The organism is Actinomadura bangladeshensis, from assembly GCF_004348335.1.
Lineage (GTDB): Bacteria > Actinomycetota > Actinomycetes > Streptosporangiales > Streptosporangiaceae > Spirillospora > Spirillospora bangladeshensis.
Map to the genome: position 1 here is coordinate 1 of NZ_SMJW01000038.1, position 42,005 is coordinate 42,005.

General features: G+C 73.0%; 36 protein-coding genes. 16 read left to right on the top strand and 20 right to left on the bottom strand.

Features of this window, described 5'->3' with window-relative positions; translation table 11 throughout:
- The 3 genes from E1284_RS10205 to E1284_RS10215 form a co-directional block, all read left to right on the top strand.
- The coding region (locus tag E1284_RS10205) for a hypothetical protein (RefSeq protein WP_131938781.1) at positions 1-273 on the top strand (273 nt) is incomplete at its 5' end.
- A 131-nt stretch (positions 274-404) separates the two neighbouring features.
- A complete protein-coding gene (locus tag E1284_RS10210; RefSeq protein WP_243714381.1) occupies positions 405-875 on the top strand; it encodes a MarR family winged helix-turn-helix transcriptional regulator in 471 nt (156 codons plus the stop codon).
- Positions 876-981: 106 nt separating this feature from the next.
- Positions 982-1,773, top strand: coding sequence for an aldo/keto reductase (locus E1284_RS10215; RefSeq protein WP_243714385.1), 792 nt, complete (start codon positions 982-984; stop codon positions 1,771-1,773).
- A gap of 93 nt (positions 1,774-1,866) precedes the next feature.
- Here E1284_RS10215 and E1284_RS10220 read toward each other — a convergent pair whose 3' ends face one another.
- Positions 1,867-2,694 carry an SAM-dependent methyltransferase gene (locus E1284_RS10220; RefSeq protein ID WP_165965205.1) on the bottom strand — a complete coding sequence of 276 codons (828 nt, stop codon included), beginning with the start codon at positions 2,692-2,694 and terminating at the stop codon, positions 1,867-1,869.
- Positions 2,695-2,786: 92 nt separating this feature from the next.
- On the opposite strand from E1284_RS10220, the gene E1284_RS10225 reads away from it, so the two are divergent.
- Together E1284_RS10225 and E1284_RS10230 are read left to right on the top strand one after the other, a co-directional pair.
- Positions 2,787-3,005, top strand: coding sequence for a hypothetical protein (locus tag E1284_RS10225; RefSeq protein ID WP_131938784.1), 219 nt, complete (start codon positions 2,787-2,789; stop codon positions 3,003-3,005).
- A 47-nt stretch (positions 3,006-3,052) separates the two neighbouring features.
- Positions 3,053-4,003, top strand: a complete 951-nt coding sequence (locus E1284_RS10230; RefSeq protein ID WP_131938785.1) for a ribokinase — start codon at positions 3,053-3,055, stop codon at positions 4,001-4,003.
- Here the strand turns inward: E1284_RS10230 and E1284_RS10235 are convergent.
- A complete protein-coding gene (locus E1284_RS10235) occupies positions 4,000-4,383 on the bottom strand; it encodes a PH domain-containing protein (RefSeq protein WP_243714382.1) in 384 nt (127 codons plus the stop codon). The genes E1284_RS10230 and E1284_RS10235 overlap by 4 nt on opposite strands.
- A 120-nt stretch (positions 4,384-4,503) precedes the next feature.
- On the opposite strand from E1284_RS10235, the gene E1284_RS10240 reads away from it, so the two are divergent.
- The gene (locus E1284_RS10240; RefSeq protein WP_131938787.1) at positions 4,504-5,433 is read left to right on the top strand and encodes a Ppx/GppA family phosphatase; all 930 of its coding nucleotides are present in this window, start codon (positions 4,504-4,506) and stop codon (positions 5,431-5,433) included.
- A gap of 18 nt (positions 5,434-5,451) precedes the next feature.
- Here E1284_RS10240 and E1284_RS10245 read toward each other — a convergent pair whose 3' ends face one another.
- The 4 genes from E1284_RS10245 to E1284_RS10260 form a co-directional block, all read right to left on the bottom strand.
- On the bottom strand, positions 5,452-7,524 hold the full coding sequence (locus E1284_RS10245; protein WP_131938788.1) for a protein kinase domain-containing protein: 2,073 nt from the start codon (positions 7,522-7,524) through the stop codon (positions 5,452-5,454).
- Positions 7,525-7,638: 114 nt separating this feature from the next.
- Positions 7,639-10,911, bottom strand: a complete 3,273-nt coding sequence (locus tag E1284_RS10250) for an error-prone DNA polymerase (protein WP_131938789.1) — start codon at positions 10,909-10,911, stop codon at positions 7,639-7,641.
- A complete protein-coding gene (locus E1284_RS10255) occupies positions 10,904-12,415 on the bottom strand; it encodes a DNA polymerase Y family protein (protein WP_131938790.1) in 1,512 nt (503 codons plus the stop codon). Before E1284_RS10255 ends, E1284_RS10250 begins: the two co-directional genes overlap by 8 nt.
- Positions 12,412-13,179: a hypothetical protein gene (locus E1284_RS10260; protein WP_243714383.1), complete on the bottom strand. Its 768-nt coding sequence runs from the start codon at positions 13,177-13,179 to the stop codon at positions 12,412-12,414. Before E1284_RS10260 ends, E1284_RS10255 begins: the two co-directional genes overlap by 4 nt.
- Before the next feature lie 148 nt (positions 13,180-13,327).
- On the opposite strand from E1284_RS10260, the gene mtnA reads away from it, so the two are divergent.
- Positions 13,328-14,356: an S-methyl-5-thioribose-1-phosphate isomerase gene (gene mtnA, locus E1284_RS10265; RefSeq protein ID WP_131938791.1), complete on the top strand. Its 1,029-nt coding sequence runs from the start codon at positions 13,328-13,330 to the stop codon at positions 14,354-14,356.
- On the opposite strand, the gene E1284_RS10270 is transcribed toward mtnA, so the two are convergent.
- Entirely contained in the window at positions 14,346-16,460 is a 2,115-nt protein-coding gene (locus tag E1284_RS10270; protein WP_165965206.1) for a M28 family peptidase, read from the bottom strand. The genes mtnA and E1284_RS10270 overlap by 11 nt on opposite strands.
- Positions 16,461-16,593: 133 nt before the next feature.
- Here E1284_RS10270 and recD2 point away from each other — a divergent pair, with 133 nt between their 5' ends.
- Entirely contained in the window at positions 16,594-18,825 is a 2,232-nt protein-coding gene (gene recD2 / locus E1284_RS10275; protein ID WP_243714384.1) for an SF1B family DNA helicase RecD2, read from the top strand.
- Positions 18,826-18,834: 9 nt separating this feature from the next.
- Here recD2 and E1284_RS10280 read toward each other — a convergent pair whose 3' ends face one another.
- Entirely contained in the window at positions 18,835-19,620 is a 786-nt protein-coding gene (locus E1284_RS10280) for an MBL fold metallo-hydrolase (RefSeq protein WP_131938794.1), read from the bottom strand.
- A 9-nt stretch (positions 19,621-19,629) separates the two neighbouring features.
- On the bottom strand, positions 19,630-20,193 hold the full coding sequence (locus E1284_RS10285) for a TetR/AcrR family transcriptional regulator (protein WP_131938795.1): 564 nt from the start codon (positions 20,191-20,193) through the stop codon (positions 19,630-19,632).
- 198 nt (positions 20,194-20,391) lie between these two features.
- On the opposite strand from E1284_RS10285, the gene E1284_RS10290 reads away from it, so the two are divergent.
- Complete coding sequence (locus E1284_RS10290) at positions 20,392-21,459, top strand: polysaccharide deacetylase family protein (protein ID WP_131938796.1); 1,068 nt, start codon at positions 20,392-20,394, stop codon at positions 21,457-21,459.
- Between the two features lie 175 nt (positions 21,460-21,634).
- Positions 21,635-22,618 carry a zinc-binding dehydrogenase gene (locus E1284_RS10295; protein ID WP_131938797.1) on the top strand — a complete coding sequence of 328 codons (984 nt, stop codon included), beginning with the start codon at positions 21,635-21,637 and terminating at the stop codon, positions 22,616-22,618.
- A 603-nt stretch (positions 22,619-23,221) separates the two neighbouring features.
- Here the strand turns inward: E1284_RS10295 and E1284_RS41350 are convergent.
- Positions 23,222-23,371: a hypothetical protein gene (locus E1284_RS41350; protein ID WP_165965207.1), complete on the bottom strand. Its 150-nt coding sequence runs from the start codon at positions 23,369-23,371 to the stop codon at positions 23,222-23,224.
- 105 nt (positions 23,372-23,476) lie between these two features.
- Here E1284_RS41350 and E1284_RS10305 point away from each other — a divergent pair, with 105 nt between their 5' ends.
- Positions 23,477-24,292 (top strand): SAM-dependent methyltransferase, encoded by an 816-nt coding sequence (locus E1284_RS10305; RefSeq protein ID WP_131938798.1) that lies wholly within the window; start codon positions 23,477-23,479, stop codon positions 24,290-24,292.
- Between the two features lie 13 nt (positions 24,293-24,305).
- On the opposite strand, the gene E1284_RS10310 is transcribed toward E1284_RS10305, so the two are convergent.
- Both E1284_RS10310 and E1284_RS10315 read right to left on the bottom strand, forming a co-directional pair.
- A complete protein-coding gene (locus E1284_RS10310) occupies positions 24,306-24,968 on the bottom strand; it encodes a hypothetical protein (protein WP_131938799.1) in 663 nt (220 codons plus the stop codon).
- A gap of 16 nt (positions 24,969-24,984) precedes the next feature.
- A complete protein-coding gene (locus tag E1284_RS10315; RefSeq protein ID WP_131938800.1) occupies positions 24,985-25,476 on the bottom strand; it encodes a hypothetical protein in 492 nt (163 codons plus the stop codon).
- Between the two features lie 205 nt (positions 25,477-25,681).
- Between E1284_RS10315 and E1284_RS10320 the strand changes: the two genes are divergently transcribed.
- Entirely contained in the window at positions 25,682-26,638 is a 957-nt protein-coding gene (locus E1284_RS10320; protein ID WP_131938801.1) for a hypothetical protein, read from the top strand.
- Positions 26,639-26,857: 219 nt separating this feature from the next.
- On the opposite strand, the gene E1284_RS10325 is transcribed toward E1284_RS10320, so the two are convergent.
- The 4 genes from E1284_RS10325 to E1284_RS10340 form a co-directional block, all read right to left on the bottom strand.
- Positions 26,858-28,627, bottom strand: a complete 1,770-nt coding sequence (locus E1284_RS10325) for a hypothetical protein (RefSeq protein ID WP_131938802.1) — start codon at positions 28,625-28,627, stop codon at positions 26,858-26,860.
- On the bottom strand, positions 28,620-30,047 hold the full coding sequence (locus E1284_RS10330; RefSeq protein WP_131938803.1) for a purple acid phosphatase family protein: 1,428 nt from the start codon (positions 30,045-30,047) through the stop codon (positions 28,620-28,622). Before E1284_RS10330 ends, E1284_RS10325 begins: the two co-directional genes overlap by 8 nt.
- 104 nt (positions 30,048-30,151) lie before the next feature.
- Positions 30,152-30,862 (bottom strand): type 1 glutamine amidotransferase, encoded by a 711-nt coding sequence (locus E1284_RS10335; protein WP_131938804.1) that lies wholly within the window; start codon positions 30,860-30,862, stop codon positions 30,152-30,154.
- The gene (locus E1284_RS10340; protein ID WP_131938805.1) at positions 30,852-32,102 is read right to left on the bottom strand and encodes a Mur ligase family protein; all 1,251 of its coding nucleotides are present in this window, start codon (positions 32,100-32,102) and stop codon (positions 30,852-30,854) included. The genes E1284_RS10335 and E1284_RS10340 overlap by 11 nt, the downstream gene beginning before the upstream one ends.
- Before the next feature lie 366 nt (positions 32,103-32,468).
- On the opposite strand from E1284_RS10340, the gene E1284_RS43630 reads away from it, so the two are divergent.
- Together E1284_RS43630 and E1284_RS10350 are read left to right on the top strand one after the other, a co-directional pair.
- Complete coding sequence (locus E1284_RS43630) at positions 32,469-34,151, top strand: hypothetical protein (RefSeq protein WP_131938806.1); 1,683 nt, start codon at positions 32,469-32,471, stop codon at positions 34,149-34,151.
- Between the two features lie 164 nt (positions 34,152-34,315).
- The gene (locus E1284_RS10350) at positions 34,316-35,203 is read left to right on the top strand and encodes a flagellar basal body-associated FliL family protein (protein ID WP_131938807.1); all 888 of its coding nucleotides are present in this window, start codon (positions 34,316-34,318) and stop codon (positions 35,201-35,203) included.
- A gap of 22 nt (positions 35,204-35,225) precedes the next feature.
- On the opposite strand, the gene E1284_RS10355 is transcribed toward E1284_RS10350, so the two are convergent.
- The 3 genes from E1284_RS10355 to E1284_RS10365 all read right to left on the bottom strand — a co-directional run bounded on the left by E1284_RS10355 (position 35,226) and on the right by E1284_RS10365 (position 39,502).
- Entirely contained in the window at positions 35,226-35,579 is a 354-nt protein-coding gene (locus E1284_RS10355; protein ID WP_131938808.1) for a DUF5955 family protein, read from the bottom strand.
- A 167-nt stretch (positions 35,580-35,746) separates the two neighbouring features.
- Entirely contained in the window at positions 35,747-38,701 is a 2,955-nt protein-coding gene (locus E1284_RS10360; protein WP_131938809.1) for an ATP-binding protein, read from the bottom strand.
- Between the two features lie 234 nt (positions 38,702-38,935).
- Positions 38,936-39,502: a hypothetical protein gene (locus E1284_RS10365; protein WP_131938810.1), complete on the bottom strand. Its 567-nt coding sequence runs from the start codon at positions 39,500-39,502 to the stop codon at positions 38,936-38,938.
- Positions 39,503-39,911: 409 nt separating this feature from the next.
- Here E1284_RS10365 and E1284_RS10370 point away from each other — a divergent pair, with 409 nt between their 5' ends.
- On the top strand, positions 39,912-40,739 hold the full coding sequence (locus E1284_RS10370) for a helix-turn-helix domain-containing protein (RefSeq protein WP_131938811.1): 828 nt from the start codon (positions 39,912-39,914) through the stop codon (positions 40,737-40,739).
- Positions 40,736-40,945, top strand: coding sequence for a DUF397 domain-containing protein (locus tag E1284_RS10375; protein WP_131938812.1), 210 nt, complete (start codon positions 40,736-40,738; stop codon positions 40,943-40,945). The genes E1284_RS10370 and E1284_RS10375 overlap by 4 nt, the downstream gene beginning before the upstream one ends.
- 393 nt (positions 40,946-41,338) lie before the next feature.
- On the opposite strand, the gene E1284_RS10380 is transcribed toward E1284_RS10375, so the two are convergent.
- Positions 41,339-41,698, bottom strand: coding sequence for a hypothetical protein (locus E1284_RS10380; RefSeq protein WP_131938813.1), 360 nt, complete (start codon positions 41,696-41,698; stop codon positions 41,339-41,341).
- Between the last annotated feature and the right edge of the window lie 307 nt (positions 41,699-42,005).

The following is a 42,005-nucleotide window of genomic DNA, read 5'->3' on the forward strand; positions in this document are numbered from 1 at the left end:
CTGCTGGAACTCGGCGAGGTCTTCGACACCTGCCGGGTCACGGTCAACGGCCGCCGCCTCCCGCCGGTCTCCGTGCTCGTCCCGGTCGTGGACGTCGGCCCCCACCTGCGGCGCGGCGCCAACACGATCGAGGTGGAGGTCGCCACGACGCTGAACAACCGGCTCCGCGTGTCCGACCCCGGCGTGTACGGCGGCGCGTCCCGCCAGAACTACGGGCTGATCGGCCCGGTCCGCCTCGTCCCCTACGGGGAGGCGGCCGTCCGCACCCGCTGACCCCCGGCCTTCTGGCCGAAGGAGTGCGGGAGGGCGTTGGCCCGCGCCCTCCCGCACCTCGAAACCCCCTCCTCCCGTACGCGCCCGTCGCCCGGCTTGCTCTTGGTCATGGAAATTGATAGTCAGGGCTTGTGACCAAAGTACGAGCGAACGCCGGCGCCGCGGCCCCCGACCTGGGCATGCTGGCGGGCCGGCTGATGCGGGCCCTGCAGGACGAGCTGTTCCAGCGGCTGGCCGAGCAGGGCCACCCGGACGTCCGGCCGCGGCACGGCACCGTCCTCGCCTTCCTCGGCGCCGAGGGGCTGCGCGCGACCGAGCTGTCGGCCCGGTCCGGCCAGCACAAGCAGATCATCGGCACGATCGTGGACGAGCTGGCCGCGCTCGGCTACGTCCGCCGCGAACCCGACCCCGACGACCGGCGCGCCAAGCGGATCGTCCCGACCGAGCACGGCCTCGACGAGATCGCCAAGGCCCGCGCCATCCTCGCCGGCATCGAGGACCGGCACCGGCGCGCCCTCGGGGACGAGGACTTCACCGCCTTCAAAGACGCCTTCCAGCGCATCGCCCGCGACCAGAGCGCCTGGCGCGACCACGGCGGGTGATGTTCGGCCGCCGCTCTGGCGGGCACCACCGCACGGCATGCACCATCACCGAGGGGGGACGGTCACCGTGACGGTACCGAAGGTCGACCTCATCGACGGCAACGCGATGCCGCAGCTGGGTTTCGGGGTGTTCCAGGTCGACGACGACGGGGCCGAACGCGCGGTGGAGGCGGCTCTGCGGAGCGGCTACCGCAGCATCGACACCGCGAGCGCCTACGGGAACGAGGAGGGCGTCGGGCGCGCGCTGCGCGCCTCGGGCCTGCCCCGCGACGAGCTGTTCGTCACCAGCAAGCTGCGGAACAGCGAGCAGGGCCACGACAACGCGCTGCGCGCCTGCGAGGCGAGCCTGTCCCGGCTCGGCCTCGACCGGCTGGACCTCTATCTGATCCACTGGCCGGCGCCGGGCCGCGGCCTCTACCTGGAGACCTGGCGCGCGCTGGAGAAGCTCAAGGCGGACGGGCGGGTCCGCTCGATCGGCCTGTCGAACTTCACCGTGCAGACGCTGCGGCGGATCATCGGCGAGGCCGACGTCGTCCCGGTGGTCAACCAGATCGAGCTGCACCCCTACTTCCAGCAGGACGGGCTCCGCGCGTTCCACCGCGACCACGGCATCCGCACCGAGGCGTGGGCGCCGCTCGGGCAGGGGCACGGCCTGCTGGACGACCCCGCGCTCGCCCGCATCGCCGCGGCCCACGGCCGCACCCCGGCGCAGGTCGTGCTGCGCTGGCACCTGGAGATCGGCGACATCGTCATTCCGAAGTCGGTGACGCCGTCCCGCATCGCCGAGAACATCGACGTGTTCGGGTTCGAGCTGACCCCGGACGACATGGCCGCGATCGGGGAGCTCGACAAGGGCATCCGCGTCGGCCCCGACCCGGCCGTCTTCGAAGCGGCCTAGTGCGCCGCCCCCGCCCGCCGTCCGCCCCGCCGCCACGTTGACCTGCGGCGTGTTGTTGTTATCCGGCGCCCCAAAACAACAACACGCCGCAGGTCAACGGATTCGGGGGCGGCGCAGTTCGGCCGTGCCGACGAGGCCGGCGAAGCGCTCGCCGTCCGGGGCGGTGTCGCCCAGCCATTCGCGGGGGCCGGTGAGGCCCGGCGGCAGCAGTTCGAACCCGTCGAAGAAGCGGCGGATCTCGGCGCGCGGGCGGGCGCCGAGCCGCGCGCTCGCGCCCTCGTAGACCTGCTCGGCCCGCGCCATCTGCTCGGGGAAGGCGTCCGAGGCCAGGTGCGACAGGATCAGCCGGCTGCCGGGCGCCAGCACGTCCCGGTAGCGGGCGACCAGCGCGTGCGGGCCGTCGGCGTCGGCCACGAAGTGCAGCACCGACACCAGCAGCACCGCCACCGGCTCGGCGAAGTCGATCAGGTCGCGGACGGCGGGGTGGCCGAGCACGTCGTCCGGGCGGCGCAGGTCCGCCTCGGCGAACCCCACGTTCGCGGTGCCCGCGAGGAGCGCCCGGCCGTGCGCGCAGACGACGGGGTCGTGGTCGACGTAGACGGTCCGGGCGTCCCGCCGGCCGGGCCGGGCCGCGCCCGCCGCGGCCTCGTGCACGTTCTCCCGCGTCGGCAGCCCCGAGCCCAGGTCGAGGAACTGGCGGACGCCGGCCCCGGCGGCGGCGCGCACCGCGGCCCGCAGGAACGCCCGGTTGAGGCGGACGCCGCGCACGACCCGCCCGTCGGAGATCTCCACGACGCGCTCGGCGGCCTCCCGGTCGGCGGCGAAGTTGTCCTTGCCGCCGAGCCAGTAGTCGTACATGCGCGCGACGTTGGGGGAGGCGGTGTCGAGGCCGGCGGCGGACCCGGCCGAGAAGTCGGTCACCCGGGTCATGATCGTCCCACCGGCGGCGGGCGGCAACACGAACGCCGAACCCGGTCACGTCACATGGCGTCGCCACACGTAACGTTCCGTGCATGGGGGATGATCGGGGGAGCTGGACGGGCCCCGGCGGGCTGCGCGTGACGGCGGTGCGGCTGACGGGCGCGCACCGGGTCCTGGCGGACCGCGCGGGCGTCCACGGGGACGGGGCGTTCCTCGTGACGCGGCGCGGGGAGCTGGTCGGACGCGGCTACTACCCGTCGGTGGAGGAGCTGGCCGAGGTCGTCGACCTCGCCGAGCTGGAACCGGTGTGACCGGGCCGCTTGCGGAACCGGCCGCCGCGCGTGTAGTGGGTGGGACCGTGGGTGAGCGCTGGGACGTCGTCGTGGTCGGGTCGGTCAACGCGGATCTGGTGGTCGGTGTCGACCGGCGGCCCGCGCCGGGGGAGACCGTCCTCGGCTCCGACCTCGCCGTGCACCCGGGCGGCAAGGGCGCCAACCAGGCGGTCGCGGCCGCGCGGCTCGGCGGCCGGACCGGGATCGTCGGGCGGATCGGCGACGACGGGCACGGCGCGCTGCTGCGCGACGCGCTCGCCGCGGCCGGCGTGGAACTCGCGCACCTGGCCGTCACGCCCGGCGTGCCGACCGGCGTCGCGCTGATCACGGTCGGCCCGGACGGCGACAACAGCATCATCGTCTCGCCCGGTGCCAACGCCCGGCTCGGCCCGGACGACGTCGCCGCCGCCCGCACGATGATCGCCGGGGCGGCCGTGGTGTCGTTCCAGCTGGAGGTGCCGCTGCCCGCCGTGGAGGCCGCCGCCCGCGCCGCGGCCGACGCAGGCGGGCGCGTCGTCCTCAACCTGTCGCCGCCCGCGCCGGTCCCGGACGGCCTGCTCGCCCTCTGCGACCCCCTGGTCGTCAACGAGCACGAGGCCGCGTTCCTCCTGGAGGGCGGCGGCGACCCCCGCGACATGGCGGCCGCGCTCGCCGGGGCCGGGCCCCGGTCCGTCGTCGTCACGCTCGGCGCCGACGGCGCCGTGGTCGCCGACGGAGACGGCACCGCGGCGATCCCGTCCCCGGAGACCGGCGCCGTCGACACGACCGGCGCCGGCGACGCCTTCACCGCCGCGCTGTGCCTGCGCATCGCCCGCGGCGACGCGCTGCGCGACGCCGCCCGGTACGCGGCCCGGGCGGGTGCCGCGGCCGTCCGCGGGCGCGGCGCGCAGAGCTCCTTCCCGGCCCCGGACGAGCTTCCGGACGAGCTTTCGGACGAGCTTCCGGACGAGCTTCCGGACGGGCCTCCCGGAGGCTAGCGGCTGGTGCGGGCGCGCAGCCGGTACAGCTCGTCGGCGACGTCGTGGACGTCGGCGCCGAGGTCGAACGCGCTGAGCAGGTGCAGGTCGTCGGTGGTCTCGATCTCCAGCATCCGGGTGTTCAGCAGGAGCCGGCGCCGCTCGTCCACCCGGATCGCCGTCACCTCATCCCAGGCGATGCCGCGGTGCCCCGCGTAACCGGACACGACCGTGAGCCCGTCCCCGTCGGCGGCGAGCCGGACCGGGGCGACCAGGTCGCGCAGTGCGAGCGCGTTCAGCCCGATCGCCGCGGCGGCCGCGAGGAACAGGAACTGGGGGTCGTGGCTGTAGAGGACGATGAGCGCCGTCACGGCCGCCGCGGCGGCGCACTTGACCGCCACGTGACCTGGCGGTACGCGCCATCGCCGCTGTGATCCCGGGTCCATGCCCGCCACCGTAGCCGGAACCGGCGCCGAACGGCGCCCGTACGCCGCCGGGGGCCGTCCGGTAGCGTCACGCACATGCGACTCGGCGTGCTGGACGTGGGCTCGAACACCGTGCACCTGCTGGTGGTCGACGCCCACCGGGGGGCGCGGCCCCTGCCCGCGTACTCCCACAAGGCCGAGCTCCGGCTCGCCACCCACCTCGACGACTCCGACCGCATGTCGGAGGAGGGCGAGACGCTGCTGCGCGACTTCGTCGACGAGGCGCTGCGGGTCGCCGAGGACAAGGGCGTGGAGGACCTGGTCGCCTTCGCGACCTCCGCGGTCCGCGACGCCGCCAACGGCGAGGAGGTCCTCGCCCGCATCCGGGACGGCCGCTCGATCGACATCCGCGCGCTGTCCGGCGAGGAGGAGGCCCGGCTGACGTTCCTCGCCGTCCGCCGCTGGTTCGGCTGGTCGTCGGGGCGGCTGCTCGTCGTGGACATCGGCGGCGGCTCGCTGGAGATCGCGTCCGGCATCGACGAGGAGCCGGACGTGGCGATCTCGCTGCCGCTCGGCGCGGGCCGGCTCACCCGCGACCGGTTCAGCGCCGACCCGCCGCCGCCCGAGGAGATCCGCGACCTGCGCCGGCACGTCCGGGCGGAGATCGCGCGGCACGTCGGGGACGTCGCCCGCTACGGGCCCGCCGACCACGCGGTGGCCACGTCCAAGACGTTCAAGCAGCTCGCCCGGATCGCGGGCGCCGCGGCGACCGCCGAGGGGCCGTACCAGCGCCGCACCCTCGCCGACACCGACGTCACCGACTGGGCGGAGAAGCTCGCGCCGATGCCGTCCGCGGAGCGCGCCGAGCTGCCCGGCGTGTCGGAGAGCCGCGCCCAGCAGCTGCTCGCGGGCGCGATCGTCGCGGACGCCGCGATGGACCTGTTCGAGCTCACCGAGCTGGAGATCTGCCCGTGGGCGCTGCGCGAGGGCGTCATCCTGCGCCGCCTCGACATGATCACCGGCTAACGGCCGCGCACCCCCAGGTCAGGACCAGTACGGGTGGCCGATCACGAGGCCCCGGGGGGTGAGGACGCGGTCGCCGGTGCCGTCCGCCCGGACCGCGTGGATCACCGGGTCGGCGACGTTGCCGCGCACGTAGCACAGCCACCGGCCGTCACTGGACCACGCCGGGTCCATGTCGTCGTCGGTGCCGGTGGTGACGGCCCGCAGCCCGGACCCGTCCGCGTTCACGACCCAGATCGTGCTGTGCTCGTCCGGGCCCCGGGCGAAGGCGATCTTGGAGCCGTCGGGCGACCATTCGGGGTCGACCGACCGCACCCCGTCCGCGGTCACCCGCGTCCACGCGGACCCGGCGCGGCCGGGGTCGAGGATGTAGATCTGATCGGTGCCGTCCAGCCTGCTCCAGAACACGAGCCGGCCGGTGGACGACCACATCGGGTCGTCCTTGAACGAGCGGTCGGTGGTGAGCTGGACGACCGAGCGCCCGTCGAGGGTGGTGGTGAAGATCTGCCGCACGCCGTCCTTCTCGGCCATGTACGCCAGCCGGGTGCCGTCGGGCGACCAGGTCACCCGGGTGCCGCGCTGCACGTCGGCGACCTTGCGGGCACCGCCGCCGTCGGCGTTCACCACCCATGCCGCGGCGGTCCGGGTGTCCTGCCGGGTGAAGGCGATGCTCTTCCCGTCCGGTGACCGCTCGGGGAGGATGTCGCACTGCGGCCCGCCGACGAGGGTCTTCGCGGACGGTTCGCCGGGCGTGTAGAGGCCGAGGTCGGCATGGCACTGCTTCGGCCAGCCGGGCGCGGTGTCGATGCGGACGAGCATCGCCGCGGACGGGAACGTCCCGGCGCCGCCCCCCGCGTCGCCCGAGGGCCGGCCGAGGTAGTAGAGCAGGCCCGCGACGGCCCCGGCGGCGAGCACCGCCGCCGCGGCCGACGCGGCGAGCGCGGTGCGGCGGGACGGCCGGTGCGGTGCCCGGCCCCCGGGCGCCGTCGGAAGGACGGGCGGCGGGACCGCGTACTCGCGTTCGGTCGGCTGCTCGTACGGCTGCTCGTACGGCTGTTCCTGCGGGCGCCCGTACTCCTGCTCGTGCGGCCGCTGCCGCGGTTGCTCGTGGGCCGGCCGGGTCGCCGGCTCCGGTGCGGGCGCCGGCGTCGGGGGAGGGGCGTCCCGCGAGGTGCCGCCGGGGTCATCGCCGGGGCCACCGCCCGGGGTTTCGCCGGGCGGGGACGTCCACGACTCGCCCAGCTCGGTCGTCACGGCGGACTCACCGCCGCCGCCGACCAGGGCGAGCAGCAGGTCCCGGGCGCTCGGCCGGGCGCCCGGGTCCTTGCGCAGCGCCGCCTGGACGAGCCCCGCCAGCGACGGCGGCAGGTCGCCGATCTCCGGTTCGGCGTGCACGGCGCGGGCCGCGAGCAGCTGGAACGAGCCCTGCCCGAACGGGTTGCGGCCGTTCGCCGCGTACGCCACGAGGCAGCCCCAGGCGAACACGTCCACGGCCGTGGTGACCTGCTGCGTCGTGATCTGCTCGGGCGCGATCCAGCCGGGCGTCCCGACGACCTGCCCGGTCCGGGTGTGGGCGGAGACCATGTCCAGCGCCCGCGCGATCCCGAAGTCGATGACCCGGGGGCCGGAGATGGACAGCAGCACGTTGCTCGGCTTGAGGTCGCGGTGCACCAGCCCGGCGCTGTGGATCGCGACGAGCGCGGCGGCGACGCCGACCGCGACGCCGTGCAGCATCCCGGGCGACAGCGCGCCGTTCTCGGCGACGTGGTCCAGCAGCGACGGCCCGTCGATGTACTCGGTCACCATGTACGCGAGGCCGAGGTCCTCGCCGTGCTCCAGGACCTGCGCGGTGCAGAACGACGCGACCCGCTGGGCGTTGGCGGCCTCGTCGTGGAACCGGGCGAGGAACGTCCGGTCGCCCGCCAGCTCGGCGCGGACCACCTTCACCGCGACGGGACGGCCGTCCTCGCCGCGGCCGAGGTACACCGCGCCCATCCCGCCCTCGCCGATCTTGGCCTCGATCCGGTACCGGCCGATCCGCGTGGGGTCGTCCGGACGCAGCTCGCGCAGGGAGGACGCTCGCGGCCCGTCCATGGTGATCACCTTTTCCCCGCGAGCCGCGTCTTGGCGGCCGCCTCCACGGCGGCACGCGGCTCCGACTTTTCCTTACGATGACAGAGGGCGGCCCCAGGTTCTAGCGTCCGCGGATCAATGGAAATCGCGGGCCTTGACCCGCCCCGGCACGGGCAGCCGCCGCAGCCGGGTCGCGCGGACGTTCGCGACCCCGTCGGCGCGCTCCAGCCGCCCGCCGACCAGCAGCGCCTGCGCGTCGACGGCGAGGCCCCGGTACCGCTGGAACACCGCGGGCGGGCACACCACGTTGATGATCCCGGTCTCGTCCTCCAGCGTCATGAACACGATGCCGCCGGCGGTCGGGGGCCGCTGCCGGTGGGTGACCAGCCCGGCGACGACGACGTTCGTCTCGCCCGGCGTCCCGGCGAGCCGCGCCGCCGACAGCGCGCCGAGCTCGTCCAGGGCCTCCCGGACGTGCGCGACCGGATGGACGCGGGAGACGCCGGTGGCCCACAGGTCGGCGAGGGTCTCCTCGACGGGCGTCATCGCGGGCAGCGCGGGCGCCGACGCACCGGGCGTCACGCCCTCCAGCCGCCCCGGCCCGGATCCGGCCAGCGCGCCCGCCGCCCACAGCGCCTCGCGCCGCGACAGGCCGAGCCCGTCGAACGCGCCCGCCGTGGCGAGCGCCTCCAGGGCCCCGGCCGACAGCGGCACGCGCCGGGCGAGGTCCTCCATGCTCGCGTAGGGGCGTCCCGCCGCGATCGCCTCCGCCGTGTCGTCGCCCAGGTTCCGGATCCCCGACAGCCCGAGCCGGATCGCCGGCTGGGGCTCGCCCGGCGCGTGCGGATGGTCGGAGACGACCTCGACCGGCTCCTCCAGCGTCGGGTGCACGCCGCTGGCGTTGACGTCGACGCCCCGGACCACGACACCGTGGTGCCGGGCGTCCGCGATGAGGCTCTGCGGGCTGTAGAACCCCATCGGCTGGTTCCGCACGAGAGCGGCGGTGAACGCGGCCGGGTAGTGCCGCTTCAGGTAGGCGCTCGCGTAGACGAGGTGGGCGAAGCTCTGCGCGTGCGACTCGGGGAACCCGAAACCGGTGAAGCCGAGGATCTTCTCGTAGACGCTCTCCGCGATGTCGGACGGGATGCCGCGCTCGGCCATCCCGTCCAGCAGCCGGCGCCGCAGCCGCTCCACCCGCTCGGGGGCGCGCTTGGCGCCCATCGCCTGCCTGAGCTGGTCGGAGTCCGCCGGCGTGAACCCGGCGCAGTCGACGGCGAGCTGCATCATCTGCTCCTGGAACAGCGGGACGCCGAGCGTCCGGCCGAGCGCGGGCTCCATCAGCGGATGCGGGCAGACCGCGGGCTCCTCGCCCTTCCGGCGCCGCAGGTACGGGTGGACGGACCCGCCCTGGATCGGCCCCGGCCGGATCAGCGCCACCTCCACCACCAGGTCGTAGAACCTCCGCGGCCGCAGCCGCGGCAGCGTCGCCATCTGCGCCCGCGACTCCACCTGGAACACCCCGACCGTGTCGGCGTCGCACAGCATGTCGTACACCGGGGTGTCGTCGGGCGGGACGGATTGCAGGTCGTAGCGGCGGCCGTGGTGCTCGTCCACGAGGTCGAAGCAGTCGTGCAGGGCGGCGAGCATGCCGAGGCCGAGCAGGTCGAACTTGACCAGGCCCGCCGCGGCGCAGTCGTCCTTGTCCCACTGCAGGACGCTGCGGCCCGGCATCGTCGCCCACTCGATCGGGCAGATCTCCCCGACCGGCCGGTCGGCGATCACCATGCCGCCGGAGTGGATGCCGAGGTGCCGGGGCAGCTTCAGCATCCGGTCGGCCAGGTCGAGCACCGGCGCCGGGACGTCGGTCTCCGAGCCGACGGGGTCGCGCGGGTCGATGCCCTTCGACCAGGCGTCCTGCTGGCCGGGGGAGAAGCCGAGCGCGCGGGCCGCGTCCCGGACGGCCATCCGCGGCCGGTAGCTGATGACGTTCGCGACCTGCGCCGTGCACTCCCGCCCGTACTTGCGGTAGACGTACTGGATGGCCTCCTCGCGGCGCTTGTGCTCGATGTCGAGGTCGATGTCGGGCGGCCCGTCCCGCCCGGGGGACAGGAACCGCTCGAACAGCAGGCCGTGCCGGACGGCGTCCACGCCCGTGATGCCGAGCGCGTAGCAGACCGCCGAGTTGGCCGCCGAGCCGCGCCCCTGGCACAGGATGTTCTCGCGCCGGCAGAACTCCACGATGTCGTGGACGATCAGGAAGTAGCCGGGGAAGCCGAGCTGCTCGATGACGTCGAGCTCCTTGGCGATCTGCGCGTACGCCCCCGGCTCCCGCTCCCGCTCGGGCGGACCGTACCGCGTGAGCGCGCCCTCCTTCACCAGGTGCCGCAGCCAGCTCGCCTCGGTGTGCCCGTCCGGGACCGGCCAGTCGGGCAGCCGGGGCGCGACCACGTCGAAGCCGAACCGGCACTCGCGCGCGAGCGCGACCGTCCGCTCCAGGACGCCGGGGAACCGCGCCAGCCGCCTCGCCATCTCGGCGCCGGACCGGATGTGCGCGGTGCCGCTCGCCGGGAGCCAGCCGACCATGTCGTCCAGGCTCCGGCGGGCCCGGACGGCGGCGAGCGCCTGCGCCAGCCGCGCGTCCGCTCCCGGCGCCGCGAAGTGCACGTTGTTGGACGCCACGACCTCGACCCCGGCGCGTCCCGCCAGCTCGAACAGGGCGTCGTTGCGGAGGTCGTCGTCCGGTTGGTCGTGGTCGATCAGCTCGACGAACACGTTGTCACGGCCGAACATGGCGACCAGGTTCCGCAGTTCGCGGTCGGCGGCGTCCGGCCCGCCCGCCTCCAGCGCCGCCGGGACGGGGCCCTTCCGGCAGCCGGTCAGCACCGCCCAGCGGCCGTCGTGCGCGCCGGCGAGCGCCTCCAGGTCGTAGACGGGACGGCCCTTGCTCCCGCCCGCGAGCTGCGCCGACGTGATCGCCGAGCACAGCCGGGCGTACCCTTGCGGGCCGCGCGCCAGGACGAGCAGGTGCCGCCCGGCCGGGTCGGGCTCCCCGGTCTGCGGACCCGGCAGGCCGAGGCTCAGCTCGGCGCCGAAGACCGTGCCGATCCCGGCGTCGTGCGCGGCCTGCGCGAACTGCACCGCCCCGTACATGCCGTCGTGGTCGGTGACCGCCATCGCCTCCACGCCGAGCCGCGCCGCCTCCGCGACGAGCGACGCGGGATCGCTGGCCCCGTCCAGGAAGCTGAACGACGAGTGGACGTGCAGCTCCGCCCACGGGACCTCGGCCTCGGCGCGGCGCGGGACCTCGGGCGCCGGCGCCGGTGCGTCGACCGCCCGCTCGGACGGTCGCCATGACAGCCGCTCCTCGAACTCCCGCCACGAGATCGGCAGGTTGTACCAGTTAGTCATAGACGGCCTCGACGTGCCACCGGCCGCCCTCGACGGCGAGCAGGTAGGCGGCGCCGCCTTCGGTGGCGACCTGGAAACGCGCGCGGCGCCGGGACGTGTCCGCGTCCCACCAGCGCTCGTCGGCGGGCCACGGGCCCGTCCAGCCGGTCACGGCGGCGGGCCGCCCGCGGACCACGAGCGTCGCGGGCGGCGCCGACACCTCGCACCGCGCCGACACGGCCACCGCCTCGCCGGACGCGTCGACCAGCTCCGCCGGCGACGGCGACGCGGGGACGACGGCCGGCGCGGGACCCGTCACGCGTCCCGGCCACGGCCCTTCGGGCAGGCCCGAGGGAGCCAGGTCGCCGACCGGCACCCGGACGATCCGCTCACCCGGCCCGCGGCCGCCCACGAGCACCGGCCGGGTGATCCCCCGGTGCCCGAGCAGCGCCTGGACGCGGTCGGCGGCCCGCGTGATCCGGTCGGTGACGGCCGTCCGGCCCCACAGCGCCTCCTGGCGGCCCTCGTCCGGGACGATCTGGTCGGGCGCCAGCTCCACCCACGTGACACCGCCCCAGACGTCCTCGGCACTGCCTCCCTGCCAGGCCGACAGCTGCCAGCGCACCCGTTCGGCGACGGCCAGCGCAGACAGCCCCTCGTGCCGCCACAGCCGCCGCAGCACGTGCCCGTCGGCGAACCCGACCGCGACCTCCAGCCGGACGCAGGCCAGCCCGTCCGACGCGAGCCCCTCGTGCAGTTCGCCCGCGAGCCGCTTCGCCGCGAACACCACCCGCTCGGCCTGCTCGGCGGGCGGGTCGAAGTCGCCGCGCACCGACAGGTCCGCCGCGCCCCGGACGGGCGCGAGCGGGCGCGGCTCCTCGCCGCGCGCCAGCCGGTGCGCGAGCGCGCCGTCCGCCCCGAACCGGCCGGCGACGTGCCCGGACGGCAGGGCCGCGAAGTCGCCGAGCGTCCTGATCCCGAGCCGCCGCAGCAGGTCGGCCAGCTCCGGACGATCGAGCACCGGCAGCGGATAGGGCGCGAGGAACGCCGCCGCGCCGCCCTCCGGGACCACGACGCCGCCGTCCCCGGCCCGCGCCGCCAGCTCCGCGGCGAACAGCCCGTCCGCGACGCCGGACCCGCAGTCGTGCCCCGCCTCCACCACCGTGTCCTGCACCAGGACGCGCAGCGCCTCCTCGCCGCCGTAGAAGCGGGCCGGTCCGCGCGCCGCGATCGCGCACAGCCCAGGCCGCACCACCTCCACGCGGGGCGCCAGCTCCGCGACCGCCGCCACGACCTCCTCGAACAGCCGTCCTTCGGCGTCCGGCTCCCGGTCCCGGACGACCAGCTCGGGGCAGCGCCGCTGCGCGTCCCGGAGCCGCTGCCCGCGCCGCACCCCCGCCGCGCGCGCCGCCGCCGAGCACGCCGCGATCCGGCCCTGCGCGACCGCGGCCCCGGCCGTCGCCGCGTCGATCCCGACGGCGGTGACCGGCCAGTCCGGGCACCACACGACCAGCACCCGCGTCACGCGATCCCCTCCTTCGCCGCCGCCCGCACCAGCGGCGGCACACCGGACGGCCGGGGATGGACGGGCCCGCCGGCCGACACGAGCTCCAGGGGGCGGCGCACGGTCTCGTCCGGCCTGACCGTGCCGTCGGGGGCGGGGAGCCACAGGCGGGCGCTGCGGCCGGCGCCGGGCGCGTCGCGGCCCTCGGCGGTGACCTGGACGCGGCGGCCGGTCAGCCGCCCGTGGCCGTCGCCGAGACCGTCCCAGGCGGCCTCGTCCAGCCGCAGGCGGAGCCGGGTGCCCGGCCAGTCGCGGGCGAACGCGCCGGTCAGCGCCAGGACGCAGCCGTGCCTGCGGGCCAGCGCCGACAGCCGCCGGACGGCCGCCGCCCCCGGCCGCTCCGGCGGGCGCAGCAGGATCAGCTCGACGGCCTCCGCGAGGGCGGCGACCACGTCCGGCCACCGGTCGCCCGGGTCGTCGACGAGGAGCAGCCGCTCCGGGGCGGCGCCCATCCCGGCGGCGGCGAGCACGCCGAAGTCCGGGACGCCGACGACGCCGCACCAGCCGCCGGTGCCGTCCTCGCCGCCGTGCCGGGACACGCCCGCCACGAGCGCGAGGCCGAGGGACGCGGCGCCGAGCCCGACGACCGAGCCGGGCCGCAGCCCGCCGCCGGGCAGCACGGAGCGCAGCGCGGGCAGCACGGGTACGGTCTCCCCGGTGTGCGGCGACCGGAGCGGTGCCGTGTCCAGCACCGCCGAGAGGTCCCGCAGCGCGGCCTCCGGCACTCTCGTCCTCCTCTCGAACGCCCCCTGCACAATTTCGAACACAAGTTCGACTTCTGTCAAGTTGTCGCAGGTCACGCAGCGGAGTCGCAGCGGGTGGAACGCCCGATGGCGTGGGGGTTCGAGGGATTTTGCGGGCATTATGGGACGCATGACGAGCGACGTGCGCACCCTGGAGTGGACCGGCGACGGGCTGCGCCTGCTGGACCAGACCGTCCTGCCGGGGCGCGTCGAGTACGTCGCGGCGCACGACGTCGGCACGCTCGTGGACGCGATCCGGCGGCTGGTCGTGCGCGGCGCGCCCGCGCTGGGCGTCGCCGGCGCGTTCGGCGTCGCCATCGCCGTCCGGCAGGCCGAGCGCGAGGGATGGGACGACGCGGCCCGCGACGCCGCGATCGCGCGGATCCGCGAGGCCCGCCCCACGGCCGTGAACCTCGCGGCCGGCGTCGACCGCGTCCTGCCCTTCGCCGGCAAGGGCGCCGACGCGGTGGCGGCCGAGGCGCAGGCGCTCCTGGACGAGGACGTGCGCGGCAACCGGGCGATCGGCGTGCACGGCGCCTCCTGGATCCTCGGCCGCGCGGGCGACCGGCCCCTGCGCGTCCTCACGCACTGCAACGCCGGCGCGCTCGCCACCGCCGGATGGGGCACCGCGCTCGGCGTCGTCCGCGAACTGCACCGGCGGGGCCGCGTCGAGATCGTCTACGCCGACGAGACCCGCCCGCTGCTGCAGGGCGCCCGGCTCACCGCCTGGGAACTCGACCGGGCCGGGATCCCGTGCGTCGTCCAGGCGGACGGCGCCGCGCCCAGCACGATCCTGCGCGGCCTCGCCGACGTCGCGGTCATCGGCGCCGACCGGATCGCAGCCAACGGCGACACCGCCAACAAGATCGGTTCGGTGGGCGTGGCGCTGGCCTGCCACGCCGCCGGGATCCCCTTCGTCGTCGCCGCGCCCTGGAGCACCGTCGACCCGGCCCTCCCCGACGGCGGCGGCATCCCCATCGAGGAGCGCCCCGCCGAGGAGGTGCTGACGTGGGGCGGTACCAGGACCGCCCCCGATCGCGTGGACGCGTACAACCCCGCGTTCGACGTCACGCCCGCCCGCCTCGTGACCGCGCTGGTCACCGAGACGGGCGTGCTGGAGGTGTCGGCGGGATCGACCCCCGGCGGCGTCAGGGGCTGAGAGTGCGGGTCGCGGCGCGCAGGCTCGCGTACAGCCTCGCCTCGTACGCCTTCGCCGTCCGGACGTCATGGTCGATGAACAGGGCGTCGTTCAGCGCGGGAAGCCGCTGCGTGGCATATCCGGTGTCGATGCCGGGCGCGTAGATCTGGTGCCGGTACCAGGGGCGGCCGGGAAGCCCGGCCGCCGTCAGTAGGTCGCGCTCGGTCTGCATGATCTTGCCGTTGAGGCGGCGGAACGCGGCCGTGTCGCCCCTGCGGAGCGCCTCGTCCGCGCGCGTCTGCAGCGCCTCGGCGGCGCGCTGCCACGCCTTGGCCTGCTCGATGTCGCGCGACACGTCCACGACGACGGATCCGAGCCGCTTGCGCTGCTCGGCGGTGAAGTCGTCCAGGTACTGGGCGGTCTCCGCCGCGTAGGGGCGGTAGCCCAGCGCGACGACGTCGGCGTTCGCCAGCCGCAGCGTCGCGATGCCCGCAAGCCGCGACATCGCCGCGTGGTACTCCCAGGTTGGATCACCGAAGTGCGACATCCAGTAGAAGTCGTCGCAGGCGCAGTGGTAGTTCCCGGCGTTCCCCGTCGAGGACGAGCCCATGTCCATCGCGGGGACCCCGTACCGCTGGAAGAACGCCTGGAAGTCCGAGCCGCCGCCGATGCGGGAGATCGGCGTCTTCCCGTCGTTCTGCGCCTTCCACGCCTCGTAGAGGGACCCGTCCGTGCCGGGCCAGCGCACCTCCTTGGACGCGTCGATGACGGACCGGTCCAGCGCGGGCGTCGCCGCGGCGCCGAAGTTCGAGCCGCCGGCACCGTCCATGTTCACGTAGGCGACGGCGTTGCGGAGCTGGGCCGCCCGCTGCTCGGCGTACTCGGTCGACCCGAACAACCCGTACTCCTCACCGTCCCAGGTGGCCAGGACGATGGTCCGCCTGGGCCGCCACCCCTGTTTGAGGAGCCTGCCCAGCGCGCGCCCCACCTGGAGCACGTTCTCCGTGCCGGAGAGGTTGTCACTGCTGCCGTACGCCCACGTGTCATGGTGGGCGCCGAGGATGACCTCCTGCTCGGGGTGCTCACTCCCGGGGATGCGCACGGTGACGTCCCACAGCGGACGCACCTGGAACGTGTTCTTCAGAACGAGGTGGACGTTCGTGCCGCCCGGCCCGATCCGGTAGGTGAACGGCAGGCCGCCCTGCCAGTCCTTCGGAGCCTCCGCACCCGTGAGCGCGCGCAGCAGCGGCTCGGCCGCGCCGTAGGAGATCGGCGTCGTCGGGATGAGCCCCTTGAGCATCGGCGCCTGCGACGGCGGGATGCGGCGGGCGCCCTTCACCGCGGGCCGGCCGGGCGTCTGCGGATCGCCGGCCGCGAGCTGGATCTGCGCGATGCTGCCCCGCTGGATGCCGTCCGGGGCGCGCCACGGCCCGTCCGGGTACACCGGGCCGCGCGCGTACCCGTCGTCGGCCGGGTCGGAGTAGATCAGCACGCCCTTCGCGCCGTGCCCGGCGGCCTCGCGCGGCTTGATGCCGCGGAACACCGACCCGTACCGGACGAGCACGATCTTGCCCTTCACCGAGACGCCGCGCTCGGCGAGCAGCGCGAAGTCCTCCGGCCGCCCGTAGTTGGCGTACACGACCTCGCCCCGGACGTCCCCGGACGGCGAGAAGCCGTTGTGCGACGGGATGACCTCGTCGAAGTGCCTCTGCCAGGGCCGCTTCTTCTCCTTGACGGGGAGGTCGCGGTACCGGGGAGCGGTCATCTCGACCTTCACGCGCCGCGGCATGGACAGGTACGCGTAGTACGTCCGGATCTCGGGCTTGAGCCCGTACGACCGGAAGTGCCGGACGATGCGCTGGACGCGGTGCCAGTCGCCGGTCGTCGTGGTCAGGCCCGGTTCGGCCGACAGTTCGGCGTCCAGGGCGCGGGCCACCGCCGCGGACGGCACGGCGCCGAACCGCCGCTCGTACTGCCGCTGCCATGCGGCGTGCGCGTCGGTGAAGCCTGCGATCGGGTCGTGTCCGGCGGGGGACGAGGCTGCGGCGGGGACGGCGGCGGCCATGGTGAGCACCAGGGCGGGGGCGCTCAACGCCGCCAGTGCCCGGGTTCGGGAGCGGAACACCAGCGTTACCTCCAGTACGCCTGTCGACGGTGCGGTGCGAGTGCGCCCGGAACGTACGTCCCGATGGACCGGGGATCCAGGTCGCCTGCCGGATCCGGCCATCCCGTCACCCGGATCGTCCATCATGGTGATCGTGCCGACCTCCCCGAACCCCGACGCCACGCCGCGTCCGGCGCAGCTTGACGCGGTCTTGGAACGGATCACCTACGCCAACGAGGACACCGGCTACACGGTCGCGCGCGTCGCGACCGCCAAGAGCGGCCCGGACCTGCTCACCGTGGTCGGCGCGCTGCTCGGCGCGCAGGTGGGGGAGAGCCTGCGGCTGACCGGCCGGTGGCGCTCGCACCCGAAGTACGGCAGGCAGTTCGAGGTCGACTCGTACACGACCGTGCTGCCGGCGACGATCCAGGGCATCCGCCGCTACCTCGGCTCCGGCATGATCAAGGGGATCGGGCCGGTGATGGCCGACCGGATGGTCGGGCACTTCGGCACCGACATCCTCCGCGTCATCGAGGAGGAGCCGCAGCGGCTCGTCGAGGTCCGCGGCCTCGGCCCGAAGCGCAGCAAGCGGATCGGGGACGCGTGGGAGGAGCAGAAGGCCATCAAGGAGGTGATGGTCTTCCTGCAGGGCGTCGGCGTCTCCACCTCCCTCGCCGTCCGCATCTACAAGCAGTACGGCGACCAGTCGATCGACACGGTGCGCAAGCGGCCGTACCAGCTCGCGTCGGACGTGTGGGGCATCGGCTTCAAGACGGCCGACACGATCGCCCAGGCCGTCGGCATCCCGCACGACAGCCCCGAGCGGATCAAGGCGGGGCTCCAGTACACGCTGTCGGAGGGCGCCGACGACGGGCACTGCTTCCTGCCCGAGCCGAACCTCGTCACGGCGGCGGAGAAGATCCTCGGCGTGCCGAAGGAGCTGATCGTCCCGGCGCTGGACGAGCTGGCCGCCGACGAGGGCGTCGTCCGGGAGCCGATCCCGGGCGAGGGCGAGGACGCCGCGACGATACCGGCGGTGTACCTGGTTCCGTTCCATCGGGCCGAGCGCTCCCTCGCCCGCGGTCTCCTCGAACTCCTCGACGCGCCCACCGACCGGCTCAAGGCGTTCGCCGACGTCGACTGGGACAAGGCCCTCCCGTGGCTGAGGAAGCGCACCGGCCAGGCCCTCGCCGCCGAGCAGGAGGAGGCCGTGAGGCTCGCGCTGACCTCCAAGGTCTCGGTGCTGACCGGCGGTCCCGGCTGCGGCAAGAGCTTCACCGTCCGGTCCGTGGTGGAGCTGGCCGCCGCGAAGAAGGCCAAGATCGTCCTGGTGGCGCCGACCGGGCGGGCGGCCAAGCGGCTCGCCGAGCTGACCGGGCACGAGGCCGCGACCGTCCACCGCCTCCTCCAGCTCCAGCCCGGCGGCGACCCCAAGTACGACCAGGACAACCCGCTCGACGCCGACCTGGTCGTGGTCGACGAGTCCTCCATGGTCGACCTGATCCTCGCGAACAAGCTGGTGAAGGCGATCCCGCGCGGCGCGCACCTGCTGCTCGTCGGGGACGTCGACCAGCTGCCGTCCGTCGGCGCGGGCGAGGTCCTCGCCGACCTCCTCGGCGCCGAGGTGATCCCGCGCGTCCGGCTGACGAAGATCTTCCGGCAGGCCCAGGAGTCCGGCATCGTCGTCAACGCGCACCGCGTCAACGCCGGCGACCACCCGCACACGCGCGGCTACAACGACTTCTTCCTGTTTCCGTGCGAGGAGCAGGACGAGGCCGCCGAGCTGACCGTCGACGTCGTCGCGAACCGGATCCCGCGCAAGTTCGGCCTCGACCCGCGCCGGGACGTCCAGGTCCTCACGCCCATGCACCGGGGGACGGCCGGGGCGGGCTCCCTCAACAATCTGCTGCAGGAGGCGCTGACCCCGCACGACGACTCCCGGCCCGAACGCCGCTACGGCGGCCGCGTCTTCCGCGTCGGCGACAAGGTCACCCAGCTCCGCAACAACTACGACAAGGGCGAGGCGGGCGTCTTCAACGGCACGGTCGGCGTCGTCGCGAAGGTCGACCTCGAAGAGCAGTCGCTCACCGTCCTGACCGACGAGGACGAGAGCATCGACTACGCCTTCGAAGAGCTGGACGAACTCGCCCACGCCTACGCGATCACGATCCACCGGTCGCAGGGCAGCGAGTACCCGGCGGTCGTCGTCCCGCTCACGACCGGCGCGTGGATGATGCTGCGCCGCAACCTCCTCTACACGGGCATCACCCGCGCGAAGAGGCTGGTCGTCCTGGTCGGCTCGCGGCGCGCCCTCGCGGCCGCCGTCCGCACCGCCGGCGCGGGCCGCCGCCACACCGCCCTCTCGCACCGCCTGTCTCAGCGGTAGGGGCCTGTCTCAGCGGTAGCGGGCGAGCTCCCAGGGGTCGTGGGCGCAGAACACCTCGACCTCGCCGCCGCACGCCAGTTCCCGGAGCCGCGCGACGTTCGCGAGCCGCAGTTCCCGGTCCACTTCGCCGCCCGCCTGGACCAGCTCCATCAGCGGATGGACGACCGGCTCGGCGCGGTCGACCTCACCGTGGTACATGTACGCGTCCCCGGCGTGCAGCAGCCACCGGCCGCCGTCGCGCACCGCGACGCCCGCGTGCCCCGGCGTGTGCCCGCCGAGCGGGACGAGCAGGATCTCCTCCGGCACACCGTCCAGAGCCCGGACACCGTCGAAGCCGTGCCACGTCTCGCCTCCGCCGTCCTCGTAGGCGACCCATTTCGGGCCGTGGGCGAGCTGCGCCGGGGTCTTGCCGCCGTCCGCGCGCTCGGCCTCGAAGAGGTGCACCGCCGCGTCCGGGAAGTCGCTCAGCCCGCCGGCGTGGTCGCGGTGCAGGTGCGTCGGGACGATGTGCCGGACGTCGGCGGGGGAGTACCCGAGCGCCTCCACCTGCCGGACGGCCGTCGCCGCCGGATCCAGCGTCGGCCCGGTCATCTCCACCCAGTCGTCGAGCAGCCGCTCGGACGGGTGCTCGATGTCGCCGAGGCCGATCCCGGCGTCCACGAGGACGAGGCCGGAGGAGTCCGTCTCGACCAGCAGCACGTGGCCGGCGGCGCGCGCGGGCCGCAGCGGGCTCCCGGGCCCGTCGGCGGGCTCGATCTCCCGCATGGGGGCGCAGTCGAGGTGGTGGACGCGCATGGGGACTCCTCAGAGAAGGCCGGCGAGCTGCCGGGTGACCTGGTGGATGACGGACACGTCCCGCCGGACGCGGGCGAGCATGACGGCGCCCTGCAGCGACGACAGGACCAGCGCGGCGAGCGGCCCGACGCGCTCCTCGGGCACGCCCCAGCCGCGCAGCGCGGCGCGGAGCCCGCGCAGCCACTCCTCGTACGCGGTGTCGCAGGCGGCCTGGATGGCCTCGTTCTCGGCGGCCGTCTCCAGCGCCACGGTCGCGATGGGGCAGCCCTTGCTGAACTCCGACTCGCGGAGGCTCCGCGCGAAGTGGTCGCCGATGGCCGCGAGCCCGGCCGGCCCGTCCGGCGCGGCGAGGACGGCCTCGGTGAGCGCCTCGCCGACCGTCCGGCCGGACAGCGCCACCGCCTCCGACGCGAGCTGCTCCTTGCCCTCGGGGAAGTGGAAGTACAGCGAGCCCTTCGGCGCCCCGCTCTCGGCGAGGACCTGGTTCACCCCCGTCCCGTGGTAGCCCTGCCGCTGGAACAGCTCCGCGGCCGTCCGCAGGATCCGCTCTCTGGTCTCTCCGCGCGGTGCCATGACCTCAGACTAGACAGACCGGTCTACCGAGTCCAACCTGTGCCGACGGCCTCGAAACTTTTCGATGGAGAAATGTGTACTCAAAGGCGCTGATCAGAAAGATATCGAGAATCCGATGGCGAAAGTTTCTCTGAATGCATTGACACTTTTCGGAGACGTTTCCACAATGAGGTTCCCCCGCCCCCTGGAGGAACACGGATGACTCAGCACGCTCCCCCGCTCGGCGGGTTCCGGAGGAGGTCCTCCGGAACCCGCCGCCCGCTGATCCTCGCCGCCGTCCTGACGCTGGCGGCCGCCTTCCTGGTGAGCCTGTCCGCCACGACCGGGCTCGCGGCCCAGCGCGGCGCCGCCGCCGTCCCGCTCGCCGCCGACAACTGCAGCGCGGGCTATGTCGGCCTGACCTACGACGACGGCCCCACGTCGGGCTTCACGTCCACGCTGCTGTCCACCCTGCAGCAGAACGGCGTCCGCGCCACCCTGTTCAACATCGGGCAGAACGCCCAGAACAACCCGTCGCTGGTCAGCGCGGAGAAGAACGCCGGCATGTGGATCGGCAACCACAGCTGGACGCACCCGCACCTGACCCAGATGTCGCAGTCGCAGATGCTCTCCGAGCTGCAGCGGACGCAGCAGGCGATCCAGCAGACGACCGGCACCGCGCCCAAGCTGTTCCGGCCCCCGTACGGGGAGACCAACTCCACGCTGAGGGCGGTCGAGCAGCAGCTCGGCCTGACCGAGGTCATCTGGGACGTCGACTCGCAGGACTGGAACGGCGCCTCCACCGCCCAGATCGTGCAGCGGGCGGGCCAGCTCCAGAACGGCCAGGTCATCCTGATGCACGACGGCTACAACACCACGATCCAGGCCATCCCGCAGATCGTCGCGAACCTCAAGAGCCGGAACCTGTGCCCCGGCATGATCTCGCCGTCCACCGGCCGGGCCGTCGCGCCCGACGGCAGCGGCGGCGGGAGCACGACGCCTCCCGGCGGCGGGGGCGGCGACACGTGCACCGCGCAGATCTCCCAGGGCCAGCAGTGGAGCGACCGGTTCAACCTGTCGGTCACCATCTCCGGGACGAGCACCTGGATCGCCACCGTGACCGTGCACAGCCCGCAGAAGATCATCGCGACCTGGAACGGCTCGCCGACATGGGACGCGAGCGGCAACGTGATGACCATGCGGCCGAACGGCAGCGGCAACACGTTCGGCTTCACCATCCAGCACAACGGCAACTGGACCTGGCCGACGGTCTCCTGCAGCGCCTGACCTTCCCGAGCACGCGCACCCCGCCCGCGGCGCGGCGGCCCTCGGCCGCCGCGCCGCTCCCATGCGGTGACCGCCCACGCCCTCTCCCGCCCCGGCCCTTCCCGGGGGCTTGACCTCAATCAAGCTTCAGGTTGGAGGCTGGCGGGGACGTTGACTCGTGGGAAGGGTGCTGTTCATGCGTGCGATACAGGTGGCCTCGTTCGGCGGTCCGGAAGTGCTGTCCCTTGCGGACGTGCCCGCCCCGGTGCCAGGCCCCGGCCAGGTGGTCGTCGGGATGGCCGTTGCGGACGTCATCTTCCTCGACACCCTGTTGCGGAGCGGCTGGGGCCAGGACTTCTTCCCCCGGACGCCGCCGTACGTGCCGGGCGGCGGGGGCGCGGGCGAAGTGGTGGAGGTCGGGGAAGGCGTGGATCCGGCATGGATCGGGCGGCGCGTGGTCGTCCGGACCGGTGCCGGCTACGCCGAGCGGGTCGTCGCCGGCGAAGGCGAGATCATGCCGGTGCCGGACGGCCTGGCGACCGAGGTCGCCGCGGCCCTCGTGCACGACGGTACGACCGCGCTCGGCTTCGACCGGCTGGGCAGGCCGGAGAAGGACGAATGGGTGCTCGTCACGGCGGCGGCGGGCGGGGCGGGCTCGCTGCTCGTCCAGCTGGCGGTGGACGCCGGGGCCCGGGTGGCGGCCGCGGCGTCCAGCGAGGGCAAACGGGCCCTGGCCCGCGATCTCGGCGCGGAGGCCACCGTCGACTACACGCGGCCTGACTGGATCGAGCAGGTCCGCGAGGCGACCGGTGGCGGTGCCGCGCTGGTCTATGACGGTGCGGGCGGCGCGCTCGGGACGGCCTCTTTCGACGCCACTGCCGACGGCGGCCGGTTCGTCACCTACGGCACCGCCGAGGGCTTCGCCGCCCCCGACCCCGAGGTGGCGGCGCGCCGGTCCATACGGGTGTTCACCCCGCTGATGGACGGCCCGCCGGACGAGAGGACCGTGCGGGAGCTGCTCGGCCTGGCGCTGGAGAAGGCCGTCGAGGGACGGCTGCGGCCGGTGATCGGTGCCGCCTATCCGCTCGAACGGGCCGCCGACGCCCACCGGTCACTGGCCGCGCGCACCACGGTGGGCAAGTCGCTGCTACTGATCGGCTCCACGCCCGTCTCGCCATGACGCCGGTGATGGTCGACACGTCTCGGCCGTGCGTCCGGCGGCGGTGGTCATTGCAATGGCACGGGGAGGCGGTCGTAATTCGCCCCCCAATTGTTGACCGTTCACTTCTGCGGGCGTCCCCGCGCGCTCGCTGGTTGATGATTCAATTGCCCCCGGTTATCGCGCGGGGCGAGGGTCATCTTGATGTCGTCGGCGGCCCATAGGACGAAGCGTCCTCACGTTCGCCTGCTCACCCGACCAGGCCGAGATGCTGGCCGACCACCGCAAGGGCGAATCCGATCTCGTGCAACGGGACGGCATGTGGTTCCTGCTGGCCACCTGCGATGTCCCTGAACCCGAGGTGTTCGAGCCGGTCGACTGGGTGGGGGTGGACCGCGGCATCGTCAACCTGGCCACCACCTCCGACGGCGACAACGGGGCGTCGGCTGGGCCGGTACCGGCGGTGGCAGGCCCGCAAACGCGCCGAACTCCAAGCCGCCCGCACCCGATCGGCCGCCCGGCTGCTGAAGAAGCGGGCCCGCCGCGAGGCGCGGCACGCCACGCATGTCAACCACACGATCGCCAAACAGGTCGTCGCCGTCGCGGCACGCACCGGACGCGGCATCAAGGACCGAACGAGCAAGCCCGGTCCTTCAGGGCCGAGTAGTTGACCTGGTAGTCGTGCAGCCCGCCGGCCGCGGCGATGGCCGCCGCGCCGTCATTTTCGGTGGCCGGTCCGGGGATCTGCGATGGGGTGCCGACGTCGCCTCGCATTTGCGTTCTCCCGCGTCAGGATCGTCGATTCGGTTGTTCCCGAGTTGATCACAATGCTTACATGTTGTCGCATACTTCGCGATAAGACCGGACAGAAAAGCGCCCATGACGACCGGCCGGGAGAAGACACTGGACACCGTCGATCCGACGACGCCGAACGTCCCGCGGATGTACGACTACCTGCTCGGCGGCAAGGACAACTACGCCGCCGACCGGGAGGCCGTGGAGGAGGTCGTCCGGCACGCGCCCGACACGCCGTTCCTGGCGCGCGAGAACCGGGCCTTCCTGCGTCGGGCGGTGCGCTTCCTGGCCGAGTCGGGGATCCGGCAGTTCATCGACATCGGCTCCGGCCTGCCCACCCAGGGCAACGTGCACGAGATCGCGCACGAGATCGCCCCGTCCGCCCACGTCGTGTACGTGGACATCGAACCGGTCGTGCTGGCCCACGGGCGGGCCCTGCTCGCCGGGACGCCCGAGGTGACCGTCATCCAGGGCGACGCCCGCCGCACCGGGGACATCCTGGACGACCCGGAACTGAAAAGGCTCATCGACTTCGACCAGCCGGTCGCCGTGCTGATGCTCGCCGTCCTGCACTTCATCGGCGACGGGGACGACCCGCCCGGCATCGTGGCGCGGCTCCGCTCCGCCATGGCTCCGGGCAGCTACCTCGCGGTGTCGCACGTGACCGCCGACTTCGACGCCGACAGCCGCGTCCGGGACGCCGGCGCCGTGTACAAGAGGGCCACCTACCAGCTCACCCTGCGCAGCCGCGCCCAGGTCACCCGCCTGTTCGACGGCTTCGACCTCGTGGAGCCGGGCCTCACCACCCTGTCGATGTGGCGGCCCGACCCCGGCTCGTCCCTTCCGGCCCGCGCCGACCGCCAGTGGTGGTACGCCGGCGTGGCCCGCAAGCCCTCCTGACCCCGCGTGCCGCCTACCGGCCGCCTCGCCTGGACGGCTTCGGGGTCCCGGACGCCAGCCGCCGCCGCGTCCGCGCCTCCAGCCGTGCGTACCAGAGGCGGCCCTCGGCTCCGCAGTCGTCGCGGATGTGCTCCTTCAGCCGCCTGGTCCTGGCGTTGTGATCGCGCAGGTTCGCGGCGCCGAGGCGGATCTCCTCGTCGAGCGATCGCAGGACCGCGTCCATGTCGTCGATCAGCCGCCGGAGCCTGCGCGCCTCGGCGCGGGCGCCCCGGCGGCGGGCCGGGGCTGCGCCGCCGCGGCCCGCCCCGGCGCCCGGCGCGCCCGCGAGCCGCCGTTCCCGCCGGCTGATCCTCGCCAGGCCGGCCGCCACCCGCCGCCGCGTCCGCAGGGCGTCGTGCTTGTGGGCGTACCACTTGTCGGCGATGGCCACGCTCTCCCGGTGCTTCTGCTTGAGCAGTTCGAACCGCGCCTCGCCGGCTCTCCGCTCGGTGAGCCGGCCGAGGGAGGCCGCCGCGCGTGCGGCGGCCCGCCGGTCCTCGCGGAGCGCCAGTTCGGCGCGCCGGGCCTGCTCAGGCGCGCCGGTCCGGACCGGACGGGCGGCGTAGAACCAGTAGCCGGCCGCGGCCGCGGCGACGACGGCGGAGAGGGCGATCGCCCACGCCAGGAGATCTTCCATCGGTGCCGCCCGCCCGTCAGCGCGCCTGCCGGCGGCGCCAGGCGGCGATCTTCGCCTCGGTCTCGCCGAGGGCGAGCACGTCGCTCAGCGCGATGAGGTTGAGCCGGTTCTCCACGTGCAGCCGCACCACGGCGTTCAGCATCTGGCCCACAATCTCCTGGGCGACCCGGCGCTGCGCCTTGGTCGAGCGGGGATCGGCGACCGTCCGCGCCATGGTGTCGGAGATGTCGAGCATGCGGTCGGCGTGGACGCGGACCAGGCCGGCGCGCTCGCGGTCCCGCTCGAACATGCCGACGATGGCGGCCTGCCGCGTGTGGATCATCCGGGTCACGACGTCGTGCTGCAGGTTGAAGGCCCGGACCTCCAGCGCGTACGCGCCGAGCCTGGCGATGATGGTCGCCGCCGCCGAGAACGGGCTCAGCGCGGTCGCGATCTGCCCCACCGCCGGGTGCAGGCCGGTGACCCTGTCCTGCGCATCGAACCTGACCAGTTCCAGTCCCGCCGCCATGAAACCGCCCCCCATTCTTTTGTACGTCCGCCCTTCAAAGCCCGCTCCGCCCCCGCAGGGCGGGCTTCGAATAAACACTGCCTCCACTCATGTTAACGACCTCACCAGCAGTTCATCCGGGTACTGCCGTGTCAATTCATGGACAGCGGTGTCCATTTTCTGCCCACTTGACATTAGTTGGCCATCGCGCGATCCTGTTTCGGCGATGGACGAACTCGTTCGGGAACTGAAAAGGCTGCGCGGCGGCCGCGGTGTGCACGCGGAGGATCTTTCGCGGCGGGTCGGCCCGCAGTTGCGGGCACTGGCGGGGGCGGCGGAGCGGGCCGGGACCGCGGAACTGCGCCGGCGGCTGGCGGCGGAACTCACCGCCATCGCCGACGGCCTGCCCGACGACCTGCGGCTTGCCTTCCTCGCCGCGCTCGCCCTGCACCCGGACGCCCGGCACCGGCTGGCCGAGGACCGCATGGACTGGCTGGCGGCGCGGCTCGACCGCGGCGTCCGCACGGCGCGCCGGCGCGCCGACGAGGCGATCCGGGCGGTGGCCGAGCGCGCGGCCGCCCGGACCGGGGCGTCCGCCCCGCTGGACGGCGCCGGCGGCGTCCCGGACGGCTGGCACCTGGCCGCGCTCCGCTCGATCGTGCGGCTCGACGGGCCGGCCGTGTCGGTGACCGAGGAGCGCGACGTCGTCGCCGAGACCGGCGGCCTGGACCGGATCGCCCTCTCCACCGGCGTCCCACCGGGTTCGGGACACGCCCGCGAGGACGTCCGGTTCGAGGCGGAGGTGCTGGCCGGCGGCACGCTGGAGCTGGCCGAACGCCTCACCCCCACCTACTTCAGGCACGTCGTGCGGCTGCCGCGGCCGCTGGAGCGGCGGGAGCGGCACCGGGTCACGGTGTCGTACACGTTTCCGCCGGGACGGCGCATCCATCCGCGCTACATGTTCCAGTCGACGAGGCTCTGCGCCCAGTTCGAACTGCAACTCAGGTTCGGCGCCGCGCACCGCGCCGGAAAGGTCTGGCGGATCGACGGGCTGCCCCGCGGAATGGTGGACGACTTCACCGATCCGGCGGCACTCGTCCCGCTCGACCATTTCGGCGAGGTCCGGTTCGACTTCACCGGCCTGCGGACCGGGCTCGCCTACGGCGCGCGTTGGGAGGAATAGCCGGACGGGCGGCATGCGAATACCGCCCGCCCGGCCGATTGATTCCGGGAATGGTCAGCTGTCCGGGTCCATCGTTGTTGTCCTTCCGCTCACGATCTTCGAAAGGAAGCGCTCCCTGCCGGCACCATTGACGCGCGTCCGCGGGCTCGGCGGGCGGGCTCGCACGGGAATGCGCCAGAACGTGCTGACCAGGTGGTCACAAACGGTGCGGTGACGGGGTCACAGCACCGGGACACCCGCCACGATCAGCGGCGCCGGCACCGCCAGCGGGTGCCGGAGCATGCCGTCGGTGTCGGGCGGAAGCCCTTCGACCAGGTCGCCCAGGTCCAGCCGGACGGCCCGCCACCGCGCGCCCCTGCGCCGCTGCGCGGCGCGCACCACCGTGCGGAGCGCCGCGAGCTGGTTGGGCCAGGCCGGACCCGTGCCGAGGAACACGGGCACGAGGTCGTGGAGGGTTCCGGTGAAGTCGGTGGCGCGGCCGGCCTCGAGGAGGACGCCGAGCTTCCTGGTCCCCCAGGCGAGCGTCCGCGCGGGCAGGCCCAGGGCCTCGACCTCGCGGTCGATGGCCTCCATCTCCAGCAGTTCGCCATCGTCCCAGCCGCCGTCCAACCCGTGCCGCCGTTCGACCGCCTTGCGGGCGAAGCGCACTTGGAGGGCGTGGCGCCGGGCGACGTGCGACCATTCGGACCGGGACCTCGCCTCGTGCTCGAACCGGCTCGACAGTGCCGCGACACGGGAGTCGAACCGCGCCAGGTTCACGCGCGGCAGCTCACCGCGGACGACGGCCCGGGAGGTCTCCATGCTGAGGGCGCGCACGGCGTCGTTCACGGCCGACACGTAGCGCTCCTCCTCGTGCGGCCACCGGATCCGAGGGTCGCGCAGCAGGGCGTCCGCATGCCGCAGCCAGAGCCCCGCCGCGTCCCAGAGGCGGTGCACCTCCAGCACGTGGGCACGTTCCCGCGCGGTGATGGCGCGCCTGTGGTCGTCCTGGGGCAGCAGATGCTCGAGCACGTCCAGAACCGGCAGCGCGGCGATGTTGTAGCCGTCGCGGAGCACCCACACCTCCTCCAGCAGGAACGCGATGGCCAGCTCGCGGTCGGGGCGCGCGTGCAGCAGGTGGTGGTGGCCGTCCCGCAGCAGCCCGGCGACGGCGGCGCGGTCGGTGCCGTGACGGCACGCGAGCAGAGCCCGGTACGCGCTCTCCAGGTCGTCGGTGACCGGGTCGGCCGGCGGCCACAGGAGCGGGCTCGCCGGCCCCCGCCCGGTGGCTCTCGCCAGCCGGCGGTCCGCCGCGTCCAGGATCGCCCGGTACGTCTCGGCCCGGACGGCTCCGGCGTGGCGGGACGTCTTCAGGCCCCGGGGCCGCACCGCCCCGCCGGGCGTCGGCCGCCGCCGCTGTTCCCGCCCGCTCGCGGGCAGGAGGTCGCGAGCGGCGTACGACGTCTCGGCGAGGTGGCGGCGGTCCTCGGCGACGGCCCTGCCCACGACGGTGGCGACGCCCTCTTGGACGTCACTCGACCGCACGCCGCCCGGCCGGACCCGGCCGTCCCCGCCCGGCCCGGATGGCGCGGCCGAGCCGGGTCGTCCGGACGGTGCGGGTTCGGACGGTGCGGGTTCGGACGGTGCGGGTTCGGTAACGAAGGACCCGGCGACCACCCGGTCGGCGCGATCGACATGCTGCTCCAAGGCGTACCGGGTCAGCCCTGTCCGCCGGCGCACCTCGGCGCGGCTCCAGGCGTGCCCGTCGCAGACACCCCGGTAATGCCCCCACAGGGTGAGCTCGAACGCGGTGATCGAGCCGTGCTCGGCGGCGTCTCCGGCGCGCCGCCACAGGTCGCGCTGGATCGCAGTGCGCGTCCACCCGTGCGCCGCCGGATAAAGGCCGACCGGTCGCGCCGCTGCCGGTTCGCCTGCGTCCAGCCAGCTGAGCAGTTCGCTCAGTCCGACCTGGGCCGCCGCGAGACGTGCGGCATCGCGGGCGCTATCCAAGGCCGGAGAGGTCGCGGATCGTGACGGTGTTGCGGTCGGTGGGGCGGTTTCCGAGGGAGAGCTGCGGCCATTGGCCGGCGAGTTCCTGGCGGCTGCGCTCGCTCCAGGCTCGGGCTTCGGCACCGCGGGTCTTGTAGAAGTTGAGCGCGTAGCCGCCGGTGTGGACGCGCAGGAGCGTGAAACCGCCCGGGTACTCCTTGACCGCGCCCACTTCCTGCTGGACGACCCGGGGTGCGAGCGGGAACGTCGAGCGCTGGTTGCGGTGCGTGTGGCCGGCGTGGTGGAGGAAGACGCCGGGAGTGCGGTTGTAGGCGGTGAGAATCCGCAGGGACTGGCCCGCGTCCAGGGAGTGGGTGCCGGTTATGGCGAGAGGGTCGTTCTCGGTGAAGAGCGGGTGGTGGCCGAAGACGATGGTGGGACGGTCCGGGTCCTTCGCCAGCTCGGATTCGAACCATGCCCGCTGGTCGGTGGAAAGGCCGCCGGAGTCGCCGCCGTCGCCCGGCTTGTCGTAGGTGTCGAGGCCGATGACGCGCAGGCCCCGCAGGTCGTGGGAGAAGTACGTCCGGCCGGACGGGAAGAAGGCGTCCTTGAAGCAGTCGTTCCCCTGCCACGATCCGGGAGTGCAGGACGCGTAGGGTGCTCCCGCATGGGCCCGGTCATGGTTGCCGCGCGCCACCAGATAGTCGGTGCCCAGCGTGCCGAATGTGTCGAGGATGCTCTTCGCGTTTTCCAGGTCGGCGGGGGCCGCCTCGCTGGAGACGTCTCCGGCGGCCAGGAGATAGGACGCGCCCCGGCTGCGGGCGTCCGCTATGAGGGCCTTCGCCATGACCTCGGGGTAGGGCGGGTGGCCCGGCACCTGCTCGATGCCCTTGATCCACGGAAGCTGCCCGACCAGGCCCGCGACCGTCTCGCCGAGGTGGAGGTCGTTGCACAGGGCGACCGAGAAGAGGTGGCGGCCCGGCGGCGGTTGCGGAGTCGTGAACGCGAACACGTCGCCTTCCGGACGGCCCGCCGCCGAACCGAAGGCCAGCCAGGTCGGCGATGCGGAACGTCCCGCCGAGCGCGCCCTGTAGTAGTAGGTGCGGCCCGGTTCCAGGTCGGTCAGCTCGACGTAGTGGTACGGCGTGTCCGAGGGGCCGTGGGCCGCGGACGTCAGGCGGGACGGGTGCGTCCCGTAGAGCACCTCGGCGTCGGACGGCGCCGGGACCATCCGGCCCAGCCCGTCGTCCGTCCCCGGGACACCCGTGTACCAGGTGAGGACCGCCGACGTCTCGGTGACGGTGACCAGTTCCAGGTTCACCGGCTGGACGCCGCCCGCCGTCAGCGCGGACGCGGCCTCAGCGGTGGGCAGCAGGGACGCGCCCGCGACGATCGCGCTCCAGCGGAGCAGGGCCCGGCGGCTCGGACGGCAGCAGATCATGATCGCCACGGTGCCACCGGGGAGATCGTCCGAACAGGCCCAAAGACACCGAACACGCCCGGAGAAGACCGCCGCCGGCACCGCAGGGCTCCGGCGGGTCGCGGTCAGCCGGCGACGGCGCGCAGGCGCTCCTCGCGGAGGCGGCCGGCCCAGGAGTCGTCCAGCGGCTGCAGCTCGGCGCCGACCGCCCAGGTGAGCAGCAGGTCGGCGAGGCCTGGGTTGCGCACCAGGGCGGGCCCGTGCATGTACGTGCCGAGGACGCGGCCGCTGTAGGCGCCCTCGAAGCCGTCGCCGTTGCCGGTGCCGTGCACGACCTTCGCGAACGGGCGCGCGTTCGGACCGAGCTGCGTGCGGCCCTGGTGGTTCTCGAAGCCGGTGATGCGGGGCACGTTCAGCTCGCCCGCCACGTCGCCGACGATCTCGCCGACCGCGCGCTGCTCGCCGCGTCCCGACCGGATGTCGAGCAGGCCCAGCCCCGCGACGGGCTGCCCCTCCTCGCCGCCGAACTCGTGGCCGAGCAGCTGGTAGCCGGCGCAGACCGCGAAGACCACGGCCCCGGACTGGACGGCGCGGGCGAGGCCGCCGTCACCGCGCAGCCGCTGCGCCGCGAGGATCTGCGGCCGGTCCTCGCCGCCGCCGAGCAGGTAGATGTCGCCGTCGGCGGGGACGGGCTCGTCCGACCGCAGGTTCACGGTCTCGGTCGGGATGCCGCGCAGCGCCGCGCGCCGCTCCAGGACGATGGTGTTGCCCTGGTCGCCGTAGGTGCTGAGCAGGTCCGGGTAGATCCAGACGATCTTTATGCGGTCAGACGACACGGCCGTACCTCGTTCGGATGTTCTGGAAGGCGGTGTAGTTGGCGATCACGTCGAGGTGCCCCGGCGGAACGGCCATGACCGCCTGGTCGATGTCGTCCACGACGGTGAACGACACGTCGGCGGCCTCCAGCCGGGCGGCGAGGTCGATGCGGCGCTCGCCGGTGACCCACACGGGACGGCCCCGCAGGATGCGGTAGTCGACGTCCCACAGCCAGGACGTGTCGCGGCCGTCCGGGCCCTGCGCGTTGATCGACAGGGCGACCGGGCCGGGCGCGGGCTGCAGGACGTCGAACGCCTCCAGCCAGCCGGCCGGGTTCTTCGACAGCAGCAGCCGGATCGAGCGGCCCTCGTGCTCGACCGTCGTGTAGCGGCCGGCGACGGAGGTGACCTGCGACAGCAGCGGCAGCGCCTGCTCGGGCGGGACGCCGAACTGGGCGACGACCGCGAGCGCGATCAGCGCGTTCGAGCGGTTCGCGCGGCCCGGCAGCGACAGGCCGGTGAGCGGGTAGGAGCGGCCGTCGGGGGCGGTGACCGTGTCGCCCTTCAGCGTCCAGTCGGGGCGGGGGCGGCGGAAGTGGCACTGGCGGCAGGCCCAGTCGCTGTCCTCGTCGGTGTCCTGCCGGTCGAGGGGGCCGCCGCACTCGGGGCAGCACCAGGAGTCCTCGCGCCAGTGCTGGCCGGCCGCGACCCAGGTGACGCTCTTGGCGCTCGCGGCGCCCCAGGTGACCAGCGGGTCGTCGCAGTTGGCGATGACGTGGCTGGTCGGGGACGCCTCCAGCGCGCGGCGCCACTTGCCGGCCAGCAGCCAGATCTCGGCGGCGCGGTCCATCTGGTCGCGGCTGAGGTTCATCAGCGCGACGATGTTCGCCCCGGTCTCCTTCAGGACCATCGGGACGTACTTCTCGTCGCACTCCAGCACGCCGTAGCGGGCGGACGGCGCCGACGCGAGCGCGGACACGTGCCCGGTCGGCATGTTCGCGCCGAACGCGTTCGTGGCGACCTCGCCGAGCGGCGTCATCGCCGAGGTGATGAGCCGGGTCGTCGTCGTCTTGCCGTTGGTCGCGCTGACGAGGACGAGCTTGCGGTCCTTCGCGAGCCTGGTCAGCAGCTCGGGGTCGAGGCGGAGGCCGACCTTTCCGCCGATCACCGAGCCGTCCCCGCGGCCCGCCATACGGGACATCTTGGCGGCCGTACGACCGAGCGCGACGGCCAGCTGCGAACGCAGCGGAAGATCGCTCATGCTCTCCGTCTTCTCTGGATGCGCCGGGAAACGCTCCGAGCCTAGCCGCTGGGCGCGGTCCTCCGGGCCGTTGCGGGGCGTACCGGCGGGTTCCGGGACGTCCCCGGGCCCGGCGGTGCACGATGTGAGCATCATCACACAGGGCCGGGGTAAACCATCGTGCGCGATCTTGACCTGTACCGACATGTCGTGATTCGGTGCGACCTCCGACTACGGTGCGCCAGATTTCCGTCCACGCATCCGCGAACGGCGACACCCACTACTTTTGTCGGAGGCCCCGCTGATCGCGGGGCGGCGGTCCCCGTCCCGGCCGGCGGACCAGGACCGCGGGCGCGACGAAGCGGCGAACAAGGCGAGGTCTGAGCGATGCAGTGTCCTACGTGCGGCAACGACACGCCCGGGACGCTCGGCAAGTGTTCGCACTGCGCGGCGCCGATCGACGTGTACTCGGTCGGTCCCGCCGTCCCGCCGGCCGCACCGGTCGCGGACGCCACCCCGGTCACCGGGACCCCGGCCGGCGGCGCCGACGCCCTCGGCGACCGCACGATGATGGTGCCGCCGCCCACGCCGTCCTGGGCCCCCGCCCCGAGCGCGCAGCCGCCCGCGATGCCGGACCTCGCGATGCCGCCGCAGCCGCCGGGGCCGCAGCCCGGCTCGCCGGAACCGCCGGCGCAGCAGCCGCCGCTGCGGCTGACGGCGGAGCCGTCGGCGCCGCCGATGCCGTCGATGCCGACGCCCGCGTCGCCGCTGCCGTCCGTCGACCCCGAGGACACCGCGGCCTGGACGTTCGACCCCGACGAGGACTCCGGCGCCTACGGCACCGTCTCGCAGGGGTCCTCGTGGGGCGGCGGGCAGCCGGCGCTGCCGTCGAGCGAGAAGCCCGCGCTACCCGCGGCCGGCGGCGCCCCGTCGAACCCGTTCGGCCTCGCCGAGCACGTCGAGCCGACCGAGTCGATCGTCCCGGACTCCTGGTTCGCGCAGCCGCGCAGGCCCGAGGGCCCGGACGCGGACGCCACTCAGGTGTGGGGGCGGCAGGACGGCGGGATGGCGCCGCAGCAGCCGACCGCGCCGCCGGCGATGCAGCCCGGGATGCCGCCGGCGCTTCCGTCCGGCCTGCCGGACGCGGAGGCGACCCAGTACGCGCCCGGCCCGATGCCCCCCGGGGCGATGGGCCCCGGCCCGATGCACCCCGGCCCGATGAACCAGGGCGGCATGAACCCGGGCGGGATGAACCCCGGCATGCAGGGGTTCGGCGGGAACTTCGACCAGACCCGCATGGACCCCGGTTCGCCGATGGGCGCTCCCATGGGCGCCCCGCCGATGGGCGGCCCGATGGGCCAGCCCGGTATGGGGACCATGGGCCCGATGGGGCAAAGCGACCCGATGTACGGCGGTTTCCCGCCGCAGCAGCAGCCGCCCGGCGGGAAGAGCGGCGGCGCGAGCAAGCCGCTCATCGCCGCCGTCGCCGCGCTGGTCACGGTCGCCGTCGGGGCCGTGGTGTTCGTCGTGTGGCCGTCCGGTGACGACTCGTCGGCGAGCACGAACCCGACGTCGACGCCGTCCAGCAAGCAGGTCGCGCAGAAGAACACGATCCCGCCGGAGACCAAGCAGCAGGCCCAGGTGCTGAACAAGATCCTGGACGACAGCGTCGCCACCCGCCGGATCCTCGCCGGGGCGCTCGGCCGGGCCGGCAAGTGCAAGACGCTGCCGCAGGCGATCCAGGGCTTCCAGAAGGTCGCGCAGCACCGGCAGAACCAACTGGCCCGCACCAAGGCCCTCAAGGTCGACAAGCTGGGCAACGGGGAGCGGCTGCGCGGCTCGCTGTCGGAGGCGCTGACGGCGTCGCTGGAGGTCGACATGGTCCTGCTGCGCTGGGCGCAGGCCAACCAGCGGGGCTGCCGCGGCAAGCCGAAGCCGAGCGCGGCGCAGGTGCCGGGACGCGCGGCCCAGGAGCGGCGTGCGACGACGGCGAAGAAGCAGTTCGTCGTCCTGTGGAACCCCGTCGCGAAGAAGACCGGGCAGCCGCAGCGCAGCTGGAAGCGGGTGTAGCCGCCGGACGGAAGGCCGGTTACGGCCGGGTTTCGACCGTGGACGGACCGTCCTGACCCGGTGGTCGCGCGTTATGTTGTGACCGTTCGAATCCACGGGGGCAGGGGGCCGTCATGCGGTGTCCGAACTGCGGGACCGACACTATGTCGTCGTCGCCCACATGCATGCGGTGCAACGCGCCCCTGCCGGTGGAGGGCGACGCGACGGCCCACGACCCGACCGCCCACGACGCGACGGCTCATGACCCGGCCGCCCGCGACTCGGCGTCCCCGGGCCGCGATCCGTTCGGAGAGATCCCCGTCCCGCGCGAGCCGCTGCCGCCGCCGTGGGCCGGGCAGAGCCCCACCCCGTGGCAGTCGCCGCCCGACTACACGACGCCCATGCCGCCGTCGGAGGAGCGGTCGATCCCCCTGTCTCCCGAGCCGTGGGCGGAACCGGCGATCTGGCAGCCGCCGAAGCCGCCGGGCAAGAGCCGGCTCCCGTACTTCCTGGGCGCGGCGGGCGTCGTCCTCCTCATCGGGGTGGCGCTCGGGATCGTGTTCTGGCCGAGCGGGTCGAACACCCCCGAGACCCCGCCCGCGGCGGTGCAGCCGTCCACGCCGTCGAGCCAGGGCACCGTGCCCGAGACGGGCGAGACCGGGGCGACCGAGGGCACCGGCGACGCCGACGCGCAGGCCGGGGCCGTGAACGACCTGCTGGACGACATGGGCGGGACCCGCTCCGACCTCGGCACGGTCGTCGAGGAGGGCTGCACGGCGAGCGGCCTGCAGCGCATCCTCGACGAGCGGCGCGGCCAGTTGGAGAAGGCGCGGGCGTTGGACGTGGGCGCGCTGGAGAACGGCACCCAGATGAAGGACGCGCTCGTCCGCGCGCTGGAGGCGTCGACGGAGTCGAACCAGCGCTACCTGGACGTCGCGCCGGGCTGCCCGTCCGACGATGAGGTCTCAGACGTCAACTCGCGCGCCAGCAACGCCAAGAGCGAGTTCATCGGCTACTGGACCCCGATCGCCGAACAGGTCGGTCTTCCGTCCCGCACCGAGAGCGACATCTGACCGAGGCCCGGCCCGGTGTGCGTCAGCCGCCCACACCGATGGCGGTTCCGAGCGCGTGGACGGCCTCGGCCAGCACCGCCACGCCCGCGACGCGGCGGCCGAGCCGTCCGAGCGCGCCCTCCATGCGCTCGGGGTCGGGGTCGTCGGAGCCGGCCTCCTCCCGGATGTCGGCGAGGTCGCGGCGCGCCCGTCCGGGCTCGGCGAGGCCGCCGGCGTGCGCCTCCAGCAGCCGCTCCACACGGGCGAGGGCGTCCACGACGTCCTGCCCGGCCCCGGCGGCGTTGATCTGCTGGTTCTGCGTCACATGGTCGCCCGACGCGACCTGCCCGTAGACGGTGCCGCTGATGTTGAGGGCCCGGTCGCCGTGCTCGCTCATGCGTCCTCCGAATGGGTCGGAACTGCTGCTTCCGGAAAGGCCGTGACCGCCCGGACCGAACAGCGGGCCGCCGGAGTGCGCCGCGTCCACGGTCATGGGAAGGAAAGTATCCGGGCAGGACGAGGGCGCGCCATCGGCTCGGGAACTGTGGCCGTATCGCGCCGCCGCTACGGACCGTCAGGACCGCCCGGTTCACGGTGCTGGCCGAGGAAGGGCAGGCCCTTGGACGGGTCCTCGAAGGGCTCCACGAAGCGTTCGAACCAGCTGAGGACGGGTTCGAGCCATTCGGTGACGCGCATCGTCTCGGCGACGTGGTCGATCTGCTCGTCCTCCTCGAAGCCGAGCGCGACGACGGTGAGGTCCTGGTAGAAGCCGGCCTGGTCGTCGTCGCCGTAGAGGGCGGTGAGGGCGAGGGGCCGGTTGCGGGCCAGTTCCATCGACAGCGGGTGGCGGCGCAGGGCGCGCAGGCGGTGGCCGAGCTTGGCGTCCGGCGGCTGCTTGAGGCCGGGCAGCGGGTAGTCGAGCGGCGGCGCGAGGGTGTGCTTGTCGGGGACGCCGGCGCCGTAGGGGAACAGGCGGTCGAGCTCGTGCAGCCACTTGACCTGCGGGATCATCCACTGCGGACCGGGCGCGGTGCCGGCCGCCGCGCCGCCGAGGAGGCGTCCGGCGACCTCGGCGACGGCGGCGGTCAGCTCGGCGGGCGGGTACGCGGCGCGCAGCGCCCGCGACCGCCGGGACACGGCCCGTTCGAGGACGGTCGCGAGCGCGCATTCGCGGAGCCGCGGCGCCAGCCGGGACCAGGCGCGCCCCAGCTCGGCCGGGACGGCGGGCAGCGGCCGGTTCACCGCATGCGCCAGGACGAGCGTGTCGGCCCACAGCCGCAGCCAGGCCCAGTCGGGGCCGCCGGCGATGAGGTCGGCCTCGCGCAGTTCGAACAGCGTGCAGGCGCGTCCCGAACGGCATTCGCAGCCGCAGGCCGCGGAGCGGCGCCCGTCCACGGGAGGCGGCGGGCCGGGCAGTTCCTCCTCGCGCCCTTCGCCGAGCGGGACACGGACCCGCAGCGGGCGGTCCATGCCGTCCGCGAACACGGCCGCGACGCCGGGACGCAGCGACACCACCTCGCGGGACTGGTCGTCGTCCAGGTTCATGGCCGCGCCGACCTGGTGCCGGTCGTCGTAGGCGGGCAGCCGGTGGACGACCTTCAGCGCGGTGTTCTTGATGACGTCCGGGACGAGCTTGGTCGGGATCTGCTCGGCGACGACGATGCCCTCACCGTAGGCGCGGATCTCGGCGAGCATCCCGGCGAACAGCTCGACGGCGTGCGAGCTGCCGCGCTCGGGCCCGCGGTTGCGGAGCAGCCGGTGCGCTTCTTCGATGACGATGACGTGCCGCAGCACCGACCCGGTCGCACGATCCCGGTTCCGTTCCCGCATGCGCAGGTGCTCGACGATGCGGATGATGAGCGTCCCCATGAGGAACGCCTTGTCCTCGTCGTTGGCGACGTCCTCAATGGCGAGGACGATGTTGTCGCGGAGCATTCCCCCGATATCGGCAGGGTGGCCTCCCTCGAAGAACCGCCCCGCCGACCCGATGCGCAACGACCGCAACCGAACATCGACGAACCCCTGCACGTCGGCCATCAGCTCACGCCCGTACCCGACGTCCTGGATCACTTGAAGCGCCGCATTCTGCAACTGCTCAAGCGTCGGCACGGCGGGCTCGATGAGCGAACCCGGCACACCGCCGCCCGTGACCACGTCCCACCCGTTGTTCTCGTAGACCCTCTGCAGCGCCTGCGCCATGATCTGCGGGAACGGCTCCTCGGCATCGAACGCGGCCTGGAACAGCGCCCGCACCATGTCGATATGCGCCTGCACCGGATACCCCGGCTCCGGCGCCAGCGGATTCACCGACAACGGCACCGAGCCGGGATCGGACGGATTGACAACGGTGACCGGCCCGCCCAGATCCTGAATGCGCCCCGCCATCGCCGCGTACTCCGACTTGGCGGGCTCGATCGCCAGCCACGGAATCCCCGCCCGCGTCAACTGCTCAAGCAGATGCCGGACGGTCTGCGACTTACCGGCCCCCGTCGCGCCCGTCACGAACACATGCCGGTTGATGGTCGACCGAGGAACGGTGAACCGTCCGACCTCCCGATCCTGCCCGTCCAGGATGGCGCCGAGTTCGATCTCCGGCTCCCCGAACTGCGGCGTGGTCTCGGACGTGACGTCGAAATACCCGGCCTCCAGCACCCGCAGCCCGGGCACTTCCCTGCGCGGTAGCCCGGCGAGCGCGGCCAGCGCCCCCGCGGTGGCGATGAACGGGAACCGCTGCTCCGACTCGCCCATCGGCCGAACCGGCACCGGCGCCGTCCCCGGGCTGAGCATCTCGCTGAACGACCCGCTCCCCTGCCCCGACCGCAGCCGGTAAGGATGGTGTCCCAGCTCCATCGAGCCGACCAGCACCGGCGCGATCTGCCCCAGCTCCTCCTGCGACGCCGCACCCGCGACCACCCGCACCTGCCACAACCCGGCCTCGCGGAAGGCGTCCAGCTCCGCGAGCCGCTGATCGGCCCGCGCGACAGCGAGCCGCGCGTGCTCGTCCTCGCCCCGCCGCAGCATCCGCAGCTCGTGCTGCAGCTCCCGGACCTCGTCGTCGATCATCCGCTCGTCGCACGGGTCGGCGACGACGAACCACCCGAACGGCCGCTCCATCAACGTGACGAGTGTGGCCTCGAACAGCCCCGGCCCGCCCCCGGCCCCCTGCGGCGCGAGCCGTCCGGGACACCGCGTCCAGGCCATCCGCTCCGCCTGCCGCAGCCACCCGTCCCCGATGGGCATTCCGCGCCCGCCACTCGGGAACAGCAGCCCATGCGTCTCGACACCATCGACCGGCGTCCCGATGGGCCCGGCATTGGTGATGAGCTCCAGCGGCGCGCCGGCCCCGGCCGACAACCACCCCACGACGAACGGCCGCCGCAACCGTGCCGCCGACAAAGCCGCAGGTAGCACACTGACGAAGTCCCACTCCGCCGAAGCGTCCCGCTGCGGCGCCGGAATCGCCTGGATCCGATACCAGGGCCCGGGCAGCACGAACTGCTGCTCAGGGACGGCCCGCATCCCAGGCGGCGTCCCACCCGGCGGAACCCCCGTCCCCCCTCGATACGGCGGCACCGGCGGCATCCCAGACGAAGTCACCCCCGCATCCTGACGCGCCCCCACGCCCCGCGCCAATGCAACGCCAAGAAGAGGCAGAAGGGACCAGCCACGTACCCACCCACGGCTTCAGACACCAAGAAGCCGCGCGGCAGGGAAGGTACGGGAGAACTCCCATGCCGCGCGGCAGCTTGAGGGTCAGCGGCGGACCCGAGACTTGAAGACGGCCTGGACGAGGGCTTCCGGATCAGGAGCACTGACGATCTTCCACTGCGTCCCACCAGGAACGAGCGCCCACCACTCCCCCGTGTGTGTGCCCCACCAGCAGATGACGCCGGTCCGCTCCTGCAGGCCGGCGATCGTCTTCGCGTGAGGCTGGCCCGTATAGGGCCGGGGAACCGAGATCGGTACGTCGCTCGTCTGCCACCGGTGGGTCTGGGCAGCGAGGACGGCCGTCACGTAGGGGAGAAGAATTCGAGTGATCCGCTCGGCCGCAAGACCGGGCCTGGTGTGCGGGGCCAAGTCCTCGCCGGCGCTCGACCGATACCACCAGATGTCGGGCGTCGTTCCAGGGACGAGCGAAATGCTCTCCCCGAAGTCCGGGATGGCCGGATCAAACACGCGGAGGAGCGGGCAGGGGCCCTCATAGCGCGGGACGGCCTTCCAGCCTTCCCGGATAACTTCCTGGGCAAGTCGGTCAAGGTGGACCGTAATGGACGAAGCCGGAGCGCCGACGTTCAGATTCTTCGGCTCGATCCACCGCATTACCGTTCCACCCACTTACTGGATCCGGACCTCCATTGAGTGGACGCGCGATTGAGTTCGTCTAGGAGCGCCCTACGGAGTTCTTCTGCGGTGTCGCGTACGACGGTCGGGTCTACGCCGGCCTTAGGGTCGTGCAGAGTGGCGACCCAATCGCCAAGCTTTCCGTCGTAGCGCGTTGCACGCCAGATGCGGTGACCCTGGAAGTCCTCGCGGAGTCGAGCCAACGCCTGGTCGGCGGGGTTGACAGGCATATCCATGATCGTTTGAACTTTCGATGTGATTTCTCTCTGTTACCGCTCCCAATCTTCCTGTGATCGGGTTATCTTCTGGAAGAGCAAGAGGCTCGTCGAAAGAAACACCCCCACGCGCGGTTAGAAAGCCGCGACGCTTTCGGATCCTGGAGGCTCCCATGCCCCGTCGCCCCCGCGACCCCGGCGTCCCGTCCTCGCCGACCGAGTACTTCGGCACAGAACTTCGGGCTTATCGTGAAGCGTCCAATTTGTCCCGACCCCAGTTCGCCAAGAGGCTCGGCTTCAGCCCGCAGTGGATCGGCCAGATCGAATCGGGCAATTCAGCTCCTTCAGACGACTTCGCCCGAGCGTGCGACACTTACTTCCAGACAAACGGGAGCTTCTACCGCATCTGGGAGTGGATCCGAGACTTCGACCGCCTCTCCGTCCTCCCTCCGGGCTTCCCCGACTTCGTCGAACGGGAGCGAGAGGCCGAGGTGATCCACATCTTCGAGACCATGGTCATCACCGGGCTCTTTCAGAAGCCCGCGTACGCACGAGAGGTCCTCAAGCTGGGAAAGACCTCCGACACGGTTGACCAACTGGTGACGGCCCGGATGAAACGGCAGGAGATCCTCAAGGACGAGGACCCGCCCCACGTGTTCGCGATCTTCGACGAAGGCGCCATCCGTCGTCCGATCGGTGATTCCGAGGTGATGAAAGAGCAGATCCAGCACCTCATCAACCTGGCGGAGCTGCCCAATGTAACCATCCAGGTAGTCCCAACTGCCAAGGGCGCCTACGCGGGACTGCCCGGAGCGTTCATGATCCTCTCTTTCAGCGACGAGCCAGATGCTGTGCTTGTCGAGGGCCATGTAGGCGGACAGCTCGTCGATCACTCTGCGGTTGTCCGGAAGTATGGGGTACGTTTCGGTTTGATCAGGGCTTCGGCGCTGACCGCCGAGGACTCCCTGAACCTCCTCCGGACGATCTTGGAGAGCCTATGAGCACAAAGGACCCGCAGGCTGTGCAATGGCGCAAGAGCCATCTCAGTACAGACACCGGGCATGCGTGCGTAGAAGTGGCGGACCTGGCCGAAGCGGTGGCGGTGCGGGATTCCAAGGACCCGGACGGCCCAAGACTGATCTTCGGCCCGTCGGCGTGGCAGGCGTTCGCGGCCCAAGTGAAAAACGGCGCCCTCGACCTAGCCTGACCTGACCCGTCCCCGACGAGCCAGAGCCCCTGATCCGTGTGCGGCGCACGGCCCGGGGCTCTCGCCGTCCACCCCTCCTCCTCCATCGGCTCGCGGTGCGTCGGGGCCGTGAGCCAAGCCATAACCCGACACACCGCAAGGCGACGAGGGGTGCCGCGCCGATTCGGCCCAGACATCACCGCTCCTCGCCGCCCGGTCTCCGCACGCGTTGCCCGCCCGGTCCACGGGGCGCCGGCGCATCTCGCCCTCTCAGATTCAGCGTGGTCTGGTGAAATGATCACATGGGTGCAAGCCGCCTTGATGTGTCATCGCGGGGGCTGCAATGCATGCCCTACGATCCACATGGCTCGGCGGAACGCGCCCGAAGGGTCTCACACTTGATTCTCGGCTGTCTTACACAAAGGCGTCGACACCTAAGAATACGCCGATGCCAATTACCAGGGCGGCTTGCCCGATGAAGGACCTCAGGAGTACATGCTGCGGCACATTAGGCTCATCCATGAAAAGCGTTGAGAGCAGGATTCCGGGCCTTCCAGTGCCGCATACAATCGCCCACATGAACAGTGCCGCAGTGGACCAGAGAGTCTTCTCGGCCGACCAGCCATACCACTTGAGCTTGACCAGCAATATCCCTGGGGCCGCCACCCACATCATGACGGCAGCGCCCGTACCACCGGGGCCGAGCAACTTGCGATCCCTCAGCGTGAGCACGATGACAAGCGCGAGGGCCGAGGTCGCCGCGGTGAGTGCCATGCTGCCTCCAGTCCCGCGAGATCACATCCCTTTGATGAAGTCGCCACCACTCCCAATGCGGTGCCGGACCACTGGGTATTGGTTCTCCAGTACATTTGGTACGCCTTACCCCGACTGGCCCCTCGCGCGGCCTTCTGGAAGCTGCCGACCGCACCTCCATGATTCATTATGGCCCGGCCGTACCGGCGCTTTCTCAGGGCTCACGATCACATGCGCCTTGAACGGGCGCGCTGTTGTCTAGGTCGGGGGGTCGGCCTTGTGTTTTCCGTTGGGTTTCAGGGGGGAGACGATTCGGGCCGGGCGGGAG

What these genes read in the sequence shown, in the direction of transcription:
- E1284_RS10365 (WP_131938810.1), bottom strand. Translation starts at nt 39,502, where the DNA reads ATGCGGTGGATCGAGCCGAAGAATCTGAACGTCGGCGCTCCGGCTTCG.
- E1284_RS10250 (WP_131938789.1), bottom strand. Translation starts at nt 10,911, where the DNA reads ATGACTAACTGGTACAACCTGCCGATCTCGTGGCGGGAGTTCGAGGAG.
- E1284_RS10355 (WP_131938808.1), bottom strand. Translation starts at nt 35,579, where the DNA reads ATGAGCGAGCACGGCGACCGGGCCCTCAACATCAGCGGCACCGTCTAC.
- E1284_RS10285 (WP_131938795.1), bottom strand. Translation starts at nt 20,193, where the DNA reads ATGGCACCGCGCGGAGAGACCAGAGAGCGGATCCTGCGGACGGCCGCG.
- E1284_RS10340 (WP_131938805.1), bottom strand. Translation starts at nt 32,102, where the DNA reads ATGAGCGATCTTCCGCTGCGTTCGCAGCTGGCCGTCGCGCTCGGTCGT.
- E1284_RS10330 (WP_131938803.1), bottom strand. Translation starts at nt 30,047, where the DNA reads ATGATCTGCTGCCGTCCGAGCCGCCGGGCCCTGCTCCGCTGGAGCGCG.
- E1284_RS10315 (WP_131938800.1), bottom strand. Translation starts at nt 25,476, where the DNA reads ATGGCGGCGGGACTGGAACTGGTCAGGTTCGATGCGCAGGACAGGGTC.
- E1284_RS10240 (WP_131938787.1), top strand. Translation starts at nt 4,504, where the DNA reads ATGCGACTCGGCGTGCTGGACGTGGGCTCGAACACCGTGCACCTGCTG.
- E1284_RS10290 (WP_131938796.1), top strand. Translation starts at nt 20,392, where the DNA reads ATGACTCAGCACGCTCCCCCGCTCGGCGGGTTCCGGAGGAGGTCCTCC.
- mtnA (WP_131938791.1), top strand. Translation starts at nt 13,328, where the DNA reads ATGACGAGCGACGTGCGCACCCTGGAGTGGACCGGCGACGGGCTGCGC.
- E1284_RS10225 (WP_131938784.1), top strand. Translation starts at nt 2,787, where the DNA reads ATGGGGGATGATCGGGGGAGCTGGACGGGCCCCGGCGGGCTGCGCGTG.
- E1284_RS10370 (WP_131938811.1), top strand. Translation starts at nt 39,912, where the DNA reads ATGCCCCGTCGCCCCCGCGACCCCGGCGTCCCGTCCTCGCCGACCGAG.
- E1284_RS43630 (WP_131938806.1), top strand. Translation starts at nt 32,469, where the DNA reads ATGCAGTGTCCTACGTGCGGCAACGACACGCCCGGGACGCTCGGCAAG.
- E1284_RS10320 (WP_131938801.1), top strand. Translation starts at nt 25,682, where the DNA reads ATGGACGAACTCGTTCGGGAACTGAAAAGGCTGCGCGGCGGCCGCGGT.
- E1284_RS10350 (WP_131938807.1), top strand. Translation starts at nt 34,316, where the DNA reads ATGCGGTGCAACGCGCCCCTGCCGGTGGAGGGCGACGCGACGGCCCAC.
- E1284_RS10360 (WP_131938809.1), bottom strand. Translation starts at nt 38,701, where the DNA reads ATGCGGGCCGTCCCTGAGCAGCAGTTCGTGCTGCCCGGGCCCTGGTAT.
- E1284_RS10375 (WP_131938812.1), top strand. Translation starts at nt 40,736, where the DNA reads ATGAGCACAAAGGACCCGCAGGCTGTGCAATGGCGCAAGAGCCATCTC.
- E1284_RS41350 (WP_165965207.1), bottom strand. Translation starts at nt 23,371, where the DNA reads ATGCGAGGCGACGTCGGCACCCCATCGCAGATCCCCGGACCGGCCACC.
- E1284_RS10295 (WP_131938797.1), top strand. Translation starts at nt 21,635, where the DNA reads ATGCGTGCGATACAGGTGGCCTCGTTCGGCGGTCCGGAAGTGCTGTCC.
- E1284_RS10380 (WP_131938813.1), bottom strand. Translation starts at nt 41,698, where the DNA reads ATGGCACTCACCGCGGCGACCTCGGCCCTCGCGCTTGTCATCGTGCTC.
- E1284_RS10245 (WP_131938788.1), bottom strand. Translation starts at nt 7,524, where the DNA reads ATGGACGGGCCGCGAGCGTCCTCCCTGCGCGAGCTGCGTCCGGACGAC.
- E1284_RS10280 (WP_131938794.1), bottom strand. Translation starts at nt 19,620, where the DNA reads ATGCGCGTCCACCACCTCGACTGCGCCCCCATGCGGGAGATCGAGCCC.
- E1284_RS10215 (WP_243714385.1), top strand. Translation starts at nt 982, where the DNA reads ATGCCGCAGCTGGGTTTCGGGGTGTTCCAGGTCGACGACGACGGGGCC.
- E1284_RS10310 (WP_131938799.1), bottom strand. Translation starts at nt 24,968, where the DNA reads ATGGAAGATCTCCTGGCGTGGGCGATCGCCCTCTCCGCCGTCGTCGCC.
- E1284_RS10305 (WP_131938798.1), top strand. Translation starts at nt 23,477, where the DNA reads ATGACGACCGGCCGGGAGAAGACACTGGACACCGTCGATCCGACGACG.